Raw genomic sequence first — 57,671 nt, forward strand, 5'->3', positions numbered from 1 at the left:
CCAGTAGATTACAGGCGACTGGTTGCTTAAACTTGAAAGGTGTTTTGATCCCTGTCTCACAAATGGGGGTCAGTCCCCAGTGGTTGTAAAGGTTCTTTTTATCTTAAATATACTATGGTGTTCAGGATACTTTGTTGGGACCTTGAGCAAAAGGAAGTGGGCGAAGTGGAGCCCCTTCTTTCATATATTGCACCAATACTTCGGGAATATTGTGTATTCCTCCTGCATTGACGCGATAGCCGTTCGTTTGCCCTGGTGAGTTAATTCCTCGTTTCACCGTAAACGTAACGTCAATTCCCAAGGAGCGGCAAATTTCCAACGTCTCCTTGGTATACCCACCATAAGGGAAGGCCAGCACATTCTGATCATTGTGTAGATGTTTAAACAGCTTCTTGTCAGCCATGTCCAAATCGGTATAAACCCGCTGTTTGAACTCGTCCTCGGTTTCCATTCGCCCCAGCTTTTTCGAATACACCGGACCCATCAGAAGTGGTTTTTGTTTGGTGCGCTTTGTGTTGGAGTATCCGTAAGCATGCTGGTCATTGGTATGATTGTAAAAATCAATGCCCTCTGCATGCATCTGATGAATTTGATCCCATGTCAGCTTGGGTATACCAATATGTTTAGGATTGCTGATTGTGGATGTAATGAGAAAATTGGTAGCCGGAACATGATACTTCTTCAACACGGGAAAAGTATCCGTATAAAAGGATTCATATCCATCGTCAAATGTCATAAGGACCGCATTAGCGGGAACCTTGCCTTTATGTAAAATAAAATCCGTATACTCTTTCATGGTGATCCAATGGAAGCCATTTGCTTTCATTTCGTCCAATTGTTTCGTTAAATTACTAAGCTTGAGAGCACCGGGATCAGGTGGAGTCTTGGTTACTTCATGATACATCAGGACAATTACTTTGTTTTGGTAATATACCTTATCTGGCGTAGGCGTCAGTGAAAATAAATGGCGTACCAGTCGATCTGCATTAGCAGTGCGTGTACGATGAGTTCCTTTGACTACAGGTGTGTGATAAATGTTACGTGCTTCATGCACCAAAATCCCGAGAATAGCTACCAAGCTTATGATGAGCAATGTTCTTTTTAAAAAAGTGTGTTTCATTGAATGACATCCCCCGCATGCAAAAAATTCTGAAAGTATAGAGGTTTATACTAAATATGAAACTAGCAAAATCTAGTCTATCATACCGAAAACACGCGGGGGAAATATCACAACTTTGTTACCTCTGTGTTGCTTGTACAGATACCGAAGATGAGGCCGGGAAGTAACCGATCTCGACCGCATGCTGGATCATATTGCGAATAAACTCCAGGTTGGTTACCGGACACTGTACGCCAGCTTGTTCCAGCAGAGCTGTGGTTACAGAGCAGCCGTAACGGTAAGCTGAATCCTTGGCACCATCACCTTCGAGTTGTCCCATAGCAAGGTGAAGTGCATCTTCCTGAATGCCAGAAGACGGATTCAGCAGCCAAGCGCTGTAATCGTCAAAAGGCAGCGTTTCTACTGCGTAACCAAGCTGGTTTACCATAGCGATCAGTTCATCATATGGCAGTGGGTTCGGATTACAGATATGGAAAATGCGGTTCGCACTTTTTTGTTTGACGGACAGTTCTACGATAGCACGGCTGGCGTAATCAATTGGTGTAAAGTCTGTATGCCAATCGGCTTGTGGAGCTTTGCCCAGCAGCAGCATCGCCTTCATCATACGATAATAAGCATTGCTATCGATATTACGTTGGAAGCGTCCGTTGGCCGAATGGGCTGTCAAATTACCCGCACGGTAGATCGAGACAGGTGTACCTGCTTGAGCTGCTTGGAACAATAACTTCTCTGCCGCAAGTTTACTGTTCGTGTACAGGTTGTCCACGTTCAGTTCATCTGGGAAGGCAGAGAACTCTAATGTCGATTCCCATTTTCCTTCGTTTGCAAGATCCTCAGGTATTCCCATGGTGGAAACATGATGGAAGGAGACTCCTGGCTTAGCTTGAGCGATTTTTAGCAGTTCCAGTGTTCCGGTCACATTCGTGCGATCGAAGGTTGCCGAATCACCAAAATGGCGAACGTCAGCGGCGCTGTGAATGATACCGTCGATGTGGTGCTCTAGCATATGGCGATCGACAGAAGAGAGACCCAGATCCGCTTGCTCTAAATCGCCATAGACAGCCTTGACCCGTCCTTCCATCAAGCTGGAGATATCTTGACCAAAATATCCTGTCAATACGGATTGAATACGCTCAAAGCCAGATGGACCGTCCTGAGAAGGGCGTACCATTGCGTATACTTTGGCTTCTGTCTGGTGGAGCAGGTCATACAGAATGTGTGAACCCAGATATCCTGTGGCTCCGGTTAACAAAATCACGCGCAAGTCGCGGATTTCAGCTAAATCTGAAGCGCCAGGCAACTCAATAGGATGTTCATTCAAATCTGTTTTTTCCCGAGAAATCGCGAGTGACTTGCGCTGCGGCGCTTGTTCTGTACCTAATTGCTCCACGTATTCAGCAAGCTCACGAACAGTTTTGTAGCGGAAGAAGTCTCCAATACGCAGCGCGCCATAACGCGGCTTCAAAATAGCCAGCACATGAATGACACGAAGCGAATCGCCTCCGATCAGGAAGAAATCATCAGTCGCGCCAATGTTATGTTTACCAAGCACTTGTGTCCATGCTTCGGCAATGAGTGTTTCAGTTCCTTCACGGAGAGGTTCTCCGCCGGACGTAAGATCAGACACTTCAGGAAGTGGGCGCAGAGCCAACTTTTTACGATCGATCTTGCCAGTTGGTGAAATAGGCATAGCTTCCAGGTGAATGACATGGGTTGGTACAAAATAGGAAGGCAGCTTGCCTCCAATATAAGACTGTATAACGTCCTGTGGAATGGACTGTCCGTCCGAAGTGGTGAAATAGCCCACTAACATGTTCTGATCTGTGTGATCCTTGACGGCGACAACAGCTACGTCCTGAACACCTGGATGTTTGGAGAAATGGTCTTCAATTTCTCCTATTTCAATCCGGTTCCCCCGAATTTTGAGCTGCGAGTCCTTCCGGCTTACGTATTCAATCGTACCGTCTGGCAGCAGCTTGGCAATATCACCTGAACGGTACATTTTTTCACCTGGGACAAAAGGATTGTCCACGAACGATTGGGCTGTACGCTCCGGCTGATGGAGATAGCCGTGGGCCAACGCAGGCGTAGCAATACATACTTCACCCGGAATATTGACTGGGCAAAGCTTGTTATCGTCGTTAACGATGTACACTTTGTAATTGTAAATCGGCTTGCCGATCGGGATATTAACGACATGTTCAGGGACGGCACCGCGGACCCGATGGGTCGTCGTCGCTACGGTGCATTCGGTTGGTCCGTATACGTTGACGATGTCTGTGTCTGTACCGAATTTGCTTTGGAACGCCCGAACTTGTGAGCCATACAGCGCTTCGCCTGCCACGGTAACAATCCGAACATTTGCGAGCTTGCGATAACCTTCGTCTGACAAGTACGTCGATAGCTGATTAAAGAATACAGTTGGCAAAATGGTAATAATCGTCGTGCCCGTACGTTCGATGGCTTCAGCGAATTCTTCCACAGATACGCGCTCTTCGGAAGACAGCAAGTACAATTTTGCACCGTAAAACAAGGCTCCAATCGTATCCCATACAGAAGCATCGAAGCTATAGGTGGCGAATTGGGTCAATACATCCTGAGGCGTAATGTCACAATCGCGTTGTACGACAGCTCCTAGGTTAACGACACCGCGGTGAGCGATCAGGGCACCTTTTGGTTTGCCTGTAGAACCGGAGGTGTAGATGACATAAGCTAGATCATCTGGACTTACTTCAATGTTTGGATTGCTTGCTGCATAACCTGCCAGTGGTCCGTCAATAGCTAATATTTCTTTTACGGTTTCAATGGACCCGCATAGTTCAGCCGCTTGTTGGGTGAGTGCGGAAGTTGTTAAGACAAATGGAGAACGCGTGTCCTCGACAATGTAGCTACTCCGGTCAGCAGGGTGAGCGGGATCAACAGGAACGTACACGCCTCCGGCTTTTAGGATGCCGAGCAGGGAAATAACGGTCTCCAAGCTTCGTTCCATGAAGATGGTCACGAATTCACCTTTGGTGAGACCTTTGGATAACAAAACACGTGCGACTTGGTTAGCACGCTCGTTCAATTCACGGTACGTATACTCCCCAGTATGGGAAGCAATAGCTGGACGATCAGGGTACTGGGAAGCCGCTTCTTCAAACATTCCGTGAATCGTCTGATGCTCAGGATATTTTACGACGGTATCATTTAAAGCTTCGTGAGCAGCTCGATCTGCGTCCGATAATATGTCAATGGAATTTACAAGTGCATGGCTGTTGTTGAGCGCGCCTCGCAGAAGGGTTGCAAAGTATTCTGCGTAGCGAATCACCGTTGTTTCCAGCAAGAGTGATTGATCATACCGAATCTGTAATTGATAAGTGCCATTGTTATCACGAACAGCCCAGTCCATAATACGGGATTCTACACCGCTGTCTGTAGGAAGTGTTGTTGAAAATGAAGTATCAGCTTGCGGTTCTGCCAGGAATGCATTAGGCTCACGGAGCATCTCCTGAAATAAGCTTGCCAGTTCATGAAAAGTCGTTTCCTTTTCAACTGTCAACGATGCTGTAAGCAGACCGGATTGAGGCACAAAAGTAGAGAAAGAAACTTCTTCCTCTGCGGATAGACGATATAACCATGCAGTATACGCTGATAAGAGCACTGCTTGTTTGTCTTCCGCAGTGTTTTGTTGATTCAGTTGTTCCGAGATGGATGTTTCTAACTCTACTTGATAAGTAGAGGATGTATACTTGCGCTGTATACGTGCAAAATCCAAGGGAACTAGGAATGGGGATGGAGCTGTCTGTGTGCTGTTTTGTAGTAATGAAGCCATTACGCTAACCTCCTGAATGTTTGATGTTTCAATATAAGTGATGAAGCTAATAAATGCCTCCGATCCCTTCAAATGGATGAACAGGAGGGAGGCATCACCGAACGACTTACTTATGAAATATGCATTGAAATCGATAAATGGATATTATGATTTGGTACGGTTTGTGTCTGCAATTTTGAAATAAGATGTAATTTCTTGAAGCTCTTCAGACATGGACGTCAACTTATGGGATGACTCAATGATAGAATCCAAAGAGGCTTTTTGTTCCTCTACCGTTTGCATAATGTGAACACTGTTATTGGCTGTTTTGGTTACGGTGGAGGAAAGATCGTCTGCTGTCGCGGTCATTTCCTGTGTCCCCGCAGATATTTGCTCAGTAGCACTGGATACTTCTTGGATTTGCCATGCTAGATTTTTAGTTGCTTGAAGAATATCATTGAACAACTCGCCTGCTTGTCCAGCAACGACGATACCGTTTTGAACTTCAACGTTCCCTTGCTCCATCGAATTCACAGCTTGTCCGATTTCACTTTGAATTTCTTCAATCAGAGACGTAATTTGTTTAGTTGCCTCCGCAGATTGTTCTGCCAGCTTACGTACTTCATTGGCCACAACGGCAAAGCCTTTACCTTCTTCACCGACACGCGCAGCTTCAATAGAAGCGTTCAGGGCGAGCAGGTTCGTTTGGCTAGAAATTCCTGAAATGGTGCTAATGATATTGCCAATTTCCTGTGAACGGCTGTCCAGCAACTTGATGATACGGGAAGTATTCGTTACTGAATCGGTAATCAAATGCATTTGGGATGATACCTTATCTACAATCTCGTTACCTTCATTCGAACGCTTCTCTACCGAATTGGCTTCTTCCGCCACATTGGAAGAACTTGTAGCAATATTTTGAATGACTGATGCCATTTCAGCCATAGCTCGTGCACTATCGCCTGTCGCTTTTTCCTGTGAACGGATATTATCCGTAATTTCATTGATATTTTGGTTGATGATGTTGGAATTGATTCCGTTTTGCTCACAGATTGCGAGTAATTCCTTCGCAGATTCATTGACTTCATCAGTAGTCTGCTTCACTTTGGTCATAATGCTGTTAATATGGCTTACCATATCGTTGAAGTTCTGATTCACGAGCCCCAAGTCATCTTGGCCAGCATGAATTTGAACATCCAGATTTCCTCTGCTTACTTCACTGATACCGTACATCAGTTGCTTAATCGGAGATAGTGTGCGTTTTACTACCCAATATTGAAGCGCCAGGCAGATCAGTAGGAATATCACCAAAATGGTGGCGCCGCTAATGAGCAGCTTGGTCAATCCGGCAGGTACAGCACCGGCATCAGCATCGACAGCAAAATAGGCAAAGATTTTGCCACTAGGATCTTTAATCGGCGTCATCAAAGTCGTCCATGTACCAAAAGAGTCATCGTAAAAACTGGTGAATGTAGGTTTGCCGGAGTCCAGCATGCTAGTTACGCCTACAGCTACGACATTGGGTTGCTCGTACATAGCGCCGACACCCATTTTATCTTTCTCAAATGATTCTCTCAGATCTGTTGGCATGGCGACAATGGATGTCTGATTGCCATTTTCCAGCTCTGTTCCGAAAATATAGGCGTGAGAGATATTCGGGTTCGTTGCCATGATGTTATCTAGATAGGTACGAAGTTTAGTTTGAATGGGTCCATCATAATTTTTTTCTTGAACCGCTTGGGATACTTCATCGGAATTAATGCCCTGCGCCCACTTCAATGTGATTTTTTCCACTTGCCCATGCAATTGGTCAATCAAAATCGTACGTTGGATCAAATAGCTAGACACAATAAGGACTAGCCCGATCAATACGATATTGAAGAAGGATAATAATAAGTTTTTGGTGAAGAATGATAAGCTACTCCACTTTTTCAAAATGTTCCACTCCCTGGTAGTATTTTTGTATATGGTGTTGAACCGCTTATCGAATGAGATAATCAAGTCCCCCTTACAAACACAATAAATAGAGATAATTGACCCTTGATTTTTTAGAAATAGGTCTTAAGTCTTTTTCAGACAAGTATGATATCCCTATATATATGTCGTACAAAAAGCTCATGAAATGAATACCTAACGCAATAAAAAATTAATTTTTAATAGGTAAAGGTTGTGTGTATTTCAGTATTTTCCAATTTATACTCCTGCTTGAAATTCGAGTTCATTTCAGTCCATAAGCAACTATTCAACAGAAACCATCATACTTTATAATAGAGTCAAATGCACTTATCAATTTGGGACATTTTTCATATTTGAAGCCGCGAATGCTTGATTTATCGCGGTTTTCGTGATTTGTTCGCGAAATGAGTCCATGTATCTATGTATAGAGAAGAGGGATGAGAAAAGTGTCGAGGTTTACGATTTTAAAGGTTGAGAGCGATCATGCGGATCTGCATCATTTGATTCGCAGGCTGGATGAAGACTTGTTGGAGAGGTATCCTGCCGATCAAATTTACTTGGTTGATTTTTCCAACCCGAAAGTTAAAAATATGATTTTCGCTGTTGTGTATATGGATGAAAAACCAGTTGCTTGCGGAGGGCTTAGGCCTATAGATGCGGAAGAGATGGAGCTTAAAAGATTTTATGTTGATTCCTCTTATCGCAGACAAGGAATTGCAGTTAGCCTATTATCTTTTCTGGAAGAGGAAGCCAGAAAGCGGGGAGTAGTAAGGATTAATCTAGAGACTGGAGCAGCTCAACCTGAAGCAATTGCCTTCTATACCAAGCAGGGATACGAACCTATTGAACGATTTGGGGAGTATGAACACGATGAAAATAGTCTTTGTTATGGTAAAAAGCTGTCTCTGTCTTTATAAAGCGTTCTCATATAAAATAGATGTTGATCAACACTAGCCTATATAGCGGGAGAGATGATAATGAATTTGAAGCAAAAAGCGGCCGAAAAAGCAGTTGAGGCGATTCAGGAAGGTATGAAAGTAGGACTTGGTACAGGCTCGACAGCCTATTGGGCTATTCAAAAAATCGGAGAGCGTGTGGCACAAGGATTACATATACAGGCTGTAGCTACATCCCAAGCCTCGGAGGATCAGGCCAGGGAGCTGGGAATTCCCATCATTCCGTTTGATCAGATTGGGAGGCTTGACGTTACCATTGACGGTGCAGATGAGGTGAATGAGCAACTGGTATTGGTAAAAGGTGGAGGCGGTGCTCTGCTGAGAGAGAAAATTGTGGAAAGCAATACCGATCGATTAATCATTATTGTGGATGAGTCCAAGGATGTGAAGGTACTGGGCGCATTCCCTTTGCCGGTCGAGGTGGTGCCTTTTGCCAGTGAATGGACGTTAGAGGCTCTGCGGCAGACAGGCTGTAAAGCGGAATGGCGTATGAAAGACGGCGAGCGCTTCCTTACGGATAACGGAAATTATATTGCCGATTGCCGCTATGGTACAATCGAGAACCCGCAGGAACTGGAAATTCGCTTGAATCAGATTCCGGGTGTAGTCGATAATGGACTGTTCATTAACATGGCGGATCAAGTTATTATCGCACGAGCTAATGGACAAATTGACGTACGGAATAAATAATGTCTGGTAACCGTCTGTTTTATAATGTAGCATTCGTGTTATTGATATTATATACAGGGCTTCTATTATATTGGATGTTTCTCGGTTTTGGTCGCACGCTGCGTCCAGGACCTCCGTATTCATATAATGTTGTTCCCTTGGATACGATCGGGCGATACTGGCGGGCCATGCATTCTTCCCCTTTTCGGGTATGGGGTGTTAATTTGCTTGGGAATATTGGTGTGTTCATTCCCTTCGGTATTCTTTTGCCGATCATTTGGGTATCTATGCGAAGGGTAGGCAGGCTGCTGTTAGTGGTGGTGGCCGCATTGGTCATTCTCGAAGTAACCCAAATGCTGCTGGGCGCAGGTACGATGGATGTGGATGACATCATACTGAATGTACTGGGAGTATTATGCGGACGTGTTGCCTACGTATTTTTACGTAAGAAATTAAGAATTGAATCATAATCGCCCTGCTCTCGATATCAGTATTTAATGACTGGTCGAGGGCAGGCTTTTTTACATAATGAACGGCAACTTTCGCATAATAGATGGTAATTCCTTCAATACAGACTGTAAAAGCAGGAAGGGAAGCGCTTAAACTTGACAAAAGTACGCAATTAAGATATCTTGGAATAAAGATATGAGTAACGGAGGCTGTTAATATGTCTGTAAAACCAGATGATCAGGACTTAGCGCTTAATTTGTTCGTTGTTCTGGCTCGTGCCTATAATTCGGTCACGTCTCGCACGAATCGGGACATTCATAGTCATGGATTAAATACAACTGAATTTGGTGTGCTTGACCTTTTGTATTATCGCGGACCGCAGCCTTTGCAGAAGATTGGAGAAAAGGTACTGATCTCCAGCGGGAATATTACGTATGTGGTGGATAAACTCCAGAAAAAAAACCTGCTTACCCGCCGTGCGTCACAAGATGATCGGCGTGTAATTTATGCAGAATTAACTGATGATGGACGTCATTTTTTTGAGCAAATATTCCCGCAGCATCATCGTGTTATTATGGAGACTGTGGATGGCTTATCCGTGGAAGAGAAGGAGCAGGCTATTCATCTGCTAAAAAAGCTTGGACTAACAGCTGAGGGACAGAAGAGTAACGGATCATAAGTGTTGCATTTTCTGGTTAAATCAGCTTTAAGATAAAATACCGACTTTTCGGTATTTTATTTTTTTGTCTAATTTTGGGCAGTGGGGACGCAAATCAGGTATAATTGTCTAATAGTCTCGATCTGAGGTCATCCCTAGAACCTGTTTCATATACAAATACCTTGTCGGGGAAGGAGCTGTACATGAGTATACAGCAATATACCGCAGGTGAGTCGCTATTGATGCAAGCAGGAGATTTGGCTGAGCTAGTTACCCACAAACAATACGAATTACAGCCAGATCTTTTGGAGCGCTTTGGGGACAACGGTAAAATAAAGACAAAACAGGACTCTTTATATAGTTTGAACTATTTAGCTGAAAGTGTAATCGTGAGCAGTCCTATTTTATTTACGTATTATGTTTCCTGGTTAAAGAGACTTTTAGAAGGTTTCGGCATAACCCAAGAAGATTTGATCATCAATTTTCAATTAATTCGGGAGACATTGGTAGAGCACTTTCATCACAGGGAAAAAACGGTGGTGCTGGAGCATTTGGAATTGGGGATACAGCAAATTGGGAAGAAAGAGGAGTACGCCTCTTTTATTACAGATGATAATCCCTATGCTGCCGATGTGGCTCAATATTTGGAATATTTACTGTTTGGTAATCGCAGACAGGCTTTGGATTGGATCATCCATTTGCTAGATGAAGGTATGTCTATTCAACATACTTATAAATATATTTTTCAAATTTCGCAATATGAAATAGGTCGTCTGTGGCATGAAGGCAAAATTACGGTTGGTCAAGAACATTTTTGTACTGCCGCGACTCAGTTTATTATTTCCAGTCTGTATCCCAGATGGATAGGTGCTGGAAATAAGGGACGCAGCCTCGTAGCAGCATGTGTAGGCAGCGAGCAGCATGAAATAGGTCTGCGTATGCTGGCTGATATCTTCGAGATGGATGGCTGGGATACGTACTATTTAGGTGCCAATGTACCTGATCGGAGTCTGCTTCAGGCCATTGTGAGCTACAACGCAGATGTGGTGGCTATCTCAGCTACCATGGCTTACCATGTCCATCTGGTGAAAAAGCTGATTACTGTGATCCGCCAAAATACAACTACAAGTCATGTGAAAATTATGGTCGGTGGATTGCCCTTTAATCTTGATTCACACTTATGGCAGGAAGTGGGAGCCGATGGATATGCACCAGGTGCGGAGGAAGCGCTGGAGGTAGCAGAGGACATACTTTCGCTCAAGAGATAATGTTAGTGTTGGCAACCCGTAAGTCATTTTGTAAAGGGGGCCTTTTAATATGAAGGAACCGACAGCAGAAATGGCTGTCCTGCGGAGAACGGTCGAACAATTAACGGATGAGGTTCTGAAAAGCAAGGCTGAGGAAGAAAAGCTGCTGAATGAATTTTCAGCAATGAACAACGAACTGGTCAATCTGCAGCGTCAGCTTGCCAAAAGCAATGCGGAATTAAAGCGGACAAAGGAAGAAGCGATAAGGGCTAATGACCTGAAGAGCACTTTTCTCGCCGTGGTTAGTCATGAATTTAGAACGCCAATGAACGGAATTTTGGGGATGATCGAAATGTTAGCTTCATCCAAACTATCTCCAGATCAGCGGCAGGCCATCGGTGTGATACGTGAGTCGGCCTCTCTGCTACTAAACATGATTAATAATCTGCTCGATATATCCAAAGTAGAAGCAGGACAGATGGAGTTAGAGATCGGAAATGTCAGAGTTCAGGCGATTATGAGCCATGTTGCCCAGTTGTTGGAGCCGCAAATTTATCAGATGGGCAACCAGTTGAGTATAGAGACTGATCGAGCCGTGGCAGAGCATCTCGAAGGAGATTCGGCAAGGATTATGCAGATCTTGCTTAATCTGTTGAACAATGCAAATAAATTTACAAGCGAAGGGAACCTTGTTGTTCGGACAAAATTGGTTGAGGAAACTAAAGATTCCCAACGTGTTCGTTTTGAGGTGCAGGATTCGGGCATCGGGATTTCAGCGGAGGATCAGGACAAGCTGTTTCAGCCTTATGTGCAAGCTGGTGAAGGCAGCGCCTCCCAATATGGAGGAACGGGACTGGGGCTGTGGATATGCAGCTCATTTGTGAAACTTATGCAGGGAGAGATTGGGGTCGTTAGCGAAGAAGGCCAAGGCTCCACGTTCTGGTTTGAAATTCCCTTCAGGAAGGTATCAGGACAGGCAGTTGAAATAGAAGAACATGAAAATGGTGAATTGACGGTACGTAGCGAGTTGCTTCGTGAGCATAGTCATTCTCAAGCTATTTTGGTAGCAGAGGATAATCGGGTGAATCGTCAAGTAGTGCAATTACAGCTTAACCACCTGGGATTTCAGCATATTGACTTTGTCGAGGATGGACAAGCTGCAGTAAGAGCGGCCTCCGAACGATCCTACGCCTGCATTCTAATGGATCATCATATGCCTTTGCTAAATGGTCATGATGCGGCGAAAGCGATCCGCCAGTGGGAAGCAGAAAACCAACAGCCGCCTGTGCCGATCATTTCTTTGACCGGAAATGTGTCCGAGGAAGACCAGGCTCGTGGGCGGGTGATTGGTGTGAACGATTACTTGATGAAGCCAGTGACGATTGAAAATCTCTCAGAAAAGCTGGCCAAATGGCTACCCATTCCGGAATCTGAGCCTATTTTGGATGAGGATGTTATTCGTGAGATCATGCTGCTGGACGAGGATGGTAGCACGGGATTACTTGAGTCATTGGTCGAAATGTATACCAGTGATACACCTGCCAAAATCAACAAGTTAAAAGAACTGGTTGCTGCGGGCGAAGCCACAAAAGTAGTAGAGGCTGCTCATGAGTTGAAATCAGGCAGCGTGAGTCTGGGTGTCGGGCGTTTGTCCAAATTGCTGTCTGATATTGAACAGCTTGCACGGGAGAACCGACTTGAGAATGTACAAGGGAAGTTGTCTGCGCTCCAGTCTGTCTATCAGACAACGTGTTTAGAACTGGAACGTTATATTCACCAGTCGAGACTGTCTCCCCCTTGTTAGACTTGTACCTAGAAGGAGGACCTAAAATATATATATGAAAGAACAGCTGCGTTCCATTCACCCGCTGGCCTGGACAATTATAGCGGGTACGATTTTTGGTCGGATGGCGACCTCTATGAGCATCCCATTTTTGTCTATTTATCTGACCACCCGTCTGGGGGTCACCCCCTTTCATACGGGGGTGATCGTATCGGTCAGCTCGCTGGTTGGCATTTTTGCCAGCTTTTACGGTGGATATATTTCAGATCGGATCGGACGACGTAAGGTCATGCTGGTATCCATTGCGAGTTGGGCGCTTGTATTTGTCGCTTTTGCGTTGGCAGAAGCGGCTTGGGCCTTTTTTGTCATTAATGCTCTGAATGGACTGTGCAGATCCTTGTTCGAGCCAACTTCGCGGGCGCTATTATCCGATGTAACCCCCAAGGAGAAGAGATTGCTTGTCTATAACATGAGATATGCGGCGATTAATGTTGGTGTGGTGGCAGGACCGCTGCTTGGTTTGATGTTGGGATCGGCATCTACAGGTACGCCGTTCATGGTAGCCGCTGGTGTGTATGCTCTGTACGGGGTACTGCTGTTGATCCAGTTTACTCGGTATGCATCGGATCTGCATGTAGGCACAACAGCGGGAGAGGCTCCGCTGCGGATAGGCGAGGCGTTCCGAACAGCCAGCAGGGATCCCATATTTATGCCGATTCTGTTGGGAACTGTATTCTGCGTAATGGGCTATGCCCATTCCAATTCGACAATGCCTCAATTTTTATCGTTGTCCTTCGAGGAAGGTACCCGGTGGTTTACATACATGCTAACGGTCAACGCGGTTTGCGTATTGGCTTTTCAGTATCCACTGGTGCGGCTGGCAAGCCGCTTTTCTCCAGTGAATTCCTTAATAGCAGGGAATATATGTATTGCGGTCAGCTTGCTGCTGTGCGGTATGCTAAACTCAGGCTGGATGTTTATACTGGATATGGTGCTGTTTACAATAGGCGAAGTATTATTGTTCACGATGCTGGACGTACTGATTGATCAAATTGCTGATGCTCAATATAAAGGGACCTACTTCGGTACGATCGGCTTTAATAATTTGGGTAGTGTACTGGCTCCTTTATTTGGTGGCTGGTTGCTGGATGTCTATGGTCAAACGGCACCGCTTGCCGTGTTTGTTCCGGTTGCACTGTCGGTTGTGATCGGTATTCCCTTCCTGCTGGTCGCACGCCGCCGTTTGGCGCAGCGTACAGCCCGGTTCGCGGCTCAAGGAGCAGAGTCTGTGCAGCAACTGTCATCATAAAAAAAGGGGGCTGAGTACAGGATGAAGTCGGAAGAAGATGTGCTACGAATCATACAATATATGAATGATCCACAGGTCTTGGAAGACTTGCGCTATGTGCGAGAGCTGAAGCTTCCGCAAGGTTGTATAGCCGCGGGCTATGTACGCAACCGTGTGTGGGACAAGCTACATGGTTATACAACAGCTACACCACTAAACGATATCGATGTTATTTATTTTGACCCCAAAAATACGCTAGAGGAACGAGATGAATTTCTGGAGCAGTCCTTGAATCGTAAACAGGCGGGACGCAACTGGTCTGTCAAAAATCAAGCTCGGATGCATATTCGCAATGGGGAGGCTCCGTATTCCTCGATAGAGGATGCGATGAGTCGCTGGCCAGAGACGGCAACTGCTGTAGCCATTCGATTGAATGCCAAGGATCAAATGGAGGTCATTTGTCCGCATGGGCTGGAAGATCTGCTGGATATGCGGGTACGTCAAAGCCCATTGTTCCGTCACACTACGGCTTTTCGTCAGCGTGTATTTGAAAAACAGTGGCTAGATAACTGGCCGTTGCTTATTGTGGAAAATTAAAGTGTAATCTCATTTCAGATTGTAAGGAGAGACGACTAACGATGTTTAAAAATATAAAACCAGATTCAGCTCGTGAGGAGGTGCTGGAGCTGCTTACCTACGCCGTGCTAGATCATCCTGAACGCGGAGAGGCAGCTTTGCGTGCTTATCAAGCCTCGGATGAATGGAAGTTGTTCGGTGTGGAAGATGAAGGACTTATTGTAGGTGTTGTCGGTTTTGAGGAGCGGGAGAATGGAACGATTGTGCTCCATCATCTGGCTGTATTGCCTGAAAATCGTCATAGAGGCTACGGCAGAGGGATGTTGCTTACGCTTATTAAGGAGCGTAGCCCGAAGCGACTTATGGTGGATACAGATGCGGAGGGGGCAGATTTCTTCCGCAACGTGGGGTTTGCTGTATATGGATCAGAGGATTTGCCAGATGGTGGGCAATTTCATTGTGTATATGAAATAGACGAAGAATAAGCGAATCTCCGGGTCCCGCTTCCTTTTTTTCTACATAATATATGTTATGTCGGAGGGAGGTGGGGTTCATTGGCGTATCACTACACAGCGATTGGAGATTCTTTAACGACAGGTGCAGGGACGTTGCTAGGTGGCGGCTTTGTACCTGTCTATCGGCAAATGGCAGAAAGATATCTCCGTACACCAGTCAGTTACGAGAATCTGGGAATCAACGGACTGACATCGCAGGAGCTGCTGTCTATGGTTCGCAACAATCCGCTTTTTCGGTCAGCAATCAATCGGGCTGAACTCATAACGGTGACGATCGGCGGCAATGATCTACGTCCATATATCAGTACACTTGCTGGAGGCCCAGGCTCTTCAGGTTCTTCCATTCCACAAGCACTGAATCATACCAAAGAACATGTACGCCAAATTGTACATGCCCTGTATCAAATAAAGTCCGGTCAGCGTGAGCCATTTATCATCCGAATGGTGGGATTATATAATCCTTTTCCAGGGATAAGAGAGGCGGGAGTATATGTACGCCAATTCAACTCGTTTCTCTATACATTGGGTGGACCCAATTACCGGGTAGCGAACATTTATCCCGCGTTCGAAGGCAATGAACGGGCATTGCTTTCGCTGGACCGGATACATCCGAACAGCCGTGGTTATCGTGTGATTGCGGAAGAACTGAATCGACTTGGTTATGCGCCGTTACGATGAGTGTGAGCGGATGCTTCGGATCGGACAAAGTATATGAAAGAAAGAGGTTCATGATGGCAGTAGGAACTGACCATCATAAGCCTCTTTTTTTGCGTTTCAGTGTGCGGTTTAGCCGATTAATTTACGGAATAAGCTACGAGCAGCCCACTTGCGCTCACTTCGTTTGCGGTATTTGGGCAGAGAACGATAGACAGCAATGGATTGGTTAAATGCAGCGCTGGCTTCATCCTTGCGTCCCAGCATACGGTACATTAGGCCTGTCAGATAATAGCCCTCACTAGAAGAAGATTGGATCTCCTGAAATTGCTGTAGATAGTGTAGTGACTTATTTACGTCACGTTCCTTGAAAGCAGCGGCTAAATGCAAATAGGGTTCACCGTATTGCACTCGCGGGTTAATGTCCAGTGCCTTGAGTAAATGCTGTTCTCCATCCTCCAGATGGGTTGTGTGTACCTCAGCCGTACCCCGCGCGTTCCAATAGTCTGCTGAATCTTCATATCGGGATTGAATTTCCAATAGTAGCTCCAAAGCCTGCGAGTATTTCTTGCTTTCGAGCCAAATTCGAGCCAAATCAAACTTGGCAGCCACATTGTTAGTGTTTAACGCAATCTGTTGACGCAATCGTGCTGCATTGCGTCTTCTTTTCCACGGTTTGCTGATGCTGGGCAATACACCGACAAAGTTGCGATCCAATATATAGATCAAGATTAAGAGTACGAGCATTGCCAAAAACGGGTTACCGAGCAAACTCCACAGTAGAGAGAAAATCAAAAATTTCCCAATCATTCTGCTCCAATCCTCCTGTATATGTAGCTATCCATACTTTCCATATTATAGCATAGGTGCGCTTTAAGGGGCATTAGCATGATGAGATTTCGAAGAATGATAGCTTTCTATGTGGGTGGGGGAATGGTAGAGTATACATCGTTTAGATTGATGCTTGTGAAAATGTCGTATGTACAAAGACTCCTCCTTGTATGGAGGAGCATGAGAAATATCAGTATTACATTGAGTGACTGAAGACAACTTGGGAATATGCAGATGAGTTAGTTGCATTGGCCCATCCTATTTTTTTTATTCCCGCCAAAAGGTTGAACAGTCGGCCTTATCCAAAATATTAAACTCGATCATTTTCTCAAGTAATGCGAAATCAACTGGACTATCCCACTGGATACGTACCAACTGCTTGGTGTGATTATAGCCAGCCTGCACAATTAACTCAGAAAAATGATGAATCCCTGCCTTTTCAGGGGCAACGGCTAGATGATGTTTGGCTACGCTAAAGCCAATAATGAATGTGCCGTGATCCGTAAACATAGGCTGTTTCCACGCAATTTTTGGCCTTAAATTTGGAAACTTCTTGATTACCCAAGCTAAAACCTCTTCCGTTCGGGCTTGATGTTGCGGGTTATCAATATGCGCTAAATATTCTGCAAAAGCTTCCATGTAAGTTCCCTCCTAAAATCAAAATTGTATCGTTTAGAGGAATTCCTCAACAAGAATAGAGTACAAATATGAATCATGAAACTCGCCTTTGTAGTACCAGTGTTCTCGCATTATACCTTCACGTTGCATTCCGATCTGTTGCATAACCTTCTCAGAAGCTTTATTTTCTGGACGACATGTTGCATAAATACGATGGACATCAAGTGTACTAAATCCAAATCCTAGCAGGGTTCGTGCTGCTTCTGTTGCATAACCCTTTCCTTGATAATCTGGGTTTAAAATATAACCCACTTCTGCATTAGTATCTTTGACATGAATACCAACACCGCCGATCAGAATTCCAGTGTTTTTCAGACATATAGCTAGTTCGTAGTCTTGTCGTGGCTTTTCCTGCTGTGAGACTAGAACTTGTTCTATATATGCCTTTGTATCTTCTTCTGTATTGGGTCCCCATGCTGTGTGCCTAGTAACTTGGGGCAATGACGTGTAGGTATGTATACTTCCCCAATCGGATCTGCAAATATCACGAATGATGAGCCGATCTGTTTCAAATTGCATAACGATTCCTCCTGTCCATCATTAGCATACATATTCGTGTTTTCTGCACAAGCTATTAAACCTATTTAAGCAGATCTGATGGAATATTCAAGATTTTGAGAGAAAGTGTTAAAGAAGAGGATCGAATTACGTGTTGAACAAGGGGAACGAATCAATCCTTTTGCCGCCTGAACGCAAACCGCAAGGGAGGCGTCCGGCAAAAGGCAAACAGAAAAAATTGAGTGTGGTACTGGATTAGCTGCTGTTATTGGCTATCCAGTCCGTCTTAAAACAGTCTACGGGCTGTTACGAAACGTTTCTTCCATTTATCGTCAAACGTATCAAAATGAACGCCGCGCTCTTTGGAGAAAGTATGCAGCAATTTGTTGTTCCCTGCATAGATCGCCACATGGCCGATCTCCAGCCCACGCGCACTGAAGAACAGCAGGTCACCTTTGCGCAGTTCGTTCAGCCCCACCTCCCGGCCTTCTTTTGCCTGATCGTAAGAGACACGGGGGAGGTCGATAGAGAGCGTATGTCGGAACACTTCCCCTACAAATGAGGAACAATCAAAGGTCGCTGTCTGTCCGGTTGCTGCGCCGAATTCATAAGGGGTACCAAGGAATTTTTGCCCGTAGGCGATCAGTTCATCACCCTGCCGTTCTGCTAGAGAAGTGCTGGTGTAATCACTGTATTTTGGTTTAGCCGATATGTATCCGGTCAGGTTGTTTTTAGTGCGCACTTCCAGCCAGAGAGCATTAACCTCGCGGATGACATGAACCTTTTCACCGGTTGGAATAAGCCGCAGGGAAGGGGAAGCTTCTGATGAATCTGGTTTGCTGCGCAAGTTGACTCCAGAAAGAATCGTTGTGAAAAAGTCTTCTTTAGAGGCAATTCGGATCGTCCGGGTTAGAGCGTCCCATTTCACTGTGCTCCCGAGTGCTTCGCTCACAAAACGCAGTGGAATCATTGTGTTGCCCTTAATAATCTGTCCGGGAACGTTCAGGGACAGCGTTTTGTCATTGAGGGTGGCAGCAACTTCTCCAATACGATAGGTCAGCGTCGTGTCGTTTTTGGTTGCTGTTACGGTTTTGCTGGCTCCGTTCCAGGAAAGCACAGCTCCTTGCGCCTCAAACAACTGACGCATAGGGACGAGCGTTGTCCCGTCTAGCAGTAGCGGTTGGGCAGTAAGCTCAAGCGGGCGGTCATCCACATAAACGGTTGTTACTGGAGTTAGCGGCGCCGACTTGGCGTAAGATGGGGTTGCTTGCAGCAGTGATACGGCCAGCAGAGCCAGCCCTACTTTCTTGTTGATTGTCATGCTGTCATCACCTCGTTGTTAAGTTGTTCATCTAAGTTGTACGAGACTGCCTCCGATTAGTTGTGTACCAATTATTGGATTAACTCAAAAACCAAAATAAACAAAAATAAAACAAAGTTATATCTGTGTTTTTATATTGACATCAAAATTAAATAAAGATAGAATTACAAATGTGAAATGTTTCACTTTAGAGTAGTTCTGTATTTAGCGAGGGATCAAAAGTGAATCCTTAGGAGGCAGATTTTTATGAGCGCACATGTATTTTTTGTACCATCTATCAATCTGATGGGAAAAGGCTGTTTGCATGAAGTTGGACCCTATATAAAAGAACTACATTTAAACAAAGCACTGGTCGTGACCGATAAGTTTCTGATGAAGAGTGGAATTGCAGGCAAGGTCACATCCTTGCTGAATGATATTGGCTTGAACTATGTAGTATACGATGAGGTCAAGCCCAATCCAACCTGTAAAAACGTACATGATGGCGTTCAATTTCTACAGGACAACGGCTGCGACTTTTTAATTTCTATTGGTGGAGGATCCCCACAGGATACGGCCAAGGGAATTGGCATTATTGCTACCAATGGGGGACATATAACGGAGTATGAGGGCGTTCATCAATCCAAGCATAAATCGCTGCCCATTGTCGCCATTAATACAACGGCAGGAACATCCGCAGAAATTACAATCAATTATGTCATTACGGACGAAGAGCGCAAAGTCAAAATGGTTATGGTTGACAAGAATAGCGTAGCTACGATTTCAGTCAACGACCCTGAACTGATGGTAGACAAACCCGCCGCATTAACGGCAGCTACAGGACTAGATGCTTTGACTCATGCCATTGAAGCTTTGGTTACTCCGGGTTCCTATCCTGTTACAAATGCGACCGCGTTGGCAGCAGTAGAACTTATTTTTAACAACTTGGCCCGTACAGTGAGCGACGGTCATGATATAGAAGCACGTGAACAAATGGTTTACGCTATTTTCTTGGGAGGACTTGCATTTAATAATGCCGGGTTGGGTTACGTCCATGCTATGGCCCATCAGCTAGGCGGCGTATACGATTTGCCTCATGGGGTTTGCAATGCCATGCTGCTGCCGATTGTGGAGGAGGAGAATGCCAAGCATGTACCAGAGAAGTTTCGTGCCATCGCTAAGGTAATCGGTTTTGAAGATAAGGGGAAAACGGATAAAGAATGCGCGGACTATGTAATTCAAAGAATCAAAGACCTGTCGAAGGAAGTAGGGATTCCTGCCAAACTTTCTGAACTAGGTGTAAATGAGGTGGATTTAGATTTGCTTGCCGAAAACTCAATGAAGGATGCTTGTGCTCCGGGCAATCCGTTCATACCTAGCAAAGAACAAGTTATCGAAATGTTTAAGAAAATTCTATAAATCATACTGCTATTATTTTTGTTATATACTTTAAGGGCTGTCCCAGGAACTGATTAAGAACACCAGGGACGGCCCTTTGCATTCTCATTATAACAGACTTAAATCTTATTCATTGAAGCAGTTCATACGTGAAAATCCGATCAGACTGACTGAATACTTGATTTATATAGATATCTATGCAATAATGCTTGTATGTTAAAAAATAATGCAGCTGCACTTGTAGGAACCATTAGGGACTCGATCAATAAATTAATTGTATCTGAGCTCGAATCCTATGGAGTTGAAGGAATTGTACCTACCCATGGTGGAATACTGATGTTTCTGTATCAAACGGATGGACTTTCGATTAAGGAATTGACGCAAAAAATTGCTCGTCAGCAGCCCACAGTCACTGTTCTGATCGACAAGCTAGTAAAATTGGGGTATGTGGAAAGGAAAAAAGAAAGGGAGGATAGCCGGCTTACTCTGATCTATCTTACCGAAAAGGGAAAAGAGCTGGAGCCTATATTTGAGACGATCTCCTATAAATTAAAAGAAACCATCTATGGGGGTCTCAAAGACGAGGAACAAAAACAACTGGAATATCTGCTGGAGCATGTAAAAAACAGGTTTTAAATTTTTTTAAACAAATGTATAGATATCTATACAAATGCCAAAATAACAATAAAACATCTGGAGGTCATGAAAATGAAACATCTTATCATCTATGCTCACTCTAACGCTGAAAGCTTTAATCACGCGATACTGGAAACGGTTGTAACCACCTTGAAGGAAAAAGGTGACGAAGTCGTTGTACGCGATCTATACGCTCTTAATTTTCAACCGGTATTAAAGCCTGAGGATACTGCTGCGATGAGAGCTGGACAAACACCGGCTGATATCAAAGTAGAGCAGGAGTATATCACGCAGTCCGATACGATTACGTTTATTTCGCCCATTTGGTGGACAGGACTTCCTGCGATCTTGAAAGGTTATGTTGATCGTGTATTTGCATACGGCTTTGCCTATACGGCTGGTACAGAAGGGATTAATAAGCTGCTTACAGGTAAAAAAGGGTTTATCGTGAATACACATGGTACTCCCAACGCAATCTACGATGAAATCGGTATGACCACAGGATTGAAGCTCACATCAGATACAGGAATTTTTGATTTCGTTGGAATTGAATCGGTTGGCCACTTGCTGCTTGGAAGTATCGGCTACCTTGATGAAGACGGTTATAAAGGATTGTTGAAACAAGTACAAGACACGGTTAAAACAGTGCTGTAAAGTTAGTTCATATTCGTTCAGAAGCGTAGGACATTCTTTAAACGACAAGGTCAACCAGCATTTGAGGGTTGGCCTTTTCTTATAAATGTTAATACTTTTCTAATATAGTCCAGACAACGATCTGATCCTGCTTGTTATTATGGGGATATACAAAACTAGCCTTTGTATGATTTGTTTTGTCATAATATACTAAGGCGTTTAGGCTTTGGGCGGAGTCGTAGCTTTGATCCACGAAATGGTTACCCAATTTATTTTTTACATCATCAAGTTTCTGAAGCTTGTGACCATCGATGCTGGAAAATTCACTCTCGGACAAGGTTTGCAGTTTCATAATTTCTCCACTAGAGCTATAGACAATCAAGAAATTTTCAAAATATCTGTGATCGGCATCTTTCGTGTGTTTATCGTTAAAATCCGGATTCTTTCTATAAGCAGTCAAATCAATCTCCGCAATATTCTTGCTTAGTGGAATATGGTTTATTGTCAATTCCGATAGATCCGTTGATTTTACCGACATCTCCGTCCATAGATCTTTTGTGAAATATGCCGTTAAAGCGATCAGGATAACAATACATATAATGAAGCTTTTTTTGGAGATTAGCTTAAGCATAGTTTGAAGACTCCTTACTATCACAGAGATTAGCATGGTTTATTTTATCGCAAATATTGGAGTATACTATTTAATTGTAACGAGTCGATGAATGAGATTAAAGAATTTTTTTGTTTTGGGCTAAGAGACCTCTGAAGGTGTAGGGGGAAAGTATAATAATTCACAAATATTTCATTGTTATTATCGTTGGCAATTCTTTATAGTACATAGTATCCATATTTAGTTTAACGTCGAGATAATGAAATTAATTTTCCTTACTTAGTGATCATCTGCATGTATTCAGAACAAGAATTACGGGAAAAATAACATAATGTGAGGGTGTACTGGGTGAGATATAAAATCATAGCAGATAGTTGCTGCGACTTAACGACAGAGCTTAAAGAAGAGATGCAAGTAACTACGATTCCATTAAACATGACATTGGGTGAAAAATGCTTCATAGATGATGACACATTGGACTTGCCTCAGTTTATGGAAGAAATGAAAGCCTGTACAACCAAGATTGGTTCCGCATCACCATCACCTATGCTGTATAAGGAAGCCTTTCAAGGCGCGCATACTTCTTTTGCCATTACATTATCCAGCAACCTGTCCAGCTCGTATTCCAGTGCGTTGGTAGCAAAGGATATGGCGGAAGAAGAGGGAGCGGATGTTCATGTATTCGATTCGAAAAGCGCATCGGCTGGGCAACTCTTGTTAGCTTTAAAACTACGCAAGCTGATCGACGAAGGATATCATAAAAGCGAAATTATCTCTTCCCTAGAGAGCTTTATCAGCAAGATGAAAACCTATTTTGTTTTAGAGAATTTGGATAATTTGGTCAAGAACGGACGAATGAATAAAATTACTGGAAAGATACTCTCATTCTTGCATATCAGGCCCATTTTAGGTTCAGATGGTGACGGAAACATCGCATTATTTACTCAAGCCCGTGGTCAAAATCAAATCATTGAAAAGTTGGCAGATACCATTGAAAAAAGTGGTCGAAGTACCGAAGGAGAAAGCATCGTTATTACTCATTGCAATAATCCCGGACTGGCGCAAAAGTTAATGAATACCTTGAAGAACCGCTATCAATTTAAAGATATTCATATTGTGCCCACCAGGGGAATTAGTTCAATGTATGCCAATGACAAAGGGATCATTATCGCCTTTTAAAAAGTATTCAGGGTTTATCCTCGTGCGATGGATAAACCCTTTTAGTATATTGGGGCTTTGCATGAGTCTAAGCCTATCCCAATTTTCTAATGAGAACAGAGGCGTTTATGCTGGCTTGAGTTCCTCCGGCCTGTGTTTGCAGGGTAACAGCAGCAGTAGAGCTGTGGTTACGCAGAGTAAGGACATCACCGCATGCCAGAGCGAGGATGGCTTGCCCGGTGTTCTGTTGTGTTCCCGCTCCTGAGCCGTACACGGTTCCCTCAGCCAGTACGCCATTAATAAAGATGGCGAATTGGTTAGGTTCTACACCCGACACCGAAAAGCGGACTTCATACTTTCCTGCATCGGCTACAGCAATTTGTGTAGTCCCTGGAAGGTGAGCAATCCCAGGTGTAAGTATGCCGTTCGTATCGAACATGACCTCCCCTTCAATCGAAACGAGTTGGGGCCTCACATTATAAATGTAACCGAACTGCGCTATATCACCTGTGGTTCTGGAATCCCCTTCAGCATCATGATTAATGTTCACACGTACAACTTGCTTTTTGACAATGATGTCTTTACCAAACGATTTCCGTTTCGAGCGGCTTCTTTTTTTGGGGGGCATTTCCTCAAACTTTTTTTCTAGCTTATCAAACCAGGCACGAACAAAAACATCTTTTTTACGGCCTTTTTTTTGGTTCAATTTTGGACGACCCAATACAAACACCTCCATATGGTTTGTTGTATAGTACTCCATTCATCTAGAGGAGGCATAGATATCTGTCCTGTGTTTCATAGGAAACGATCTATTTTGACTAAAAACAGGCTTCTGTACAAGGTACATTCGTCTAGTATGTAAAAAGCACCTCCAAAAGTATCCTTGGTTGTCAACTAAGGATACTTTTGGGGTGCCAGTAGTAGCTTATATCATGATGAAGCGGTTTGAAGCCGCTTTTTTCGCACATATAGGGCGTACAGGATACCGCCAAGCAGGCACAGGATACAAGCAAATACTGCCAGTAACCAAGCTGAAGCAACTGCCCCTCCACGATCCATACTGTTTCCAAGCCATAGGGGCAGCAGGGCCCCTCCGACTCCACCTGCACCGATAAGCAGGCTGGTCGTCGATTCTTCTGTACCTGGCATCATTTTGCTGGCAAAAACAAGAGCGATGGAAAAGATGCCTGACATGCCGAGTCCCAGCAGTACGATAAGGACAAAGGCACCAGCAGTGCCTTGGATCAACGGGAACACACACAGCAGCAGAGTCGCTGCCAGTGAGCTCAGAGCGACAAAGACACCGTAGCCGTATCGATCGGCAATGTAGCCTGTGAACAACCGTCCAAAGGCCATTGCCAACCAAAAGCAGGTGACGCTGAGTGCTGCTTCGGCTTGTGTGAGACCGAGTCGCTCGATGAACATGGAGGGCAGGAAATTGGCCAGACTCATCTCTGTTCCTACGTAGATAAAGAAAAAAACGATAAATAATGCAAGGAGCCTCCAATTGCCTATAGGGCTGCTTTTAGAAGCCTTTACGGTAGGTGACTCCAGTGAATTAGTGGCACGCTTATGGTAGTCACCTCGGTGTTCTTGTTCGTCCAATAGAGCGTCCATTGTGCCAAAGGACCCGCGCAGCCAGGCTATAGTGGCTACGGCTGCAAACAAGGAGATGATGGGGAATGCCAGTCGCCACCAACCTAGAGCAATGAATTGGCTGGCGATAGCCGGCATTGCTAAGGCGCCGATCCCGAAAAAGACTTCCAGACGGCTCATAGCCGCGCCCGTTCCTTGGGTAATACCCCCAATAACAATAGTACCTATGACTGCTTCTACCATGCCGAAGCCAAATCCGGCTACTGCCCCGACGGCATATAGCCAGCCCCAAGGCGGCAGTAGTGAATATAGCACTTCAGCCGCACATAGCAGGAGGAGGGCAAATATCAGGCTTCGGCGTTTGCCAAAAGTCCGGGCAAGCCACGGTGACAGTAGGACTCCAGCCAGAAAGCCGGAAAATTGAGCGAATATCAGGCTTCCGCCATCCGTATAGTTTCTACCGTAATGCTCTAGCAACACGGGCAGTAGGGAGCCTACAACCACATGGGCTAGACCAATTAAAAAATAAGACAAGCTGCCGATCCATAGCAGTCGTTTCATGATTAACTCCTTTGGTACTAATTACCTTCATGCAGTAAAGTGAATGGTATAAGTCAGATTTGAATCATTAGGATAGCTCCAGTACTTGAAAGCCATAGCCTTCAATAGAAATATCCCCTTCCAGGAATTTCCCACTGATTAGCTCTTTTCCTTTTTGGTCATCCAGATGATATTGCTGTGTCTGGGCATTATGGTTCAGAACAAATAGATAAGACTTTCCATCTTTGGACCGCATAGTGGCTTCTATGCCCGCAGGAGCACGCAGCAGGGATGAAATCCCTTTTTGCTCACAAATGTAGCCCAGCAGACCATCAAGGAAAGGTTCCTCAGGGTCGGAAGCGACGTACCACGCCTCCCCTTGACCAAAACGATTGCGTGTCAGCACTGGCTTGCCCTGATAGAAATCATCGCCGTATTCCGCCAGCACCTCGGCTCCTTCGCTATGCAGCAAGTCGCAGAGCAACCCACATTTATATTCACCTTCTAATACGCCCACTTTTTCTTTCAATATAATGCGATTGTGTGATTCAGGCAGAAGCGCATCAATTTCCTCCACCCAGATCCCGAGCAGATTACGCAGCTTACCAGGATATCCTCCGGTTGTGACCAGATCGTTTTCATTTACAATGCCGCTGAAAAAGGTCGTTAGGAAGGTGCCGCCACGCTCTGTGAATTGTTCCAGCTTCTCAGCAGTACCCGGCTTGACCATGTAGAGTACAGGCGCGATAATGAGATCATATTTTTGGAAATCTGTATCCACAGAAATCATGTCTACCTGTACGTTGCGCCGGAAGAAGGTAGCATAATACTTATGCACCTGATCTAAGTATTTCAAGGCGACAGAAGGGCCGCTTGATTTTTCCAAAGCCCACCAATTATCCCAATCAAACAAAATAGCTACTTTGGTATGAACAGTTGCGTCAAGCAGCGTGTTGTCTAAAGCACCAAGCTCGCTGCCAAGCTGTGCCACCTCGCGAAATACACGTGTGTTCTCATGCCCGGCATGCTCAATTACAGCCCCGTGGAATTTCTCACAAGCACCGATCGAGCGGCGAAGCTGGAAAAACATGACCGTATCCGCGCCATGTGCTACAGCCTGATAACTCCATAAACGCATAACACCAGGCCGTTTAAGTGAATTATACGCCTGCCAATTCTGCTGGCTCGGTGTTTGCTCCATCAGCATAAAGGGCTGCCCATCCTTCAAGCCGCGCATCAGATCATGCGCCATCGCCGTATAGCTTATCGGGGTATTAGCTCCGGGATAGCTATCCCAAGATACTATATCCATGTGCTTAGCCCATTTAAAATAATCCAGTTGCTTAAAAAATCCCATCAGATTGGTTGTTACCACGGCATCGGGAATATGTTTTTTAATCGCGTTATATTCCAGCAGGTAGCAATCCAGAATACTGTCTGAATTGAAGCGCGCATAATCGAGGGATATACCCTGGAATGTGGAGTGATTTTCTCCCCAATGTTCGCTTAGATTATTTGGAGGTACAATTTCATCCCAATCATAGAAGGTGTGACCCCAGAAGGAAGTATTCCACACCCGGTTTAGCTCTTCCAGTGATCCGTATTTTTGTTTGAGCCACACTCGGAACGCTGCGGCACAATTGTCACAATAGCAATCCCCGCCATACTCATTGGAAACATGCCACACGAGGATCGCGGGATGGTCTTTGTATCGCTCTGCAAGTCGGTCAGCCATCTGCTCGGCGTATTTCCGATAGGTTGGACTGTTCGGACAAGAGTTATGGCGTCCACCGAATTTTCGCTTACGCCCGTCAGCATCGACCCGAAGAATGTCGGGATAACGGGTAGCCATCCAAGCAGGGTGCGCTGCCGTACTAGTAGCTAGACAAACGAAGATATCGCTTTCATAAAGATTATCAATTAGCTGATCTAGCCACTCAAAATGATATGTGATTTCATCAGACTGAATTTTAGCCCATGAGAAAACGTTGAGTGTGGCGATATCAATGCCGGCCTGACTGAACATCCGTAAATCCTCCTGATGCGTGGCCTCATCCCATTGCTCAGGATTGTAATCCCCACCGTAAAATACTTTAGGAAGTTTGCTGCTTATCATGCCAATCACCTCTGTATATAAGAATAATCCTATCTTATAATACAAATTAATGCTTTTAAATATAATAAAATGAACATGTATATAACAATATGGATCTACATGAGACATAAATACCGCATACGCCGGAGGTGCTTTTTATGATTTTGACTCCCCATCATTTGCGATTTTTCCTGACTACTCGTGAGCACTCTTTACCTCTTTTTATTGAAAGTATCGGATTTAATAGCAGACAGGAGGATGTGTCCCGTCCAGAGGGCTATCCATGTTTTCACTGGATTCAGACGGTGTCTGGTGAGGGGATGTTTACATATAAAGGGGGGACCTTCCGTTTGGGCGAGCAGTCCGGGGTCCTGCTGCTGCCAGGCGAAGCCCATGCATACAGACGGGCGACCAAGGTATGGCGAACGTTATACATCACATTTGACGGACCCATCGCCGCTGCTGTATTGACTGTACTCGGATTGAAGCATACGCGAGGGTATCATTGGGATCCGGATAGCGAGCTGCACAGCTTTGGGGAAAACATGCTACACTCCATGGTTAGTGAACGTGATTTGTCTGGATTAGATGCTTCGGCCAATATGTACCGTTTTCTGACTCTGCTGCGTAAACATGGACAACATAGCTCGATGCCTTCCCTTTCTCATAATGTGGAACGTTTAACCCCTGTACTGACCTTTATGGAGCAAAATTATGCCAGCCCAGATGTGGGTTTAAGGGATATGGCCGTGATGATGAATGTCAGCGCTCGTCATTTAAATACATTGTTTAAGCAAGCGTTCGGTGTGACTTCGTATGCTTATCTGATTGTAATTCGGTTGCGGAAGGCGAAGGAAATGATGACGGAGTATCCGCAATTAACGGTGAAGGAGATTTCGGAGCGCGTAGGCTTCCGAGATGTCAGTCATTTTGTGGCAACATTCCGCCGAGCGGAAGGAATTACGCCTGAAAGGTTCAAAATACTGTATACATAAGGGTATTTTATCAAAATACTCTTTCTTACTCGGGAATGCTCTTTTTAGGGAGCATTCCTTATTGTTTTTTTCTGGATGAGGGAGTATAAAATAATAGTTCATTTGTTTCATCAATCTGATGTGCAGGTGACATAATAAATATACGATTCATAGTTCTTTTGCAAAACCCTCATCCAAAGAAGGAGTCAACGAAATGCTGAGTAAAGTCAAAAGGTTATTAATCGGTCGTCCGCGAAAGTCGACGGCCCTTGAAGATGAGAAACTGAATAAGCTCAAGGCACTGGCCATTCTGTCCTCAGATGCATTGTCCTCTGTAGCTTACGGCACGGAGCAAATTCTGCTGGTTTTAATTACAGCGGGCTTCGCTGCCCTATGGTATTCCATCCCTATATCCATTGCGGTGTTGGGTTTGCTTATCATCCTGATCCTGTCGTATAGACAGACCATTTTTTCCTACCCTGGTGGTGGGGGAGCCTACATTGTCGCACAGGACAATTTGGGAAAGAGTCCAAGTCTGATTGCAGGCGGCTCTCTGCTGGTCGATTATATTCTAACGGTAGCTGTTAGCTCATCGGCAGGTACAGATGCCATTACATCGGCGTTCCCATCGTTACATGATCATCGGATCGCAATTGCTTTGGTGATGATTATCTTTTTGACTATTATGAATTTGCGCGGGGTGACGGAATCTGCCTCGGTGCTGGCGATACCGATTTACTTATTTGTTGTTGCCATTTTTGTTTTGATTATTAGTGGTATCATTCACTATCTGGCAGGAGGAGCCCATGCGGCGGCGCCGCAATTTGGAGCTACGGTATCCAACGTCAGTCTGTTTCTCTTACTGAAAGCATTCAGCTCGGGCTGTTCGGCGCTAACCGGTGTAGAAGCTGTCTCCAATGCCATTCCGAACTTCCGCAAGCCTGCTGCCAAAAATGCGGCAACTACATTGATGATGATGGGCTTGATTCTCGGCTGTATGTTTATCGGAATTAGTTTGCTGGCTTATTGGTACGGTGTTCGTCCTAATCCGCAAGAAACAGTCATTTCGCAAATTGCGAATGCCACTTTTGGGCGCGGTGTGATGTACTACATCATTCAAGGTGTGACGGCGCTTATCTTGTTTTTGGCGGCCAACACAGCCTATTCAGCCTTTCCGTTGCTCGCTTTTATGCTCGCTAAGGACAAATATATGCCGCATATGTTTATGGTTCGTGGAGATCGACTCGGTTATTCTAACGGTATCCTGTTTTTGAGTATCTTCTCGGCATTGCTGGTCATCGTTTTTGGTGGCAATACCGAAAATCTCATTCCGCTTTATGCTGTAGGGGTATTTATCCCGTTTACCCTGTCGCAGCTTGGTATGATGATTCGATGGATTCGGCTCAAACCTGCTGGCTGGGTCGTCAAGCTGGCTATTAATACGGTTGGGATGCTAACCACGCTGTCGATTACGCTCATCTTTATCTTCACTAAGTTTAGCCAGGTGTGGGTAGTCTTTATCTTCCTGCCTTTGGTACTGTATTTCTTTATGAAGATCAACAAACATTACAAAAATACGGCTGAACAACTGCGCATTGATATCACGAAGGACAAACCTATGGTCAAAGGCAATACGATTATTATTCCGGTGGCAGGCATTACACGAGTCGTTATGAATACCATCAGCTATGCCAAAACCTTGTCGGACAATGTGGTTGCTGTATATGTGGGTGTGGATGATGAAGCGATTCAAAAAATGGAACAGAAGTGGGAAGAGTGGGATGTGGGTATACGTTTAGTAGTGCTGAGATCCCGTTATCGCAGCATCATTAATCCGCTCCGCAAGTTCATCGATACAGTAGAGTGGAAAAAGGCAGACGAGGACCATATCACAGTTCTCATTCCACAATTTATCACTAAACACTGGTGGGAAAATATACTGCACAATCAGACCAGTTTGCTGATGAGAGCTTATTTAATCAATTACAAAGACGTCATCGTAACGACCGTACCTTTTCATTTAAACAAATAAAGCAATATTAATACTCATTAGTATGATAAAATCAACACTTTTTGATCGCATCTTGGTGCGGTCGGAGGGTGTTTTTTTACATAGTGGGGATATTTACTTGGGTGATACATTTTGTGTATTATGGATACAAAATGTATCATTAAGAATTGTTATGGAGGGATACGATGCCCGAAGACAAGGGGAAGATAGAACAAGATAAGTTGCAATTTGTAGATACGCTAAGGGCGCTGGCGATTATCGGAGTGTTACTTGTGCATGTCAGTCAGTATGTGGACGGATTAAACGGTTGGTTGCAAAAAGGCTTGAGCATAGGAGCCAAAGGAGTCGCTTTATTTTATATGGCTAGCGCTTTTACGCTGTTTTTATCCCTGAGCAGGCGTTCGAGTGACAAGAGAGAAGGAATGGTGGCCTACCTGTTGCGTCGTTTTTTTCGGATTGCACCCTTGTATTACATAATGTTAGGAATCTATTTAGTTGTAAATGGGACAGGTCCGCGATTTTGGCTTGGAGATCAGGAGGGAGTTACTGTCACTAATATTGCAGCCCATGCTCTGTTTTTGAATGGTCTCAATCCGTATTGGATCAACAGCATTATCGGTGTGGAATGGTCCATTGCGGTGGAATGTATGTTTTATCTATTTATCCCCCTCTTATTTAAGTTGATTCAATCGGTTCGCCATGCGACTTGGTTTGTCGTGATGGTGCTTGTGGCAAGCTTCGGGTTAAATACGGTGTTTGCTCAATATCCATTGATTAGTGATCAATCTTTATGGGGGCATTATTTGTATTTATGGTTTCCGAATCAGTTGCCTGTCTTTGGGCTGGGGATATTGTTGTTTTTCATTTGGAAAGACGAGCGTCATTGGAAAAGTGTAGACCCGCTCAGTGGGGGGCTTCTGCTTGTTACTGTGCTGTTTGCGTTTTTTGGAGGTATGACGGATTATCTCATAGGTGTTGGCTTGCTGTTAGGGGCGTATGCTTTGTATCATTGGCAGCCGAAATGGCTACTTAATCGCGTGTGGTCATGGATCGGCCGCCTCAGCTACAGCATGTATTTGACGCATATGCTGGTCCTGGGACTAATCGTACAGATTAAATTACCGTTTGCTCCCTTAGTCAGCCTCTCACTTCTGTTCATCATGACGTTGCTATTCACCGTCGGACTTTCCTGGTTTACCTACACGTGGATAGAACAGCCCGGCATCCGATTGGGGAAAAAGCTTATATCACGTATAAAATCTGTACGCGAGCAGGAAGATTCGGTCAAAGAAAGTGTTGCCTAGTTGCAACTTGAAGCAGCATCAGATAACATTTGGTTGAAGTGCTTGAATAAATCTACGAAATTATTGAAAAGACCTCTTGAAAAGTAGCTCCCAGCCCTTTATATTCGATGTACATCCAAGTTTTTGAATACACCGATGAGGTTTGTTGGAATTGTAAAGGAGATGCACGTATGCTTTTGGAGCCACTTGGCTTTTTACTTTTCTCTACACTGGAAGGAGTAGCTGTTTTTGCGCTGATTCTCAGTATCTTTAAAGTTAGAATGACTCCTTATCTATGGCAGGCTATTTTTGTGAATTTGATTATGAACCTGCAAAGCTATTTGCTCCGAGAGGAATTTTCACTCTCCTATTTAGTACCTGTCATTAATATGCTGCTTTTTATTTTTTTACTTGCTACAGTGGTGAAGATTCCGATTGTTTGGTCAGGTATTATGACAGTTACCGGTTATTTTGCATATGCCGTTATTCAGTCGGTACTCCTGAAAGCTATGTTCGGTAACCTACCGGTTGCTGAGCTGCAGAACGGATCCTTGAAGGGCTATCTGTTACAAGTGGTTAGCGCAGCGACAGGACTACTAATTTCATTTATATTGTATCGAAAAGAGATCGGCTTTTCCCCAAATTTCAAAAAGCTTAAGTTCAAAGAGGAATATGGCATTGTCATCACACTGATCATTCTGTCTCTCATTTCAACCTCTATTGTGCTTTACTATAGCGAGGTATGGTTGAGTATGATATTTTTTGCACTGGTATCGGGATTTTTTATCTACTATGCAGTCGGAAAGGAATACCGAGATGATTGAAACGATGGCTTTCAAACTTGCTAACCAGATTAAACGTACTGTGCCTGATCATCCGGCTTCCGTCCCAGTACTTAAATACGCACTTGCTCTCATTCTGAATGCGTCTATGATCATCGTGTTGACACTATTCGCCTCATTCTTCACGGGGCGGATGGTCGAAGCTGTAACGATTCTCGTCGCTTTTGCCTTGCTGCGCCAAGTATCTGGTGGTATTCACTTGAAAACGGGTATGGCATGTGTGCTGGTGACCTCTGTAGCTTTTACATACATATCTTGCATTTCCTTAAATAATGGGTTGACAAACCTGTTTACCGGAATCGCTCTCATTCTTGTTTTATGCTTTGCCCCGTCCAGAATTGAAAAGCAGTCGCGCATTCCAGTGCGATTTTATCCCCTCTTGCGATTGTTATCTTCCTTGCTTGTATGTACTAACTTTGTAATAGGTTCTTCTGTAGTGGCTGTTGCTTTTTTGGTTCAAAGCCTAACATTAATCCGGGGAAGGAGGTGAGTGGAATGATGAAAAAAGTAGTATACGGGTTAGCCACATCGTTGTCTATGTTCGCGACTTTTGCTGTATCAGTGGCAAGTTATGTGTATGTTTATCAAGGAGATACACCCGAGGAACTGCTGAAATAAGCAAAATGCAGAATAGAAAAAAATAATACATAGAGCTGCTATAAAGCAGCTTCTTTTTATGCAAAAAAACAGGCGCTCTACGAAAGAGCGCCCGAATGGGAGAGGAGAAACCGGACGAAGAGCTTATGGGGAAACGTAAGTCTTCTCCGCGGTTGTCTACGACATTGGTTGAATGCCGATATCCTAAGGATGCCCAGGAGATGGTTTTTTATACCTGCTTCATCACTAAGTTTTTCAAACGGCGATGCATGTGGTACGATAACGTCATAATCTTTATATGGTTATGAACACATATAGAAAATAGGTGAGTTTCAGCGTGAGAGTGGTATCGGGTAGTGCCAAAGGAAGGCCGTTAAAGGCAGTTCCCGGCACCGGGACGCGACCGACCACGGATAAGGTCAAGGAAGCGCTATTTAGCATGATAGGTCCTTATTTTGATGGAGGAGTCGCGCTTGATTTGTTTGCTGGCAGTGGCGGCCTGGGTATAGAGGCGCTTAGTCGGGGAATGGACAAGGCAGTTTTTATTGATATGGAATCCAAAAGCATTGATGTCATTAAAGAAAATTTGCGAAAAACTGGATTGGAAGGAAAGGCAGAAGTGTTCCGCAATGATGCCGGACGAGCGCTTAAGGCGCTGGCAAAACGTGGAGCTCTTTTTGATGCTGTTTTTCTGGACCCGCCTTATCGTCTCAAGCACGGGGATGAATTGATGAGCCGCATGGCCGAGTTGGACTTGCTTCGTTCAGGTGCAATCATCGTGCTGGAGTATGAATCGGGACATGAGTATCCGATAAGTTTCGGACCGTTTGAACAGGTTAGAAAAGCGGTCTATGGTGAAACAGCGTTATCCATTTATCACTTTGATGATGCTTTGTCAGACGCCGAAGAACATACAGAAGCCGAAGGGGTCAAATTCGGCATCACCGAATCAGACGGGGAGGACCATCATGATTGAGCACAAACCACGTATTGCCGTATATCCGGGAACCTTTGATCCCGTGACGATGGGGCATCAGGATATTATTCAAAGAGCGGCCCGACAGTTTGATTTACTGATCGTCGCGGTTCTTAACAATATTAGTAAAAATCCGCTGTTTTCACTTGAGGAGCGAATGGAGCTGCTACGTACGGTAACTCGCGATATTCCAAACGTTGAAGTGGACAGCTTCCGTGATCTGACAGCCAATTATGTACGCCAAAAAGGGGCTCAGGTTATTGTCAGAGGAATTCGGTCAGTGACCGATTTTGAATATGAACTCCAATTAGCCTCTACAAATCATAAGTTGAACCCGGATGCGGAAACGATCTTTATGATGACCAACCCGGCTTATTCATATCTGAGTTCCAGTATGGTGAAGGAAATTGCGCATTTTGATGGCAAGGTCGTAGATCTGGTGTCACCAGAGGTGGAAGACGCACTGCGTGCCAAGGTTAGCGCGAATCGCGGTGGCTCCACCATGAAGTCATAAAGGAAACGGCGAGCAGAGCAAGTATAATCGTACTCAGAAGTACAACGGACAGTACGGTTAGTTGCCAGGGGTACATGGATGTTCCTACTATTTGTGTTAATAAGCTGCTGGCTCCGGCCATGACAGATTGCGATCCGGAATCATTTACACTTTCGGCAAAAGAAGATACAGAACTGCGGCTGACGTAAGCAGGAATTGTATTACTGACAATGTGGCTAAGCGGAGTCCATGCCGCCAAGGTTAGTCCAAAAGCAATGATCCCATGTAGCACTCGTGATAAGGTGAAGGTGATGCCCTTGTCGGAAGGTTTGGTGACGGCGGTAATTTGAAGCCAGCCGCACAAGCCGCCCCAGCCCAACACAGCACTGATCAGCGCTGCTTGTGTACGGAGATCGTAGGGCAGGCGGCTGATTTCATAGGAACCCAGATGGATTTCCATCCAGGCAGGCCACACCATAGAAAGCGTTCCTTGACCTGAGTATAAGGTCAGCAGCCGAATCAGTACGGAAAAGAAAATAATGAATCCACCTGTCACCATCAGCATCTGTACAGCATGGGATACGGTTTCGCCTAACAGTTTTCCAAAGCTGCGGCCATCCCGTTCTCTGGCAGAGCGGGTAGCTTCCCATGCGGATCGGATCAGGGAGGTGGTAGTGCGGGAAACAGAAGCGCGCCGGATGGCAGCTGGCGTTTCCCGTTTTTTCGATTTTCTGGACGAATCAGGTATTCTGGCTGTGATCCAGCCTGCCAGCAGCCCGGAAATCCAGTGAACAGCAAGTAACAGCCCACCTACAGCAGCATTGTGCAGCAGTCCTGTGCCAATGACGAGCAGGATCGTAATCGGATTGCAGAAATGAGCGATAGCGGTCAGACGTCGAAGCTGAAGCGCGGTCATATCCTCCTGTTGTGCCCATTGGCGTACCGCTTCCGCAGCAGCCGGGAATCCCGCAGTTAGACCGAGGGCCAATACCCAGCCGCTTCGTCCCGGCAGCCGAAACCAGGATCGCATGAACGGCTCCAGCAGAACACCTAGACCATGTACCAGACCAAAGGCGATGAGCATTTCAGATAGCATCAAAAAAGGCAGCATGGCCGGGAAAATAATGCTCCACCATAATTTAAGTCCCTGGGTAGAGGCTTGAAATACTTCTTCTGGTGAGGCAACAATAGCCATTACAAGCAATATGGCTCCGAGGCCAAGCAGCAAGGTTGTCCAGTAAGGAGCAGGGCGGGCTTCCTTTTGCATCAAAGATTTCACCTCTCATAAATATACTAAGGAGAGTCGGATGCTGTCTCCAGCGTTATGCACCTTCATTGTCTGGATATAGGTTGCTCGTACATGTTGTCGTAAACAATGTATGCTTTTTTGGAAGGCTTGAGAACAGGTGGTGCAGAGGCACTTGGGTAAGATAAGAGAAGTTAGGCTGCAAGGGGGAGAAGCAATGATGCGAATTAACCGGAAAAGAGCCTTTTTTACAACCGGTTATGTCTTAATGCTGGCTGCAATGGTCTATGTGCTGGTTTATATGCCAACCCCTTATCTGATCTATGGACCAGGTGGGGCAAACGAGATCAAACCGATGGTTAAAGTACAGGAAGGTGATAGCAACGAACGGGGGAGCTTTATGATGACGACGGTATCGGCGCGATATGCCAATGTCATCATGCTAGCTATGTCCAAACTGGACAGCAACTCGGAGATTCAGCGCAAAGAGGATCGTCTGCATGGCAGAAGTGAAGATGAATATGCAGCAGAGCAGGTATGGTATATGGGGGATTCCCAATCTTCCGCGATGGAGGCTGCCTATACCCGTGCCCATGTTTCCTATCGCATTGTGCCGGATTATGTGTATGTATTTAAGGTTCCGGGACCGAACAGCGTGTTTGAGCCCGGAGATGAAATATTAGAGTTAAACGGTACGAGGGTAACTGATAATCATTCCATTCGGAAGGCATTGAAGGATGAGAAACCCGGAACGCTGGCTAAAGTGAAGCTAAAGCGCGATGGAAAGTTGCTGGCAGTGCAAGCTCCATTAACAACCATCACGGACAGTGAGACGAGAAAACAACGTTCCGGGTTTGGTGTCAGTATTGCTACAGTACAGAAGGTAGAGCCGAAGGATGGACGTAAAACGATTCATTTTACATCCACGGATGTCGGCGGACCTTCGGCAGGTTTGATGTTTACTATGGAAATCTATAACCAGTTGACGCCAGGTGACTTAAGTAAGGGATATCGTGTAGCCGGTACGGGTACTATTGATAAGGACGGTCAGGTTGGAGCGATTGGTGGCGCCAAGTATAAAATCGTCGCTGCTGACCGTCAGGGTGCGGAATTGTTTTTCGTCCCGGCGGATAATTATAAAGAGGCCAAAGCCAAAGCAGAGCAAATCGGAACCCAGATGAAGCTTGTCCCGGTTCGCAAGCTTGGCGATGCGCTGAATTATATGGAAAAGCTTCCTATTAAACCATAAGGGGCGGTCGTAAGTAATCAGCATACATGTCACGTATGGCGGGACGCGGCATCCCGGCTGCATGTATGGCGGCTGCGGCAGTATCCCAGTCCAGATGGGCATGTGATCCGGCAGACGGCTTGACCCATACTGGCAGGGTGGCGGTGTCTTTCATTCGCGCCAGCAGCTCGCGTCCAGCCCTATTAAAGCCGAGCACGCGGATATAGCCGGGACCTTTCGCCAGCTCAGTGGGAGTCATATCAGCTTTGGCATGATTCAGTAAAATATGTGTACACATCCGCTGAAGCTTTGTACGAGTATAGCGCTTTGTCTTGACAGCGGCAAACAGGGCCTCCATAGAGGGATGAGGCAGCGTGTACAGTGATTGCTGTAGGCGATGCTCCAGCCCTTCGGTGACCTCGTGCAGCTCCGCCAGCTGCTGCGGGCTACGCGTGATCAGGGCGTTCAGCAACGGCTGGCAGAACGCTTCCCAATGCAGCGGGGCACGTTCTTCTTGCCACTCGCGCTGCAAAATCTCCAGGGTCGCCGCAGGTACGTACGGCGACGCGGCCTCCGGCCCGCCGTCCAGCAGCAGACGGCGGATGGCCGTGGCGCTGGCGATGACTCCGTCCGCAGGCGCCACCGTCTCATGGTATCCCGATCCCGTGCGGGCCACCGTAAAGGGCTTGATTGTGCTGCCCAGCCGTTCCAGCGCAATCAAGTAATGCAGCCCGAGCGTATTGTTGGGCTGCTGCATGAGAGCGGCGAGCGCAGCACCGTCCGCTCCTTCGGCCGCCAGCGCGGCTGCGGCTCCTGCGTAGGCGGCAGGATAACTTGCGCCCTTGCTCAGGCGCTGGGCGATGCCGGCCTTGAGTTCGGCCGGCTCTGCCGCCAGCACGCGGGCCAGCGTGTGCAGCGGGGCGATATCTCCGCTCTCGCTGCCGAAGCAGAGCGCGTCGACGATGCCCGTCGCGCAGAGCAGGGTCACCGCGCCGCGGGCAAACCATTCTGCGGGCTGGACAGCATAGGCCACAGGCAGCTCCAGAACCAGATCTACCCCCATAGCAAGTGCCATTTCGGTGCGTGACCATTTGTCTGTAATCGCGGGTTCGCCTCGTTGAAGGAAGGGACCGCTCATCACAGCCACCGTTCGCTGTGCACCAGTGATACGAAGAGACTCCTTCCAGTGATGGACATGTCCGTTATGTAGGGGATTATACTCTACAATGATACCGAGTGTTTTCAAGACTGTATGTCGGCTCCTTTCTTGAAGTAGCTTATTTGATAACTATTTTGAATGAGTGGTTTACTACTAGCGAATGCATGTTTTCAGGGCAGCTATCTGATATTTCATCATGCACTTGAACAAGACCATTGAGACCTGGAGCAAAAAGCTTTATACTCGCATTATTGTACACGAAGAGTGGCGGGGGTACGAATACTCACAGGTACATGATAAATACAACACATTTTTGCATCCGCATAGATCTTGCCGAACCATTGGAAAATCGATGGATTTGTAAGTGGTGTAAAGTGAAAGGTGTTGACAAACGACTCGATCAGTCGGTATAATAATTTTTGTTTGTTTGGAGTGATAGTGATGCAACTATTTTTTCGCAAAGTAGCAACAAGTGACGGTCCCTTTCCTATCCGTGAATCTCTTAATGTGAGTGAATTGGTGGATGATCGTGCTGATGTTACAGCCGTTTCCCCGCTGGAGACCGACTTGGTCGCCGTTAGTCTGGGTCAAGGCTCGATGAGTGTGGAAGGCACGTTGACCGCAGGTCTGGACATGCTTTGCTCCCGCTGTTTGAGCCCGATGCACGAGGATTTGAATATTGAATTTCGTGAACGGTTTAAGCAAACCTCATCTTCAAATGTTGAAGAGGAGGATGAAGATGGCGATTTTATCGCAGTGACGGAGGATTCCTTCGACATTGCACCGTATTGTGAAGAACTGTTTGTACTGCATGTGCCGTTTGCGCCTATATGCAGTGAGGATTGTCAGGGGATCGCGCCAGCGGCCGGACAAGACTGGAGCCTTGGCTCCGACGACAGTAACGATAGTGATACGGAAAAGATTGATCCGCGTCTGGCAGGGCTTAAGGATTTTTTTAAATGAGAATTGAGTTCAATTCTGAAAAAAATCATCATCCGCTTGTGCCGGGAAGTTATTGAACCGATACGTGGATGTTGCAGGCTTGATTCACCGGCTGTAAGATCATTGTCTTTTGGCATTTTCTTTCGGTCTTGAATGAGATAAGAAGTCATACCCGTCATGCGGGGTTGATCTGTTTAAGGAGGTGGGAATAATGGCAGTACCTCAACGGAGAACATCCAAAACTCGTCGCGACAAACGTCGTACTCACTTTAAACTGGAAGTACCAGGTATGGTGAAATGCTCCGAATGCGGCGAATTGAAACTTGCTCACCATGTGTGCAAAGTTTGCGGAACGTACAAAGCTAGAGAGATCATCTCTCAATAATGTCCGATAAGCGGATTCTTTGGAATATTCGCAGAGAAAGTAGCGCTTCACTACAGTGAGGCGCTACTTTTTTTATCAGCATGCTTTCTTTTTGCGTCAGCATGCTATATACTGTTTTAGTACCAGGTTCTAAGAAAGAAGGGCCTAAGGGGTTCCTTTATACATACAAGAAGACAAACCGGCTTGAAGTTTAGCCGTTAGAACGTGAAGTAACCTGAACTGTCGGCTGAACGGCAGTTTACTGTAGGGAAAGGAGGCGTCACTGATATCGAACGTTTGCCGAAGAGACAGAGACAGCAACGGCTGACTCAATTAATTGACGATAATCCGTTCGTGACGGATCAGGAATTGACAAGACAGCTGAAGGTAAGCATTCAGACCATTCGGCTGGACCGGATGGAACTGGGAATCCCAGAATTACGGGAGCGGCTAAAGCTGATGGCTGAGCGCTCCTACGATCAGGTTCGTTCCTTGCCTTTACATGAAGTAATTGGGGACATCGTTGATCTCCAGTTGGATCGAAGTGGTATTTCGATTTTTGAAATCAAAGAGGAACATACTTTTTCACGTACAGGCATTGCGCGAGGACATTATGTGTTTGCACAGGCCAATTCATTGGCCGTTGCCGTAATTAACGATGAGATAGCATTGACCGCTTCAGCGGATATTCGCTTTGTTCGTCCGGTTCATTTGGGTGAAAAATGTATTGCCAAGGCATATGTACGCTCAAATCCAGAACAAAAAGGGAAGGCCAAAGTGGAAGTGTTTGCTTACGTAGGAGAAGAAATGGTATTCCAAGGCAACTTTGTCATTTATCGCTCCACGGAGGAAGAGTATAGCGAAGGAGGAAGTCAGCATGCGGATCGCCATTGATGCCATGGGAGGAGATAATGCTCCTGAGGCGACAGTAGAGGGCGCGTTATCTGCGGCGGCGGAATGGAAGGATACAGACATTACGCTGGTTGGTGACCGGGAACGGATTGAAGCGGTTTTGAACGGGAGGGCGCTGCCGACGAACCTCACCATTCGCCATACGTCCGAAACGATAGATGCGCAGGACGAACCTGTAAAGGCAGTGCGGCGTAAAAAGGATGCCTCCATGGTCGTAGCGGGTCGAATGGTTAGAGAAGGCGAAGCGGATGCCATGATTTCCGCAGGTAATACAGGCGCTCTAATGACTACAGGATTACTAGTGGTTGGAAGAATGGAGGGCATTGAGCGTCCGGCTCTCGCGCCGATGATACCGACGATTGATGATCAAGGTATTCTGGCGCTGGACTTGGGGGCCAATATGGATGCTAAGCCTGAACATCTTGCCCAGTACGCACTGATGGGGAGCTTGTACCGTCAGAAAGTTCACGGAGTGGCTTCTCCAAGGGTAGGTCTGCTGAATGTTGGGACTGAAGCAGGAAAAGGCAATGAACTAACAAAGTTGGCGTATCCTCTTATCGAGCAGTTACCTGTCAATTTTGTGGGGAATGTTGAATCCAGAGATGTGTTAACCGGAAATTGTGATGTACTGGTGTGCGACGGATTCGCCGGAAACATTATGCTAAAATCGCTAGAGGGAACAGCCGGAGCGATATTTTCTCTCCTTAAAGAGCAGTTCACCAAATCCTTAAAGACCAAGCTTGCGGCAGCCTTGATTATGCCTGAACTTCGGGGGCTGAAAGGGAAACTCGATTATAAAGAGCACGGCGGGGCTCCTTTGTTGGGGTTGAGCGGACTCGTCTTAAAAAGTCACGGTTCGTCTGATGGCATTGCCGTCAAAAATGCGGTAAGGCAGGCTCGTACGGCCTTGCAAAACCGGTTGGTGGAAAGTATATCCAAGGAAATCAGCAGGAAGTGAGTGACGATATGAATAAATTACGGCCGGTTGGTGTTATCGGAACAGGGAAATACGTACCTGAGAAAATTCTGACCAATAAAGATTTGGAAGAAATCGTTGAAACAAGTGATGAGTGGATTGTTAGCCGTACAGGGATTCAGGAGCGCCATATTGCTGCTCCTGAACAGGCTACATCTGATTTGGCTTATGAAGCAGCAGTTAAGGCGTTGGAGTCTGCGGGTATGACGGCACAAGATCTGGACCTGATTATAGTAGCTACGGTTACACCAGATATGGCGTTTCCGTCAACTGCTTGCATTCTTCAGGACAAGTTGGGGGCCAAAGGCGCAGCGGCTTTCGATTTGTCTGCTGCATGCTCGGGTTTTGTGTACGGGCTGGCTACGGCAACGAGCTTCATTAAGACAGGTATTTATAACAATGCGTTAATCATTGGTGCAGACTGCCTTTCCCGGATTACAGATTATACTGACCGCAACACCTGCGTGCTTTTCGGAGATGGAGCAGGAGCTGTAGTGATTGGTGAAGTACCTGAAGGTAGAGGATTCCAATCCTTTGATCTGGGGGCTGAAGGCGCTGGAGGCACCTTGCTCAAGTTGGAAGCTGGGGGCTCACGTTTGCCTGCGAGTGCAGACACACTGGAAAATAAACAGCACTATATTTATATGAATGGACGCGAAGTGTTCAAGTTCGCGGTTCGCGTTATGGGAACAGCAACGGTTGATGTGTTGGAAAAAGCTGGGTTGTCCAAAGATGACATCGATCTGTTCGTTCCGCATCAAGCCAATATCCGAATCATCCAATCAGCAATGCAACGTTTGGATTTGCCAGAGGAAAAGGTAGTTATTAATGTTAATAAATATGCGAATACATCCGCAGCATCCATTCCTCTTGCTCTTGTGGAAGCAGCTGAGGAAGGCCGCATGAAGGAAGGCGACCGTATACTAATGGTGGGCTTTGGTGGCGGTTTGACTTGGGGTGCGTCGGTTCTTATCTGGTAATTAAGTGGAAGATTTGATATAATATTGAATTTGTCTGGTGTTTTACAGAAGAAGCATTGGATACAGAGAGGTGCATGCACGATGGGCAAAACGGCATTTATATTTCCCGGTCAGGGTTCACAAGCTGTAGGTATGGCTAAAGATGCTTATGAAGCAGTTCCGGCTGCAACAGAAGTATTCCGTAAAGCGGACGAACGTTTGGGTTTCGCGCTAAGCACACTGATCTTTGAAGGGCCTGACACAGCCTTGAAGCAAACATCCAATACGCAGCCTGCGCTGTTAACGGCGAGTATTGCGTTGTATGAAGCGTTCAAGGAAAAGGGCATCCGCCCTGATTATGTGGCTGGGCACAGTCTAGGAGAGTACAGTGCTCTAGTGGCTTCCGGTGTTCTCACATTTGAGGATGCAGTTGAGACTGTTCGTGCACGTGGTCAGTTTATGGAGCAGGCCATTCCTGATGGACAAGGCGGGATGGCTGCTGTGCTGGGCGCTGATCGTGAAGCATTGGCGGCATTTTGCCGTGATATCACAGAATCTGGTCAACTGGTAGAACTGGCTAACATCAACTGTCCCGGACAAATTGTTGTATCCGGTACAAAGGCGGGCGTAGCTGCCGTCGCTGAGCGTGTGAAAGAAGCAGGCGGCAAGCGTGCTATTACTTTGGAGGTCAGCGGACCTTTTCACTCGTCATTGATGAAGGAAGCGGCAGACAAGCTCTCCGATAAATTGGAGACTGTGAAATTTGCCGAAGCCCAGATTCCGGTTGTGACCAATGTGACAGCAAAACCTGTATGTGAGGGAAGTGAAATTCGCCAACTGTTGGTGGAACAGGTCTATTCCCCGGTACTATGGGAAGACAGCGTAGCATGGCTGCTGGAACAAGGGGTGGACACCTTTGTTGAGTTCGGACCGGGAAGTGTTTTGACCGGACTGGTTAAAAAGATTGACAAAACGGTTAAGCTGTATAACATGAGTAGCCTGGAGTCGTTTGCTTCTATAACAGAAGCCCTAGAAGCCCGTTAAAAGTATTAATGATTACCTTTACGGGTTAAATACTTGCAAGGGAGGATAATGATGTCTAAGCCATTAAGTGGAAAAACAGCGCTGGTTACGGGAGCATCGCGCGGAATTGGCCGTAGTATCGCACTGGCGCTGGCTGAAGCAGGCGCTAATGTTGCAGTAAACTATGCTGGTAGTGAAGCGGCTGCGACTGAGGTAGCAGAGCTGATTCGTGCCAAAGGTGTGGAAGCTATTACAGTTCAGGCTAATGTGGGACGTGCTGAAGAAGCTGATCAGTTGATCAAAGATGTGGTCGGCGCTTGGGGCAAGATTGATATCCTGGTGAATAATGCTGGCATAACAAGAGATAATTTAATCATGCGGATGAAAGAAGAGGAATTCGATCAGGTGATCGAAACGAATCTCAAGGGTGTGTTTAATTGTCTCAAAGCGGCGACACGCCCAATGATGAAGCAGCGTTCCGGCCGAATTATCAATATCTCTTCCGTTGTTGGTGTACTTGGTAACGCAGGACAAGCCAACTATGTTGCTGCTAAAGCGGGAGTGATTGGTCTTACTAAATCCTCTGCTAGAGAGCTTGCCTCAAGAGGAATTACAGTCAACTGCGTGGCTCCTGGATTCATTGATACTGAAATGACGCAGGTGCTGGCTGATGATTTGCGTGACAATATGCTTAGCGGTATTCCGCTGGCCCGTCTTGGACGGCCTGAGGAAATTGCAGATGTGGTGCTATTCTTGGCCTCGGATGCTTCCTCATATATGACGGGCCAGACTTTGCATGTGGATGGCGGCATGTATATGTAGTTCATGTTGCCAATCCGCATGCCCCGATGGAGAGTAGTTAATGAAAACTCTCTTCTATGGCATTTTAATTGTAATTTTCGTATAATACCATAAGGAGGAGGTGAGCCGGATGTCCGATGTATTGGAGCGCGTAAAACGCATTGTCGTTGACCGTTTGGGAGCCGACGAAGCCGAAGTTACACTTGAAGCATCTTTTAAAGATGATTTAGGCGCTGATTCTCTCGATGTAGTTGAATTGGTTATGGAATTGGAAGATGAGTTTGATATGGAAATCTCTGATGAAGATGCAGAGAAAATTACAACTGTAGGTGAAGTTGTGAAGTACATACAATCTCATACCTAATTCATGTCATCAAAAGTCCCGTTCTGTTACAGGCGGGACTTTCTCCTAATTATACAGATTGAACTAAAGACGGAATTGTCGTGTGTTTTTGAATTTGCTTAGCTTCACTTCGTCAACGGCTGAGTATAATGCGGCATTACTAACTTTAGTTGATTCTATATTATTTTTGTACACAAGCGTGTGCGATCTAAAAATACAATTTGCAGTAGACATAGAGGTGATTATCTTTGAAACAACGTGTTGTCATAACAGGAATGGGTGTAATCACTTCGCTGGGACAGGATTTGAACACACTATGGGATAATCTGATGGCTGGTAAATCTGGCATCAGTAAAATCGAAGCTTTCGATACAAGTGAGTACACTACGAAAATAGCCGCTTCCATTAAAGATTTTAATCCAGAGGATTATATCGATCGTAAGGATGCGCGCAAAATGGACCGCTTTGTGCAGTTTGCGGTTGCTGCTAGTAAATTGGCACTTGAGGACAGTAAGCTCGTAATCGGAGAGAATGTGGATGCCGAGCGTGTTGGTGTATCTGTCGGTTCTGGCATTGGCGGATTGGGTACTTGGGAAGATCAGCATAATGCATTGATCGAAAAGGGGCCTAAACGCGTAAGCCCTTTCTTCATCCCGATGATGATTGCTAATATGGGTTCCGGTCAAGTTTCGATTTCACTCGGTGCTAAGGGCCCCAATACATCGCCAGTTACGGCTTGTGCCACAGGTAGTCATGCCATTGGTGATTCCTTCCGCATGATTCAGCGTGGTGACGCTGACGCTATGATTTGCGGCGGTGCCGAAGCGACGATTCGCCCGATTGGTATTGCTGGATTTTGCTCCATGAGAGCGATGTCCACACGTAACGATGAGCCGGAAAAGGCAAGTCGTCCATTTGACACCGAAAGAGACGGGTTTGTTATGGGCGAAGGCTCTGGTGTTCTGATTCTGGAATCGTTGGATCATGCCTTGAAGCGTGGTGCACATATTTACGGCGAAGTGATTGGCTACGGTCTTTCTGGTGATGCCCATCATATGACAGAGCCGGATCCAGAGGGAGCAGCACGCTGCATTAGAATGGCGATCCGTGATGCTGGGTTGAATCCTGAAGATATCGATTATATCAATGCACACGGTACATCTACACCGGTTGGTGACAAGTCGGAAACAGAAGCAGTCAAGAAAACGCTTGGAGAGCATGCCTATAAGGTAGCGATCAGCTCAACCAAGTCGATGACAGGGCATCTACTGGGTGCAGCGGGAGGTGTTGAAGCTGTAATCTGTGGTCTTGCGCTTCAACATCAGACGATTCCGCCAACAATTAATTTGGATAATCAAGACCCGGCTTGTGATCTTGATTATGTGCCTAATGAGCCAAGAAAAGCGGAACTGAATGTGGTTATGTCCAATTCCTTTGGTTTTGGCGGTCACAATGCTACGGTTATTCTAAAAAAATATGAAGCGTAAGGGGTCAGTTCGTTGAGTGGAGACTTGAAGCAATTACAGCAGAAACTTCATATTCAATTCAACAATCGGCAGCTTCTGAAGCAGGCCTTTACGCACGCTTCCTACGTAAACGAACATCGGTTCAGTCAGCATGCAGATAATGAGCGTCTGGAATTTCTGGGTGACGCTGTTCTGGAGCTGACGGTGTCCGAGCAATTGTACAATCAGTACCCTAACCGGCCCGAAGGCGAACTAACCAAGTTGCGTGCAGCTATTGTCTGTGAGCCTTCTTTGGTGAAGTTTGCTGTCGGGCTTGAGTTCGGGCAGTATGTACTGCTTGGAAAAGGTGAAGAGCTGACAGGCGGACGTACTCGTCCTGCTCTGTTGGCTGATGTGTTCGAGGCGTTCGTAGGCGCGCTTTATTTGGATCAGGGTCTGGAAGCCGTCCGGTCGTTTCTAGAACGTTATATTTTTCCTCAAATTGTATTAAACGGTAAGCTTCAGATGAGTGATTTCAAAACAGAGCTTCAGGAACTGACACAGCATCATAACATGGGGATGCTTGAATACAAGATTGTCGAGGAACGCGGACCTGCCCATGAGCGCGAGTTTGTAGCCGAGGTATATATGGACAGTGAACGGCTGGGAGCAGGTACAGGACGCTCTAAAAAAGAAGCTGAGCAGCAAGCGGCGGCAGTTGCTTTAAACCGTTTGAAGCTGGCGGAATCGTAATCGGTACCTGAGCGACCCGAACGGGTGACGCAAGCAGAGGACACAAAGTAAGAGCAAAGGGCAGTCCGCGGGGAGTCCCGGCCCGTAATGGCGAATGGACTGCGTTTTGCTCTTTTTTCGTGGCTTTACTGCTATAACGTGAGCGTCGATACTGTGCTTTTTCCACATTAGTCTTATGCTACAATAGGGATAATTCATATCAATCAGGTCAATGGTGTTGTACAAGCATATTTGAATGTTAGAGGTGAGATTGAGGATGTTTTTAAAGCGCATTGAGCTGGCGGGCTTCAAATCGTTTGCAGATAAAACGGAAATGGAATTTGTCCGCGGCATTACGGCAGTCGTCGGACCCAATGGGAGCGGGAAAAGTAATATTTCCGACGGAATTCGTTGGGTGCTGGGCGAACAGAGTGCCAAATCACTGCGTGGCGGCAAGATGGAGGACATTATCTTTGCAGGTAGTGACGCTCGTAAGGCTGTTAATTACGGTGAAGTATCGCTTACGCTGGATAATGAAGATCAGGCGTTGCCTCTGGATTTTGGTGAAGTGACGGTAACGCGACGTGTGCATCGGAGTGGGGATAGTGAATATTTCATTAATCGTCAATCATGCAGACTTCGAGATATTACAGAGCTGTTTATGGATACAGGGATTGGTAAAGAAGCTTATTCGATTATTGGGCAAGGACGTATTGAAGAAATTCTGAGTACCCGATCTGAGGATCGACGGGGGATTTTTGAGGAAGCCTCGGGTATTGTAAAATATAAATCACGTAAAAAAGATGCGGTTCGCAAGCTGGATGAAACAGAGCAAAATTTGCTGCGTATTCACGATTTGGTCAGTGAACTGGAGGATCAGATTGGACCTCTTAAGGAACAGTCTGAAAAGGCGATTCATTATAAAGAGCTGCGCAGTGAATTAAAATCAAAAGAAATTTCGATGTACGTCCATCAAATTGAACAAATTCACTCTTCATGGAGCGAAGCAACTTCCAAACTAGCTTTGTTGCAACAGGAGCAACTTCAATTGTCTACAGTGGTGTCCCGCCATGATGCAATGTTGGAAAACGACCGCAATGAATTACGGCAACTGGAAGAGCAAGTAGAACGTCTGCAAAAGGATCTGCTGCAATACAGTGAAGCTACGGAAAAAAGTGAAGGCTACGGTGAATTGCTCAAAGAGCGCACACGCAATTTGGAGGCCAATCGGGAACAATTGATCTTATCCCTCAGCACAAGCGAATCACGGCATTCCGAACGCAAAAGCGAACTGGATCAACTAAATGAAAAGCTGTCAACGCTGAATGTAGAGTTGGACGAGTTGCGTGCGCGACTGTCTGACGAAGAAGCCAAACTGATTGGCGTCACAGGTGGAATCAGCCAGGAGCAAGAGGAGAGCCTTAAGGGTGGTCTGCTGGAGCTGATGAATCAGATGGCGCAGGCGCGTAACGAAATTCGTTATACCGACCAACAGAGGGAAGCGTTGGAACGCCGAGTGAATCGCGTGAGTGATGAATCCGGCAAATGGGAAGCCCAGAAAGCTGAGCTTGAACAGCGAAAAAAAGGATTGGAAGCAGCGATTCAGAAGCTGGGACAGGAAATTAGCAGTTTGCGCAGTGGCTATATTCAGGGAAGTGAACAATACCAGGCCCTGCAAAAACTACTGGAAGAAAACCAGGGTACGGTTCGTAAATGGGAACAAAAACGAGAGGCCCAAATTTCACGACGAGATACAATGAAAGAAATGCAGGATGACTTTGACGGCTTCATGCTCGGAGTTAAAGAGGTGTTAAAGGCTTCACGCAAGGGTACTTTGCACGGTGTGCATGGAGCGGTAGCGGAGCTGATTCGAGTACCTGAGCATTTAGAGCAGGCGATGGAAACCGCTTTGGGCGCTTCAGTTCAGCATATTGTGATGAAAAATGAATCGGTATCCAGACAGGCGATCAGTTTTCTAAAGCAACGTCAACTGGGCAGAGCGACATTCTTGCCTATGGATGTTATCCGTCCGCGTCAGATCGGTGCGGGGGAACGCCAGATTGTGGAAAGCGCAGAAGGCTTTGTCGGGATCGGTGCAGATCTTATTCAGTACGATGATCGATATGCCGGAATCGTAGGCAGTCTCTTGGGGAATGTGGTCATTGCTCGTACGTTGGAAGATGCCAATCGCATTGCGGCCCGTTGCCAATATAGATATCGTGTTGTCACGCTGGAAGGCGATGTTGTCAATGCAGGTGGTTCCATGACTGGGGGGAGCCAGTTCAAGAAAAATGCTAATCTGCTAGGCCGTAAACGTCAGCTGGATCAGTTAGATCAAGACATTCTAGATACGGAACAGCAAATTGCAAGATTGCGTCAGAGTGCAATAGATACCAAACGGCAGTTGGAGGAGACACAGACCCGTCTGGACGAACTGCGCCAGGGTGGCGATGTGAAGCGGACCGAAGAGCAGCAGATGGCAATGGAGCTCAAACAACTCGAGCATGAACTTCGTCATGTACTGGAGCAGGTAGCTGCGTCTGGTCAGGAGAAAAAGGGCTTTGACCAGGAAATCAAGGAGCTGGAAGCTTCCCGTGCAGAAGCACTGGTAAAGTTGGCTGCGCTGGAGGAAGAAGAGAAGAAAACGCATCAGGCCATTCACGCTGCCGAATTTGCGCGTAAAGCGAATGAATCAGCCAAAGAGCAGCTGCAGGGAGAGCTTACGAATCTCAAGGTAAGAGAAGGCAAGCTGGACCAAGAGCGTTTTTCATTGGAAGAGCAGATTCGCAGATTGCGTGGGGATTATGATACCCTTGGTAAGGATTCAAGACAAAACAAGACCTTGCTTGCTTCCATTGAAGCGGATTTGCTCACCAATGAGCAGGAGACCGTAAAACAGATTGAAAATCTCAATCAATACCGTTTGAAAAAGGAAGAATCTGCAGAGCAATTGGAGTTCAAACGGGCTGCACGTAGCAGCTTATCCAAAAAACTGGAAGCTGCTGAGAATGATACAAAAGAACAGCGAATTCAGCTTAAGTCGGTGGAGGAACTGCTTCGCCAAACAGAAATTGGAGTAAACCGACTTGATGTGGAACTGGAAAATGTTTTGAAAAAATTAAGTGATGATTATGAACTCAGCTATGAGCTGGCCAAGCAGCGTTACCCTATACCGGAAGATATTGAAGGTACGCAGAGTGAGGTGGAAAGGCTCAAACGCGGGATCTCTGCGCTGGGTGAGGTCAATCTGGGTGCTATTGAGGAATACCAGCGTGTACACGAGCGTTATACGTTTCTGGATGAGCAAAAGTCTGATTTGGTAGAGGCCAAGACAACGCTCTACCAGGTTATTCGTGAAATGGATGATGAAATGTCCAAACGCTTCAAGACCACGTTCGATGCGATTCGTCGTGAATTTGGAACGGTTTTTTCCAAGCTATTCGGAGGCGGACGTGCAGACCTTGTGTTGCTTGATCCAGAACGATTGCTGGAGACGGGTATTGACATTGTAGCTCAGCCTCCAGGCAAAAAACTTCAAAACCTGCAGTTGTTGTCAGGCGGTGAACGGGCTCTAACAGCAATGGCTTTATTATTTGCCATTTTACACGTTAAACCTGTTCCATTCTGTGTACTTGATGAAGTAGAGGCAGCATTAGACGAAGCAAATGTGGTGCGTTTTGCTCAGTATTTACGGGAATTCTCAGAGCAGACACAGTTTATCGTAGTTACACACCGTAAGGGCACCATGGAAGAATCCGATGTGCTGTACGGGGTGACAATGGAAGAAGGCGGGGTTTCTAAACTCGTATCTGTCAAGCTGGACAACGATGAAGCTGAGATTGCCTGACATCAAATAACATACTTTCAGATCAACGGAGGGAATCCATGAGTTTCTTTAGAAAATTGAAGGAAAGCATCGCAAGCAAAACGGAATCGGTCACAAAGCAGTTCAAAGATGGCTTGGAAAAGACACGTAAAGGTTTTGTTGAAAAAGTAACGGACCTGATGATTCGCCGTAAAAAAATTGATGAGGAATTTTATGAGGAACTGGAAGAAATTCTGATCGGAGCGGACGTAGGCGTCAATACGGTTATGAACCTCATTGAAGACTTGCGGGGAGAAGTGAAAAAACGCAAAATCGAGGATGCATCCGAGTTACAGCCTGTACTGTCGGAAAAGCTGTCTGAGTTGCTGCGGGGCAATGACAATAGTCAGCTCAAAATGAATCCAGACGGGATTACAGTCATTCTATTCGTAGGCGTTAATGGAGTCGGCAAAACAACGACCATTGGCAAGTTGGCTCACCGTTTTAAACAAGAGGGCAAAAAAGTATTGTTAGCCGCTGGAGATACGTTCCGAGCGGGGGCGATTGAACAGTTGGAGGTTTGGGGTCAGCGGGCAGGAGTAGAGGTTATTAAACAACAATCTGGTTCTGATCCAGCTGCGGTTATGTTTGATGCCGTACAGGCTGCCAAGCAGCGTCAAGTAGATGTTTTGTTGTGCGATACAGCAGGACGTCTTCAGAATAAAAGCAATCTGATGGAGGAATTGAACAAAATATTCCGCGTTATCCAGCGTGAAATTCCAGACGCACCTCATGAAGTTTTGTTGGTACTTGATGCGACGACTGGACAAAATGCACTTAACCAAGCCAAGCTATTTGGTGAGAAGAGCGGCGTAACCGGTCTGGTACTGACAAAATTGGATGGTACAGCAAAGGGTGGGATTGTTGTGGCCATCCGTCAGGAATTGAATTTGCCTGTTAAGCTGGTAGGCTTAGGTGAAAAAGTGAATGATCTTCAACCGTTTGATTCAGAACAATTCGTTCATGCCTTGTTCGCCGGTTTGATCCAAGAAGAGGCTGTCGAAGCAACTGCTGCTGGCGAGGAAGAGCAGAACTAATCCGTTTGATTAGGCTTGCTTATAAGTACTAAGCAGTGCTCCTGTTGCTGCTTAAGCCCGCCCAACTGTATAATGAAAGCAAAAGGTTTGACGATGCCGGATAAATTCTTGTAAAAAAATATTACTCAGGAAGCCGGGTGAAAAAACGATGGCAAACACCTATACTTATTCCCGACGGGAAGAAGTAGCTAACGCGATTACACATGGTATTGGAGCCGTTTTAAGTGTGGCGGCGCTTGTGCTGCTCATTGTTTTTGCTAGCATGAAAGGAACTGCTTGGCATGTCGTAAGCTTTACAATTTACGGAATTACAATGCTGTTGCTGTATACCAATTCCACGTTGCTTCATAGCCTGCGTGAAGGAAAATTGAAGGATTTGTTCGAAATATTCGATCATTCTTGTATTTACCTGTTCATTGCAGGTAGCTACACCCCTTTTATGCTCGTTGCATTGCGAGGTACTCTGGGATGGACGCTGTTTGGAGTGATTTGGGGGATCGCTTTGTTTGGTGTACTGTTCAAGGCGTTCTTCACCAAACGCTTCCTGTTTATGTCTACTGTGTTTTACATTATAATGGGCTGGCTTATTACCATTGCCTGGAATCCCCTGATGGCCATTGTTCCCGCCGGAGGGATGACGCTATTGTTCGTAGGTGGTCTTATGTATACACTGGGCACGATTTTTTATGTGTGGCGAGCATTTCCATATCACCATGCGATCTGGCATCTGTTTGTTTTAGCAGGCAGCATACTTCATTTTCTGGCTATTCTGCTGTATCTTACTCCGGTAAGAGTGTGAGTGAGAGGGACAAAAAAGTCGATCTGTTTTCCCGTTTAAGGGTAGCGGATCGGCTTTTTTTTATATGACAAGGGATAACGCTTGACATCTTCTTTTCTTTTATGTATGATAAGGAACGTTGAAAAGAACTGTAAAGTGTTTTTCCTTGACGATGGAGGTATACACGATGAGTCAGGAGAATCGGCTGGAAAAGACAAACCGGATTAACCGACTGTTTGACTTCTATGAACCTCTACTTACAGAGAAGCAACAGATGTTTTTAAAATATTACTTCCATGATGATTTTTCTTTAGGGGAAATTGCATCGGAATTCCAAATTAGCCGTCAGGCAGTCTATGAACATATTAAACGTGCTGAACAGGTATTAGAAATGTATGAGGAAAAGCTTGGATTGCTAAGTAAGCATGAACGTAGACTCCAAGATTTAGAGGAGCTGAATGTGACGCTACATGATGCATTCGGTAAAGTTGGTAAGCCTGATGAGGGGACATTGCAACATGTCCAACAAATTGTAAATCGCCTGCAGGAACTGTAGGATATATAAATGAAGAACTAACAACCCTGGTAGACAAGGAGGTGCGAAAGTATGGCATTTGAAGGATTATCGACTCGCTTGCAAAATGTATTCAGTAAATTGCGCGGCAAAGGAAAGGTGTCTGAGGATGATGTGGCTCAGGCAATGCGTGAAGTGCGATTGGCTTTGCTTGAAGCGGACGTTAACTTCAAGGTTGTAAAGGACTTTATTGCCAAGGTAAAGGAGAAATCCGTTGGTAAGGAAGTGATGGACAGCTTTACGCCAGGTATGGTCATTATCGACATCGTAAACAAGGAATTGACCGAGTTGATGGGTGGAAGTCAGGCCAAGCTTGCCAAAGCAAACAAACCGCCTACAGTCATCATGATGGTGGGTCTCCAGGGCGCAGGTAAGACGACGACGTCAGGTAAGCTGGCGAAGTTGCTGCAAAAGCAAAACCATCGTCCATTGCTTGTAGCTGGTGATATTTATAGACCTGCCGCGATCAAGCAGCTTCAGATTCTCGGTGAGCAGATTAATGCACCTGTATTTACATTGGGAGACCAGACAAGCCCGGTGGAAATCGCAAAACAGGGTATGCAGCATGCTAAGGATAATGGTAATGACTACGTTATTATAGATACTGCCGGTCGTCTTCATGTTGATGAAGAACTCATGGAAGAGTTGCGTCAGATCCATACTAATGTCAAACCGGATGAAGTTCTGCTGGTTGTAGATAGCATGACAGGACAGGACGCAGTTAACGTTGCGGAGCACTTTAACAATAGCCTTGAGTTAACGGGAGTTGTACTGACAAAGCTGGATGGCGACACTCGTGGTGGCGCGGCCTTGTCGGTTAAAGCTGTGACGGGATGCCCGATCAAGTTTGCTACATTGGGTGAAAAGCTGGATGCGATGGAGCCGTTTCACCCTGAGCGAATGGCTTCACGGATTTTAGGCATGGGTGACATGTTGTCCCTGATTGAAAAAGCGCAGTCCAACATCGACGCTGATAAGGCGAAGGAAATGGAACGGAAAATGCGCAATGCCGAGTTTACTTTCGAGGATTTTCTGGAGCAAATGGATCAGGTTAAGAAGCTTGGCCCGATCGACCAGATTCTCGATATGATTCCTGGTATGGGCAACATGAAGCAAATGAAAGACATCAAAGTGGATGACAAACAGATGGGCCGGATTGAGGCTATCGTTCATTCGATGACTACACAGGAAAAGCAAAACCCGGACATGATTAATCATAGCCGTCGCAAGCGGATTGCTGTAGGCAGTGGAACATCGCTGGCTGAGGTAAATCGTCTCATTAAGCAATTTGACGAAATGCGCCGTATGATGAAGCAGTTCTCAGATATGATGGGACCTAAGGGTGGCAAAAACAAGGCTCTGAAGCAGCTGAAGAGTATGGGCAAAGGTATGAAGTTTCCTTTCCGTTAAAAGGTCGATAGGCCTTTGGAGTTATGGGATAGCAATATACAGTCTACTTTTTGAAGGAGGTGAATTTTCGTGGCAGTTCGTATTCGTCTGAAACGTATGGGTGCACATAAAGCTCCTTTCTATCGCGTCGTGGTATCTGATTCTCGTTCCCCGCGTGACGGTCGTTTTATCGAAGAAATCGGTTACTACAACCCTATTACAGTACCAGCGGTTGTAAAAATTGATGAAGATAAAGCGCTGAAATGGTTGCAAGATGGTGCACAAGCATCCGACACTGTTCGCAACTTGCTTAGCAAAGCGGGCGTGTTGAAAAAGTTTCATGAGCTTAAAACACAGAAATAAGGTGCTGATACGGAGGGTCAACCATGGAAGAATTAGTGATAATCATTGCTAAGGCTTTAGTCGATCATCCGGATGATGTGACCGTGAAGACCTTGGAGAAGGATCGACTTGTAGTGTATGAGCTTAGTGTACATCCTGAGGATGTGGGCAAGATCATTGGCAAGCAGGGACGTATCGCCAAGGCGCTTCGCACTGTGGTTGCATCAGCAGCCGTTAAGATGGATAAACGGGTTACCGTAGACATCATATCTTAAAGATATACGAAAGTGGGTTAGGATGTATGTCCTAACCCTTTTTCGTACATGATGAAGATGATATGGAGCGGAACCGATCACATGCAGGAGGAACACGATGCAGCAAATGTTTAATGTCGGGAAAATTGTGAATACACATGGAATTCGCGGTGAGCTAAAAATATTAACGACAACTGATTTTCTTGAGGATCGTTTTGCCAAAGGCAGCGAGCTAATGATCTTTCCAGCAGATGACAAAGCACCGATTCCCGTAACTGTAGAAACAGCGCGTTTTCAAAAAAATATGGTTATCGTGAAATTTAAGGAATATCACAACATCAATGATGTTGAAAAATATAAAGGTACTTTGTTAAAGGTCTCTGCTGAGCGGCTAGGGGAATTGGAAGAAAACGAGTTCTATTTTCATGAAGTAGTTGGTATGGAAGTAGTGACGGAAGACGGAGCTGAGCTCGGTGTGGTAAAAGAAATTTTGACACCGGGAGCCAATGATGTATGGGTAGTCCAAATGCCTAAAGGTAAGGAACTGCTATTGCCGTATATAGAGGATGTTATTTTGGATGTAAACGTGCGTGAAAAACGGGTTACAGTACGGTTAATGGAAGGTCTGCTGTAATGCGGATGGATGTACTGACCCTGTTTCCAGAGATGTTTGATGGAGTTTTTAATGCAAGCATTCTGGGAAAAGCAAGGGATAAGGGGATTGTATCACTGCAAGCGGTTAATTTTCGCCAGTATGCCGGTAACAAGCATGGGCAAGTGGATGATACACCCTATGGTGGTGGGGGCGGCATGGTTTTGAAGCCTGACCCTATTTTTGCTGCCGTGGAAGAGCTGTTGGATAAATCAGAGCAAACCACATTTGAAACTGCCGTTGAAGGTATTCGACATGAAGATGCCGAACATAATGCAGTCATAAAAACTCCGCGTATTATTTTGATGTGTCCACAGGGAGAGACTTTTACGCAAAAAAAAGCGGAAGAGCTGGCCAAAGAGGACCATCTTATTTTTATATGTGGACATTATGAGGGTTATGATGAGCGTATTCGAGAGCATCTGGTGACGGATGAGCTTTCGATCGGAGATTATGTATTGACTGGTGGCGAGTTGCCAGCCATGGTCGTCATCGATAGTGTGACACGATTGTTACCAGGAGTGCTAGGTAATGAAACGAGTGCGGTAACAGATTCGTTTAGTACAGGGCTGTTGGAATACCCCCATTATACTCGGCCTGCTGAGTTTCGGGGCTGGAAAGTGCCAGATGTACTCTTATCAGGGCATCATGTCAATATTGACTCTTGGAGACGACAAGAGGCGTTACGTCGCACGATGGAACGTCGACCGGACTTGCTGGAACAGGCTGAACTGACAAGCAAGGAGCGCGCGTGGATTGAGGAGCAGCACCAATCGGACCGTTCGGGGGACAAGTGATAAAGCACTATTAACATGAGTGGATTTGAAAGCAGGCGGTGACCTGTTTTATAATGAAGTCAATTAAATAATGTTTGGTCAAATCCCTTTTTGTTGTTGCAATGCGGTAACCTCCATGATACAATACATCTGTTGTGTGTAATACGGTGGTCCTCTGTGGATGATGAAGGAAACGGAAGAGTTTCCAGAAGAAACATGAACACCTGTACGGAAGGAGGGAGTCATAGATGAATATCGTCCAAGCGATTACTGAAGAACAACTGCGTAAAGATTTGCCTAACTTTCGTCCTGGTGACACTTTGAAAGTGCACGTGAAAGTTATCGAGGGAACTCGTGAGCGTATCCAGTTGTTTGAAGGTGTAGTAATTAAACGCCGTGGTGGTGGAATCAGTGAGACTTTTACAGTTCGTAAAATTTCTTACGGTGTAGGTGTGGAAAGAACTTTCCCGCTTCATTCCCCAAAAATCGATAAAATCGAAGTGGCTCGCCGTGGTAAAGTGCGTCGTGCGAAGCTTTATTATCTTCGTGAACTGCGCGGTAAAGCAGCGAGAATTAAAGAAATTCGTCGTTAATACAACGAATAACGAAAGGGGCTTGGTTACAAGCTCCTTTCGTTTTTTCTACGTACATAGGGAACTGTGGATTATTGACCGTAAAGAGAGGACAGTGAGCTATGGAACAAGAAGTAGGACAAGGAGCTGTACAGCAGCCAACTGATCAGGATGGTACGCCCAAGCGTAAACCAAAAAATGAGATTTTTGAGTGGCTCAAGGCCATCATTATTGCGTTAGTGCTTGTCTTTTTAATCCGCTGGCTTCTCTTTAAGCCTTTTATTGTGGATGGCCCGTCGATGCAGCCTAACTTTCATACCGGAGAACGCGTCATTGTAAATGAGATTTTGTATGATTTTCGTGCTCCTAAACCGGGTGAAGTAATTGTGTTCCATGTCCCGGAAGAAAAGAGAGACTTCATCAAGCGCGTCATCGCCGTTGCGGGTGATACGGTCAAAGTAGAAGGTGACACGATTACAGTAAATGGT

General features: G+C 45.7%; 57 protein-coding genes (1 of these 57 running past the window's edge). 44 read left to right on the plus strand and 13 right to left on the minus strand.

The window, feature by feature from the left end; genetic code table 11:
• Nucleotides 1–121: 121 nt before the first annotated feature.
• The 3 genes from G9G57_RS23905 to G9G57_RS23915 form a co-directional block, all read right to left on the minus strand.
• On the minus strand, nucleotides 122–1,120 hold the full coding sequence (locus tag G9G57_RS23905) for a polysaccharide deacetylase family protein (protein ID WP_017425777.1): 999 nt from the start codon (nucleotides 1,118–1,120) through the stop codon (nucleotides 122–124).
• A 118-nt stretch (nucleotides 1,121–1,238) separates the two neighbouring features.
• Nucleotides 1,239–4,934, minus strand: coding sequence for a non-ribosomal peptide synthetase family protein (locus G9G57_RS23910; protein ID WP_017425776.1), 3,696 nt, complete (start codon nucleotides 4,932–4,934; stop codon nucleotides 1,239–1,241).
• A gap of 144 nt (nucleotides 4,935–5,078) precedes the next feature.
• Nucleotides 5,079–6,848: a methyl-accepting chemotaxis protein gene (locus tag G9G57_RS23915; RefSeq protein ID WP_016819213.1), complete on the minus strand. Its 1,770-nt coding sequence runs from the start codon at nucleotides 6,846–6,848 to the stop codon at nucleotides 5,079–5,081.
• Between the two features lie 467 nt (nucleotides 6,849–7,315).
• Between G9G57_RS23915 and G9G57_RS23920 the strand changes: the two genes are divergently transcribed.
• The 10 genes from G9G57_RS23920 to G9G57_RS23965 all read left to right on the plus strand — a co-directional run bounded on the left by G9G57_RS23920 (nucleotide 7,316) and on the right by G9G57_RS23965 (nucleotide 15,689).
• Complete coding sequence (locus tag G9G57_RS23920) at nucleotides 7,316–7,786, plus strand: GNAT family N-acetyltransferase (protein ID WP_017425775.1); 471 nt, start codon at nucleotides 7,316–7,318, stop codon at nucleotides 7,784–7,786.
• 60 nt (nucleotides 7,787–7,846) lie between these two features.
• Nucleotides 7,847–8,515 carry a ribose-5-phosphate isomerase RpiA gene (gene rpiA / locus G9G57_RS23925; RefSeq protein WP_016819237.1) on the plus strand — a complete coding sequence of 223 codons (669 nt, stop codon included), beginning with the start codon at nucleotides 7,847–7,849 and terminating at the stop codon, nucleotides 8,513–8,515.
• A complete protein-coding gene (locus tag G9G57_RS23930) occupies nucleotides 8,515–8,964 on the plus strand; it encodes a VanZ family protein (protein WP_017425774.1) in 450 nt (149 codons plus the stop codon). Before rpiA ends, G9G57_RS23930 begins: the two co-directional genes overlap by 1 nt.
• Nucleotides 8,965–9,161: 197 nt before the next feature.
• Nucleotides 9,162–9,623: a MarR family winged helix-turn-helix transcriptional regulator gene (locus G9G57_RS23935; RefSeq protein ID WP_013309820.1), complete on the plus strand. Its 462-nt coding sequence runs from the start codon at nucleotides 9,162–9,164 to the stop codon at nucleotides 9,621–9,623.
• Between the two features lie 182 nt (nucleotides 9,624–9,805).
• Nucleotides 9,806–10,870 carry a cobalamin B12-binding domain-containing protein gene (locus tag G9G57_RS23940; protein ID WP_017425773.1) on the plus strand — a complete coding sequence of 355 codons (1,065 nt, stop codon included), beginning with the start codon at nucleotides 9,806–9,808 and terminating at the stop codon, nucleotides 10,868–10,870.
• Nucleotides 10,871–10,919: 49 nt separating this feature from the next.
• Nucleotides 10,920–12,653 (plus strand): ATP-binding protein, encoded by a 1,734-nt coding sequence (locus tag G9G57_RS23945; RefSeq protein WP_017425772.1) that lies wholly within the window; start codon nucleotides 10,920–10,922, stop codon nucleotides 12,651–12,653.
• Nucleotides 12,654–12,687: 34 nt separating this feature from the next.
• Nucleotides 12,688–13,941 (plus strand): MDR family MFS transporter, encoded by a 1,254-nt coding sequence (locus G9G57_RS23950; protein ID WP_017425771.1) that lies wholly within the window; start codon nucleotides 12,688–12,690, stop codon nucleotides 13,939–13,941.
• Between the two features lie 21 nt (nucleotides 13,942–13,962).
• Nucleotides 13,963–14,517 (plus strand): nucleotidyltransferase family protein, encoded by a 555-nt coding sequence (locus G9G57_RS23955; protein WP_016819242.1) that lies wholly within the window; start codon nucleotides 13,963–13,965, stop codon nucleotides 14,515–14,517.
• Between the two features lie 41 nt (nucleotides 14,518–14,558).
• The gene (locus G9G57_RS23960; RefSeq protein ID WP_045243874.1) at nucleotides 14,559–14,981 is read left to right on the plus strand and encodes a GNAT family N-acetyltransferase; all 423 of its coding nucleotides are present in this window, start codon (nucleotides 14,559–14,561) and stop codon (nucleotides 14,979–14,981) included.
• A 69-nt stretch (nucleotides 14,982–15,050) separates the two neighbouring features.
• Complete coding sequence (locus G9G57_RS23965; RefSeq protein WP_045243873.1) at nucleotides 15,051–15,689, plus strand: GDSL-type esterase/lipase family protein; 639 nt, start codon at nucleotides 15,051–15,053, stop codon at nucleotides 15,687–15,689.
• 108 nt (nucleotides 15,690–15,797) lie between these two features.
• On the opposite strand, the gene G9G57_RS23970 is transcribed toward G9G57_RS23965, so the two are convergent.
• From G9G57_RS23970 to G9G57_RS23985, 4 genes are all read right to left on the minus strand, one after another.
• Complete coding sequence (locus G9G57_RS23970) at nucleotides 15,798–16,475, minus strand: tetratricopeptide repeat protein (RefSeq protein ID WP_017425767.1); 678 nt, start codon at nucleotides 16,473–16,475, stop codon at nucleotides 15,798–15,800.
• 288 nt (nucleotides 16,476–16,763) lie between these two features.
• The gene (locus G9G57_RS23975) at nucleotides 16,764–17,135 is read right to left on the minus strand and encodes an iron chaperone (RefSeq protein WP_016819247.1); all 372 of its coding nucleotides are present in this window, start codon (nucleotides 17,133–17,135) and stop codon (nucleotides 16,764–16,766) included.
• 33 nt (nucleotides 17,136–17,168) lie between these two features.
• A complete protein-coding gene (locus G9G57_RS23980; protein ID WP_017425766.1) occupies nucleotides 17,169–17,693 on the minus strand; it encodes a GNAT family N-acetyltransferase in 525 nt (174 codons plus the stop codon).
• Between the two features lie 265 nt (nucleotides 17,694–17,958).
• Nucleotides 17,959–18,993: a stalk domain-containing protein gene (locus G9G57_RS23985; RefSeq protein WP_017425765.1), complete on the minus strand. Its 1,035-nt coding sequence runs from the start codon at nucleotides 18,991–18,993 to the stop codon at nucleotides 17,959–17,961.
• A gap of 246 nt (nucleotides 18,994–19,239) precedes the next feature.
• Between G9G57_RS23985 and G9G57_RS23990 the strand changes: the two genes are divergently transcribed.
• From G9G57_RS23990 to G9G57_RS24000, 3 genes are all read left to right on the plus strand, one after another.
• Complete coding sequence (locus G9G57_RS23990) at nucleotides 19,240–20,391, plus strand: iron-containing alcohol dehydrogenase (RefSeq protein WP_016819251.1); 1,152 nt, start codon at nucleotides 19,240–19,242, stop codon at nucleotides 20,389–20,391.
• Nucleotides 20,392–20,583: 192 nt separating this feature from the next.
• Nucleotides 20,584–21,006: a MarR family winged helix-turn-helix transcriptional regulator gene (locus G9G57_RS23995; RefSeq protein WP_016819252.1), complete on the plus strand. Its 423-nt coding sequence runs from the start codon at nucleotides 20,584–20,586 to the stop codon at nucleotides 21,004–21,006.
• Between the two features lie 72 nt (nucleotides 21,007–21,078).
• Nucleotides 21,079–21,660 (plus strand): NAD(P)H-dependent oxidoreductase, encoded by a 582-nt coding sequence (locus tag G9G57_RS24000; protein ID WP_017425763.1) that lies wholly within the window; start codon nucleotides 21,079–21,081, stop codon nucleotides 21,658–21,660.
• A gap of 88 nt (nucleotides 21,661–21,748) precedes the next feature.
• On the opposite strand, the gene G9G57_RS24005 is transcribed toward G9G57_RS24000, so the two are convergent.
• Complete coding sequence (locus G9G57_RS24005) at nucleotides 21,749–22,270, minus strand: hypothetical protein (RefSeq protein ID WP_016819254.1); 522 nt, start codon at nucleotides 22,268–22,270, stop codon at nucleotides 21,749–21,751.
• Between the two features lie 327 nt (nucleotides 22,271–22,597).
• Here G9G57_RS24005 and G9G57_RS24010 point away from each other — a divergent pair, with 327 nt between their 5' ends.
• Nucleotides 22,598–23,428, plus strand: a complete 831-nt coding sequence (locus tag G9G57_RS24010) for a DegV family protein (protein ID WP_016819255.1) — start codon at nucleotides 22,598–22,600, stop codon at nucleotides 23,426–23,428.
• A gap of 73 nt (nucleotides 23,429–23,501) precedes the next feature.
• Here the strand turns inward: G9G57_RS24010 and G9G57_RS24015 are convergent, their stop codons facing one another.
• The 3 genes from G9G57_RS24015 to G9G57_RS24025 all read right to left on the minus strand — a co-directional run bounded on the left by G9G57_RS24015 (nucleotide 23,502) and on the right by G9G57_RS24025 (nucleotide 27,659).
• Nucleotides 23,502–24,128 (minus strand): BclA C-terminal domain-containing protein, encoded by a 627-nt coding sequence (locus G9G57_RS24015; RefSeq protein WP_017425761.1) that lies wholly within the window; start codon nucleotides 24,126–24,128, stop codon nucleotides 23,502–23,504.
• A gap of 209 nt (nucleotides 24,129–24,337) precedes the next feature.
• The gene (locus G9G57_RS24020; protein WP_016819257.1) at nucleotides 24,338–25,564 is read right to left on the minus strand and encodes an MFS transporter; all 1,227 of its coding nucleotides are present in this window, start codon (nucleotides 25,562–25,564) and stop codon (nucleotides 24,338–24,340) included.
• 67 nt (nucleotides 25,565–25,631) lie between these two features.
• Nucleotides 25,632–27,659 (minus strand): beta-galactosidase, encoded by a 2,028-nt coding sequence (locus tag G9G57_RS24025; RefSeq protein ID WP_017425760.1) that lies wholly within the window; start codon nucleotides 27,657–27,659, stop codon nucleotides 25,632–25,634.
• Between the two features lie 137 nt (nucleotides 27,660–27,796).
• Between G9G57_RS24025 and G9G57_RS24030 the strand changes: the two genes are divergently transcribed.
• The 8 genes from G9G57_RS24030 to coaD all read left to right on the plus strand — a co-directional run bounded on the left by G9G57_RS24030 (nucleotide 27,797) and on the right by coaD (nucleotide 34,835).
• On the plus strand, nucleotides 27,797–28,633 hold the full coding sequence (locus G9G57_RS24030) for an AraC family transcriptional regulator (RefSeq protein ID WP_016819259.1): 837 nt from the start codon (nucleotides 27,797–27,799) through the stop codon (nucleotides 28,631–28,633).
• A 193-nt stretch (nucleotides 28,634–28,826) separates the two neighbouring features.
• Nucleotides 28,827–30,644, plus strand: a complete 1,818-nt coding sequence (locus G9G57_RS24035; RefSeq protein ID WP_013370622.1) for an APC family permease — start codon at nucleotides 28,827–28,829, stop codon at nucleotides 30,642–30,644.
• Nucleotides 30,645–30,808: 164 nt separating this feature from the next.
• Nucleotides 30,809–31,927, plus strand: a complete 1,119-nt coding sequence (locus G9G57_RS24040; protein ID WP_017425759.1) for an acyltransferase family protein — start codon at nucleotides 30,809–30,811, stop codon at nucleotides 31,925–31,927.
• Nucleotides 31,928–32,097: 170 nt separating this feature from the next.
• On the plus strand, nucleotides 32,098–32,730 hold the full coding sequence (locus G9G57_RS24045; protein ID WP_016819261.1) for a hypothetical protein: 633 nt from the start codon (nucleotides 32,098–32,100) through the stop codon (nucleotides 32,728–32,730).
• Nucleotides 32,723–33,238, plus strand: coding sequence for an accessory gene regulator ArgB-like protein (locus tag G9G57_RS24050; RefSeq protein ID WP_016819262.1), 516 nt, complete (start codon nucleotides 32,723–32,725; stop codon nucleotides 33,236–33,238). Before G9G57_RS24045 ends, G9G57_RS24050 begins: the two co-directional genes overlap by 8 nt.
• 5 nt (nucleotides 33,239–33,243) lie before the next feature.
• Nucleotides 33,244–33,366, plus strand: coding sequence for a cyclic lactone autoinducer peptide (locus G9G57_RS24055; RefSeq protein WP_013370626.1), 123 nt, complete (start codon nucleotides 33,244–33,246; stop codon nucleotides 33,364–33,366).
• Between the two features lie 316 nt (nucleotides 33,367–33,682).
• On the plus strand, nucleotides 33,683–34,321 hold the full coding sequence (rsmD, locus tag G9G57_RS24060) for a 16S rRNA (guanine(966)-N(2))-methyltransferase RsmD (protein WP_016819263.1): 639 nt from the start codon (nucleotides 33,683–33,685) through the stop codon (nucleotides 34,319–34,321).
• On the plus strand, nucleotides 34,314–34,835 hold the full coding sequence (gene coaD, locus G9G57_RS24065) for a pantetheine-phosphate adenylyltransferase (protein WP_016819264.1): 522 nt from the start codon (nucleotides 34,314–34,316) through the stop codon (nucleotides 34,833–34,835). The genes rsmD and coaD overlap by 8 nt, the downstream gene beginning before the upstream one ends.
• On the opposite strand, the gene G9G57_RS24070 is transcribed toward coaD, so the two are convergent.
• Entirely contained in the window at nucleotides 34,798–36,081 is a 1,284-nt protein-coding gene (locus tag G9G57_RS24070; protein WP_016819265.1) for a nucleoside recognition domain-containing protein, read from the minus strand. The two genes, coaD and G9G57_RS24070, sit on opposite strands and share 38 nt — an antisense overlap.
• Nucleotides 36,082–36,277: 196 nt before the next feature.
• On the opposite strand from G9G57_RS24070, the gene G9G57_RS24075 reads away from it, so the two are divergent.
• Nucleotides 36,278–37,309 (plus strand): SepM family pheromone-processing serine protease, encoded by a 1,032-nt coding sequence (locus G9G57_RS24075; protein WP_017427903.1) that lies wholly within the window; start codon nucleotides 36,278–36,280, stop codon nucleotides 37,307–37,309.
• Here G9G57_RS24075 and G9G57_RS24080 read toward each other — a convergent pair.
• Entirely contained in the window at nucleotides 37,299–38,534 is a 1,236-nt protein-coding gene (locus G9G57_RS24080) for a nucleotidyltransferase (RefSeq protein WP_017427904.1), read from the minus strand. The genes G9G57_RS24075 and G9G57_RS24080 overlap by 11 nt on opposite strands.
• Nucleotides 38,535–38,888: 354 nt before the next feature.
• Here G9G57_RS24080 and G9G57_RS24085 point away from each other — a divergent pair, with 354 nt between their 5' ends.
• From G9G57_RS24085 to lepB, 21 genes are all read left to right on the plus strand, one after another.
• A complete protein-coding gene (locus G9G57_RS24085) occupies nucleotides 38,889–39,410 on the plus strand; it encodes a YceD family protein (protein ID WP_017427905.1) in 522 nt (173 codons plus the stop codon).
• Between the two features lie 190 nt (nucleotides 39,411–39,600).
• Nucleotides 39,601–39,774 carry a 50S ribosomal protein L32 gene (gene rpmF / locus G9G57_RS24090; RefSeq protein WP_013370634.1) on the plus strand — a complete coding sequence of 58 codons (174 nt, stop codon included), beginning with the start codon at nucleotides 39,601–39,603 and terminating at the stop codon, nucleotides 39,772–39,774.
• A gap of 276 nt (nucleotides 39,775–40,050) precedes the next feature.
• Complete coding sequence (gene fapR, locus G9G57_RS24095) at nucleotides 40,051–40,647, plus strand: transcription factor FapR (RefSeq protein ID WP_014599659.1); 597 nt, start codon at nucleotides 40,051–40,053, stop codon at nucleotides 40,645–40,647.
• Nucleotides 40,631–41,623 (plus strand): phosphate acyltransferase PlsX, encoded by a 993-nt coding sequence (gene plsX / locus G9G57_RS24100; RefSeq protein WP_017427906.1) that lies wholly within the window; start codon nucleotides 40,631–40,633, stop codon nucleotides 41,621–41,623. The genes fapR and plsX overlap by 17 nt, the downstream gene beginning before the upstream one ends.
• Before the next feature lie 8 nt (nucleotides 41,624–41,631).
• Nucleotides 41,632–42,621, plus strand: coding sequence for a beta-ketoacyl-ACP synthase III (locus G9G57_RS24105; protein ID WP_017427907.1), 990 nt, complete (start codon nucleotides 41,632–41,634; stop codon nucleotides 42,619–42,621).
• An 81-nt stretch (nucleotides 42,622–42,702) separates the two neighbouring features.
• A complete protein-coding gene (gene fabD, locus G9G57_RS24110) occupies nucleotides 42,703–43,644 on the plus strand; it encodes an ACP S-malonyltransferase (RefSeq protein WP_107734257.1) in 942 nt (313 codons plus the stop codon).
• A 51-nt stretch (nucleotides 43,645–43,695) separates the two neighbouring features.
• Nucleotides 43,696–44,445, plus strand: coding sequence for a 3-oxoacyl-[acyl-carrier-protein] reductase (fabG, locus tag G9G57_RS24115; RefSeq protein ID WP_017427908.1), 750 nt, complete (start codon nucleotides 43,696–43,698; stop codon nucleotides 44,443–44,445).
• A 109-nt stretch (nucleotides 44,446–44,554) separates the two neighbouring features.
• Nucleotides 44,555–44,788, plus strand: coding sequence for an acyl carrier protein (locus G9G57_RS24120; RefSeq protein ID WP_007429985.1), 234 nt, complete (start codon nucleotides 44,555–44,557; stop codon nucleotides 44,786–44,788).
• A 227-nt stretch (nucleotides 44,789–45,015) separates the two neighbouring features.
• A complete protein-coding gene (fabF, locus tag G9G57_RS24125) occupies nucleotides 45,016–46,254 on the plus strand; it encodes a beta-ketoacyl-ACP synthase II (RefSeq protein ID WP_016819273.1) in 1,239 nt (412 codons plus the stop codon).
• 12 nt (nucleotides 46,255–46,266) lie between these two features.
• The gene (gene rnc, locus G9G57_RS24130; protein ID WP_013309856.1) at nucleotides 46,267–46,965 is read left to right on the plus strand and encodes a ribonuclease III; all 699 of its coding nucleotides are present in this window, start codon (nucleotides 46,267–46,269) and stop codon (nucleotides 46,963–46,965) included.
• 256 nt (nucleotides 46,966–47,221) lie between these two features.
• Complete coding sequence (smc, locus tag G9G57_RS24135; protein ID WP_103042380.1) at nucleotides 47,222–50,791, plus strand: chromosome segregation protein SMC; 3,570 nt, start codon at nucleotides 47,222–47,224, stop codon at nucleotides 50,789–50,791.
• Nucleotides 50,792–50,829: 38 nt separating this feature from the next.
• On the plus strand, nucleotides 50,830–51,846 hold the full coding sequence (ftsY, locus tag G9G57_RS24140) for a signal recognition particle-docking protein FtsY (protein WP_039277112.1): 1,017 nt from the start codon (nucleotides 50,830–50,832) through the stop codon (nucleotides 51,844–51,846).
• 148 nt (nucleotides 51,847–51,994) lie between these two features.
• On the plus strand, nucleotides 51,995–52,645 hold the full coding sequence (gene trhA / locus G9G57_RS24145; protein WP_016819276.1) for a PAQR family membrane homeostasis protein TrhA: 651 nt from the start codon (nucleotides 51,995–51,997) through the stop codon (nucleotides 52,643–52,645).
• A gap of 166 nt (nucleotides 52,646–52,811) precedes the next feature.
• Nucleotides 52,812–53,180: a YlxM family DNA-binding protein gene (ylxM, locus tag G9G57_RS24150; RefSeq protein WP_045243862.1), complete on the plus strand. Its 369-nt coding sequence runs from the start codon at nucleotides 52,812–52,814 to the stop codon at nucleotides 53,178–53,180.
• Between the two features lie 51 nt (nucleotides 53,181–53,231).
• Nucleotides 53,232–54,608, plus strand: a complete 1,377-nt coding sequence (gene ffh, locus G9G57_RS24155; RefSeq protein WP_017427912.1) for a signal recognition particle protein — start codon at nucleotides 53,232–53,234, stop codon at nucleotides 54,606–54,608.
• Nucleotides 54,609–54,677: 69 nt separating this feature from the next.
• On the plus strand, nucleotides 54,678–54,950 hold the full coding sequence (gene rpsP, locus G9G57_RS24160; RefSeq protein ID WP_013370647.1) for a 30S ribosomal protein S16: 273 nt from the start codon (nucleotides 54,678–54,680) through the stop codon (nucleotides 54,948–54,950).
• Between the two features lie 23 nt (nucleotides 54,951–54,973).
• Complete coding sequence (locus G9G57_RS24165) at nucleotides 54,974–55,204, plus strand: KH domain-containing protein (RefSeq protein WP_013370648.1); 231 nt, start codon at nucleotides 54,974–54,976, stop codon at nucleotides 55,202–55,204.
• Between the two features lie 97 nt (nucleotides 55,205–55,301).
• Nucleotides 55,302–55,817 carry a ribosome maturation factor RimM gene (gene rimM, locus G9G57_RS24170; RefSeq protein ID WP_016819279.1) on the plus strand — a complete coding sequence of 172 codons (516 nt, stop codon included), beginning with the start codon at nucleotides 55,302–55,304 and terminating at the stop codon, nucleotides 55,815–55,817.
• Nucleotides 55,817–56,632, plus strand: a complete 816-nt coding sequence (gene trmD / locus G9G57_RS24175) for a tRNA (guanosine(37)-N1)-methyltransferase TrmD (protein ID WP_164965643.1) — start codon at nucleotides 55,817–55,819, stop codon at nucleotides 56,630–56,632. The genes rimM and trmD overlap by 1 nt, the downstream gene beginning before the upstream one ends.
• Before the next feature lie 227 nt (nucleotides 56,633–56,859).
• On the plus strand, nucleotides 56,860–57,204 hold the full coding sequence (gene rplS, locus G9G57_RS24180; RefSeq protein ID WP_007429998.1) for a 50S ribosomal protein L19: 345 nt from the start codon (nucleotides 56,860–56,862) through the stop codon (nucleotides 57,202–57,204).
• A 101-nt stretch (nucleotides 57,205–57,305) separates the two neighbouring features.
• On the plus strand, nucleotides 57,306–57,671 hold the 5' portion of the coding sequence (lepB, locus tag G9G57_RS24185) for a signal peptidase I (RefSeq protein ID WP_016819281.1). It continues 261 nt past the right edge of the window; the window shows 366 of its 627 coding nt (coding positions 1–366); its start codon is at nucleotides 57,306–57,308; the stop codon falls past the right edge of the window.

Source organism: Paenibacillus sp. EKM211P (assembly GCF_011066175.1).
In the GTDB taxonomy this organism is placed as follows: Bacteria; Bacillota; Bacilli; order Paenibacillales; family Paenibacillaceae; genus Paenibacillus; species Paenibacillus polymyxa.

What these genes read in the sequence shown, in the direction of transcription:
- G9G57_RS23905 (WP_017425777.1), bottom strand. Translation starts at nt 1,120, where the DNA reads ATGAAACACACTTTTTTAAAAAGAACATTGCTCATCATAAGCTTGGTA.
- G9G57_RS23910 (WP_017425776.1), bottom strand. Translation starts at nt 4,934, where the DNA reads ATGGCTTCATTACTACAAAACAGCACACAGACAGCTCCATCCCCATTC.
- rpiA (WP_016819237.1), top strand. Translation starts at nt 7,847, where the DNA reads ATGAATTTGAAGCAAAAAGCGGCCGAAAAAGCAGTTGAGGCGATTCAG.
- G9G57_RS23930 (WP_017425774.1), top strand. Translation starts at nt 8,515, where the DNA reads ATGTCTGGTAACCGTCTGTTTTATAATGTAGCATTCGTGTTATTGATA.
- G9G57_RS23935 (WP_013309820.1), top strand. Translation starts at nt 9,162, where the DNA reads ATGTCTGTAAAACCAGATGATCAGGACTTAGCGCTTAATTTGTTCGTT.
- G9G57_RS23940 (WP_017425773.1), top strand. Translation starts at nt 9,806, where the DNA reads ATGAGTATACAGCAATATACCGCAGGTGAGTCGCTATTGATGCAAGCA.
- G9G57_RS23945 (WP_017425772.1), top strand. Translation starts at nt 10,920, where the DNA reads ATGAAGGAACCGACAGCAGAAATGGCTGTCCTGCGGAGAACGGTCGAA.
- G9G57_RS23950 (WP_017425771.1), top strand. Translation starts at nt 12,688, where the DNA reads ATGAAAGAACAGCTGCGTTCCATTCACCCGCTGGCCTGGACAATTATA.
- G9G57_RS23955 (WP_016819242.1), top strand. Translation starts at nt 13,963, where the DNA reads ATGAAGTCGGAAGAAGATGTGCTACGAATCATACAATATATGAATGAT.
- G9G57_RS23960 (WP_045243874.1), top strand. Translation starts at nt 14,559, where the DNA reads ATGTTTAAAAATATAAAACCAGATTCAGCTCGTGAGGAGGTGCTGGAG.
- G9G57_RS23970 (WP_017425767.1), bottom strand. Translation starts at nt 16,475, where the DNA reads ATGATTGGGAAATTTTTGATTTTCTCTCTACTGTGGAGTTTGCTCGGT.
- G9G57_RS23975 (WP_016819247.1), bottom strand. Translation starts at nt 17,135, where the DNA reads ATGGAAGCTTTTGCAGAATATTTAGCGCATATTGATAACCCGCAACAT.
- G9G57_RS23980 (WP_017425766.1), bottom strand. Translation starts at nt 17,693, where the DNA reads ATGCAATTTGAAACAGATCGGCTCATCATTCGTGATATTTGCAGATCC.
- G9G57_RS23985 (WP_017425765.1), bottom strand. Translation starts at nt 18,993, where the DNA reads ATGACAATCAACAAGAAAGTAGGGCTGGCTCTGCTGGCCGTATCACTG.
- G9G57_RS23990 (WP_016819251.1), top strand. Translation starts at nt 19,240, where the DNA reads ATGAGCGCACATGTATTTTTTGTACCATCTATCAATCTGATGGGAAAA.
- G9G57_RS23995 (WP_016819252.1), top strand. Translation starts at nt 20,584, where the DNA reads ATGTTAAAAAATAATGCAGCTGCACTTGTAGGAACCATTAGGGACTCG.
- G9G57_RS24000 (WP_017425763.1), top strand. Translation starts at nt 21,079, where the DNA reads ATGAAACATCTTATCATCTATGCTCACTCTAACGCTGAAAGCTTTAAT.
- G9G57_RS24005 (WP_016819254.1), bottom strand. Translation starts at nt 22,270, where the DNA reads ATGCTTAAGCTAATCTCCAAAAAAAGCTTCATTATATGTATTGTTATC.
- G9G57_RS24020 (WP_016819257.1), bottom strand. Translation starts at nt 25,564, where the DNA reads ATGAAACGACTGCTATGGATCGGCAGCTTGTCTTATTTTTTAATTGGT.
- G9G57_RS24025 (WP_017425760.1), bottom strand. Translation starts at nt 27,659, where the DNA reads ATGATAAGCAGCAAACTTCCTAAAGTATTTTACGGTGGGGATTACAAT.
- G9G57_RS24030 (WP_016819259.1), top strand. Translation starts at nt 27,797, where the DNA reads ATGATTTTGACTCCCCATCATTTGCGATTTTTCCTGACTACTCGTGAG.
- G9G57_RS24035 (WP_013370622.1), top strand. Translation starts at nt 28,827, where the DNA reads ATGCTGAGTAAAGTCAAAAGGTTATTAATCGGTCGTCCGCGAAAGTCG.
- G9G57_RS24040 (WP_017425759.1), top strand. Translation starts at nt 30,809, where the DNA reads ATGCCCGAAGACAAGGGGAAGATAGAACAAGATAAGTTGCAATTTGTA.
- G9G57_RS24045 (WP_016819261.1), top strand. Translation starts at nt 32,098, where the DNA reads ATGCTTTTGGAGCCACTTGGCTTTTTACTTTTCTCTACACTGGAAGGA.
- G9G57_RS24050 (WP_016819262.1), top strand. Translation starts at nt 32,723, where the DNA reads ATGATTGAAACGATGGCTTTCAAACTTGCTAACCAGATTAAACGTACT.
- G9G57_RS24055 (WP_013370626.1), top strand. Translation starts at nt 33,244, where the DNA reads ATGATGAAAAAAGTAGTATACGGGTTAGCCACATCGTTGTCTATGTTC.
- coaD (WP_016819264.1), top strand. Translation starts at nt 34,314, where the DNA reads ATGATTGAGCACAAACCACGTATTGCCGTATATCCGGGAACCTTTGAT.
- G9G57_RS24070 (WP_016819265.1), bottom strand. Translation starts at nt 36,081, where the DNA reads ATGCAAAAGGAAGCCCGCCCTGCTCCTTACTGGACAACCTTGCTGCTT.
- G9G57_RS24075 (WP_017427903.1), top strand. Translation starts at nt 36,278, where the DNA reads ATGATGCGAATTAACCGGAAAAGAGCCTTTTTTACAACCGGTTATGTC.
- G9G57_RS24085 (WP_017427905.1), top strand. Translation starts at nt 38,889, where the DNA reads ATGCAACTATTTTTTCGCAAAGTAGCAACAAGTGACGGTCCCTTTCCT.
- rpmF (WP_013370634.1), top strand. Translation starts at nt 39,601, where the DNA reads ATGGCAGTACCTCAACGGAGAACATCCAAAACTCGTCGCGACAAACGT.
- plsX (WP_017427906.1), top strand. Translation starts at nt 40,631, where the DNA reads ATGCGGATCGCCATTGATGCCATGGGAGGAGATAATGCTCCTGAGGCG.
- G9G57_RS24105 (WP_017427907.1), top strand. Translation starts at nt 41,632, where the DNA reads ATGAATAAATTACGGCCGGTTGGTGTTATCGGAACAGGGAAATACGTA.
- fabD (WP_107734257.1), top strand. Translation starts at nt 42,703, where the DNA reads ATGGGCAAAACGGCATTTATATTTCCCGGTCAGGGTTCACAAGCTGTA.
- fabG (WP_017427908.1), top strand. Translation starts at nt 43,696, where the DNA reads ATGTCTAAGCCATTAAGTGGAAAAACAGCGCTGGTTACGGGAGCATCG.
- G9G57_RS24120 (WP_007429985.1), top strand. Translation starts at nt 44,555, where the DNA reads ATGTCCGATGTATTGGAGCGCGTAAAACGCATTGTCGTTGACCGTTTG.
- smc (WP_103042380.1), top strand. Translation starts at nt 47,222, where the DNA reads ATGTTTTTAAAGCGCATTGAGCTGGCGGGCTTCAAATCGTTTGCAGAT.
- ftsY (WP_039277112.1), top strand. Translation starts at nt 50,830, where the DNA reads ATGAGTTTCTTTAGAAAATTGAAGGAAAGCATCGCAAGCAAAACGGAA.
- trhA (WP_016819276.1), top strand. Translation starts at nt 51,995, where the DNA reads ATGGCAAACACCTATACTTATTCCCGACGGGAAGAAGTAGCTAACGCG.
- ylxM (WP_045243862.1), top strand. Translation starts at nt 52,812, where the DNA reads ATGAGTCAGGAGAATCGGCTGGAAAAGACAAACCGGATTAACCGACTG.
- ffh (WP_017427912.1), top strand. Translation starts at nt 53,232, where the DNA reads ATGGCATTTGAAGGATTATCGACTCGCTTGCAAAATGTATTCAGTAAA.
- G9G57_RS24165 (WP_013370648.1), top strand. Translation starts at nt 54,974, where the DNA reads ATGGAAGAATTAGTGATAATCATTGCTAAGGCTTTAGTCGATCATCCG.
- rimM (WP_016819279.1), top strand. Translation starts at nt 55,302, where the DNA reads ATGCAGCAAATGTTTAATGTCGGGAAAATTGTGAATACACATGGAATT.
- trmD (WP_164965643.1), top strand. Translation starts at nt 55,817, where the DNA reads ATGCGGATGGATGTACTGACCCTGTTTCCAGAGATGTTTGATGGAGTT.
- rplS (WP_007429998.1), top strand. Translation starts at nt 56,860, where the DNA reads ATGAATATCGTCCAAGCGATTACTGAAGAACAACTGCGTAAAGATTTG.